This window comes from Hymenobacter sp. DG25A, assembly GCF_001280305.1.
GTDB lineage: Bacteria > Bacteroidota > Bacteroidia > Cytophagales > Hymenobacteraceae > Hymenobacter.
The window spans coordinates 3,568,545-3,624,104 of record NZ_CP012623.1 but is presented as its reverse complement, the minus strand read 5'-3'; the positions used below and the strand labels follow the sequence as shown (position 1 = coordinate 3,624,104).

Genomic DNA, 55,560 nt, shown 5'->3' with positions numbered 1-55,560 from the left:
AGCAGTATCGAGGGGAGGAAAAACTGCTCAACTACTACGGGAGCCATATGCCATACCGCCTAACGGCTTACCATCTCACTGGCTCTTATCAATGGAAAGAACGCTACGAAGCCAACCTGAGCCTGCGCCGCGACGCCATGCTTCTCCCATTCGGGGGTAAGAACTTACAGTATCTACCAGCTGCCCAGGTAAAATGGCACGCCGGCCGCGAAGCCTGGCTACAGCAACTGCCCCTGCTGAGCACACTAGAGGCCTGGGCCGGGTGGGGCCATACTTCCAACGCCGGTCAATTTGCCACCGGTGCCTATCTCATGCAGGCTGTGCCAGGGTCTGGGGGCTTCAGTTACCGGTATTTGCCGCTTGATGAGCTTACTCGGCAACAGGAGGTGGGCCTTACGATGGGTCTGTGGCAGGACCGCCTCACACTCAGCTCCACAGCCTACCACCGGAATACCCGCGTGCTGGGCCGCCCAGAAATTATTTTTGGTAACATGCCAACCCCGGCAACGCCCACCTACGGCCAGCTTCGCAACCGGGGCCTAGAGCTGACGGCCACCGGCCAGTGGCAGGCAGGCCGCCTGCGAGGCATTACCTCGCTATCCGCTGCCTTCAACCAGAACCGCTTCCAGGCCGATGAATTGGAGAATTACCGCTCCAACCAGAATCAGCAAATCCGCGACGGCCATCCTCTATCCACTTTCTACACTCTGCAGTACACTGGCCCGGATACCAACGGACTACCCCGCTACGTGGACGTGAATCAGGATGGCCGCTTTAATTACGAGGATGGCCAAGACCTTGGTAGTGGCTTGCCGCACCAACTCCTCTCTATGGGCCAAAACCTGCAGGTAGGGCGCTTCCGTCTGCAGGCACAGCTCGATGGCATGTTCGGCTATCAGCAGCAAACCTCGTATCTGTACCTACTGAACTCCGCTAATACTTATACCAACAGCACCCGTAACACTCTCAATTACTGGACTCCCGAAAACCCTACCGCCACAGTACCCCGCTTAGGAGCCTTCCCGAGGATGGACAGTGACTTCACACTGCAATCGGGCAACCATGTGCGGCTCACCAGCCTGACGGCACACTACAAGCTTTGGGAAAAAGACAGTCGCAGCCTCACGCTTTGGGCTGGTGGCCACAACCTGCTGGTACTGTCTAAATACCGTGGCTTTGACCCCAACGTGAGCAGCGCCGGTGCCGATAGCCAGCAGGCTGGCCTCGATAACGGCGCTTACCCCACCGCCCGCACTTTCCTTCTGGGTGTGCAGGCCACGTTATAAACCTCTCGGCTGGGAATTGCCGTACATCTTCCGAACTTGCCCTTCCGGCCGCCCATCAGTAGAAAACTTCTGATTCGGGCGGCCGGTTGAGTAAACCTACGCTCTGGCTCACCTGCTGCCTCACCCTCCTATGATTCATTTCGAAGAATTCACCCTCGATAACGGCCTGCGCTGCATTGTACACGAAGACCACAGCACGCCCATGGCGGTGCTTAATATTCTCTATAATGTAGGCTCGCGCGACGAAGACCCGGCCCACACGGGCTTTGCGCACTTGTTTGAGCACCTGATGTTCTCGGGCTCGGTGAATATCCCCAGCTACGACGAGCCCCTGCAGCTGGTGGGCGGCGAGAACAATGCCTTCACCTCCCCCGATATCACTAACTATTACCTCACGCTGCCCGCCGCCAACATTGAAACCGGTTTTTGGCTGGAATCTGACCGAATGCTAAGCCTGGCCTTCTCCGAAAACGGGCTGGAAGTGCAGCGCAAGGTAGTGGTGGAAGAGTTCAAGCAGAATTACCTCAACCAGCCCTACGGCGACGTGTGGCTGAAGCTGCGCCCCCTCGCCTACCAGGTGCACCCCTACAACTGGGCCACTATTGGCAAGGAAATCAGCCATATAGAAGAAGCCACCATGCAGCAGGTGCGCAACTTCTTTACCAAGCACTACTCGCCCGCCAACGCCATTCTGGTGGTAGCCGGGGCCGTTACCCGGGCCGAGGCCCAGCGCCTGGCTGAAAAATGGTTTGGCCCCATTCCGGGCGGCACCCGCTACGAGCGCAACCTGCCCCAGGAGCCGCGCCAGACCCAGGCCCGCACACTGGATGTAACCGCCGATGTGCCTCTGAACGCCTTCTACAAAGTGTACCACATGCCCGCCCGCACCGATGACGCTTATTACACCGTCGATTTGCTGAGCGACGTGCTGGGCCGGGGCAAATCCTCCCGCCTGTATCAGCAGCTGGTGAAGGACGAGCCGTTGTTTAACTCTATTTCTGCCTCCGTTACGGGCTCCCTGGAGCCCGGGCTGGTGGTGGTTAGCGGCCGCCTGAACGCCGGGGTTTCGCTGGAGCAGGCCGAGGCCGCCGTAGAAAAGGTAGTAGCCGAGCTGCGCACCACCCCGGTAGGCAGCGAAGAGCTGGAGAAAGTAAAAAATCAGGCCGAAGCCAGTATTGTATTCGGAGAAATTGAGCTCCTGAACCGGGCCATGAACCTGGCCTACTGCAAGCTGATGGGCAATGCCGATTTAATCAACCAGGAAAGTGCCCAGATTCAGGCCGTAACGCCCGAGGCAATTTTGGCCGCAGCACAGGAAGTATTGCGTCCCGAAAACAGCAGCACCCTCCGTTACCACTCCCAGGACAGCGTAGCCGCTACTTCCGATTCGGAAGAGGTCAGCGCATCGGTTTAAGAAGAGGAATACAGCCGCCGTATCAGCGCTTTTTAGGGGATTTCCGGGGCGTAGTGGTCGGACGTTTAACGGCGGGGGCACTTCCGGCTTTGGAGGATAAGCTGGAAGCGCCGGAAACGGGTTTGGCGGGCTTCTTTTTCAGCGGGCGGCCCATATAATCCGTGGTGGGCGGGCTGGGCATATTCAGCCGCATACCGGGGGCCAGCTGCAGGTGTTCTTCACCACGGCGTTTAGAAGCATCGTGGCGGGAGTACGCACCGGCCCGGGGTTTTGGGTGCGTGCTGCTACTGCGGTGATAGGCAGGTTTGGTAGCCTTCCGGGTCTGGGCCAGCCCAGACGGTGCAGTCAGCAACATAAACGCTGCTGGCAGGAATAGTAGGTTGCTGAGTTTCATCTGCGTGAAGGGTATAGGTGAAATATATAAGCCGATTTAAGCAGTGGGCAACAATTTTCTGTATTTTAACAGGATTTAATAGAGTAAATACCAGCAAATAGCAAGCCAATAGACTGTAAAACAAGAATGCCCAAATCATAAGATTTGGGCATTCTTTATAAAAGAATCTTAGTGCTTACCATCCGCCGGAATCCCAGCCGGAAGTAGTCTTCTTCTTTTTGGGCGCTGGCGCCGGGGCTTTTTTAGCGGGAGCCGCGGCGGGCTTCTTAGCGGTAGTGGAAGTACTGGTAGGAGCCATAGCTTTTACGGCGGGCTCCGTTGTTTCTACACTCTGACCACCCAGAGCATCACCAGCCTGCGAATTCGCATCAGAGGAAACAGCGGGGGCTGCTTCCGGAGCAGGTGCTGCCGGCGCCGGAACACCCCAGGGCTCGGCTACTTTACGCCGTACATACCGGGGAATGGGGCGCCCGCGGTAGTCGGTGGTTACCCGGGCGGCGGGGGCGGCGGTAAACCCAGGGGCCACCTGCATGCCGTCGATATCACTGGTGGTGGGGGTAGCGGCTCCAAAACCATCGGAGGCAGGTGGGGTGGTGGCGGGCGCCGGCGTGGTAGTAGCCGGCGTGGCAGGCGCGGGGGTTGCGGTTTGCTGCGCCAGGGCAACGGAGCTACTTACGGTAGTTGCTGCCAACAGCCAGAAGAAAACAGATTTTTGCATGGCAAATATGAGGTTCTACGAGTGAGAGTCTGGGGTGAAAAGCGGACGGGTAAACTACAAAAAAAGTGAAGTTATTTATTATATTAATTATATAATTTATCAAGTTAATTATATTTTTATATCAGCCCGATATGATGCAATACGCTTTTGCGTAAGGAAAGACCATCAAAAAGTGTGTGCCTGCGGTTTGCAGGGAGCGTGTACCTTTGTAACACTATGCAGGAGAATATCACGCGGCTGCAGACCGCCATTGAAGCCTACGACCTTACAACCCCGGAACAGCTGGAGCAGTTCCGCATTGCTTTCACGGGTCGTAAAGGACAACTGGCTGATTTATTTGATCAGCTGAAAACCGTACCCCAGGAAGACCGTCGGGCTGTGGGTCAGCAGCTTAACCAGCTCAAGCAGCTGGCGCAGGCCCGCTTTGAGGAGCGCCAGCAGCAGCTGGAGGCCGCCACCAGCAACGCCCCCGCCGACCCTACCTTCGACTACACCCTGCCCACCGTACCCAATGCCCTGGGTACCCGCCACCCGCTGAGCCTGGTGCGTGAAGAAATTACGCGCATTCTGGCCCGCATTGGCTTTAACGTGGCCGAGGGTCCGGAAATTGAGGATGACTGGCACAACTTTACGGCCCTGAACTTCCCCGAAAACCATCCGGCCCGGGATATGCAGGACACGTTCTTTGTACACCGCACCCCCGGCGAGCAGGAATGGGTGCTGCGCACGCACACCAGCCCGGTGCAGGTGCGCGTGATGAAGGCCCAGCAGCCGCCCATCCGCAGCATTATGCCCGGCCGCGTGTACCGCAATGAGGCCATTTCGGCCCGCGCCCACATGATGTTCCATCAGGTGGAGGCACTGTTCGTGGATGAAAACGTGAGCTTCGCCGACCTCAAGCAGACCGTGTACTACTTTGTGCAGGAGCTGTTCGGGGCCGATGTGCAGGTGCGCTTCCGCCCTTCCTTCTTCCCCTTCACCGAGCCCAGCGCGGAAATAGACATCACCTGCCTGATTTGCAAAGGCAAGGGCTGCAACATCTGCAAGCAAACGGGCTGGGTAGAAATTGGCGGCTGCGGCATGGTAGACCCCGCCGTGCTGGAGCAGTCCGGCATCGACCCGGAGCGCTACTCCGGCTACGCCTGGGGCATGGGTATTGAGCGCATTGCCATGCTTAAGTATCAGATCAAAGACCTGCGCCTGTTCACGGAAAACGACATGCGTTTCCTGCGTCAGTTTGAGGGCGTGCAATAAACCGGCTGGTTCCCTGTTCTTTTGAAATAACGTCTGCTTCTATGTCCGATTCATCTGCCCAGCCACTCAGCCCCACCGATCAGCAGCCCGGCATCAGCACCATTGCTATTGTTGGCGCGGGCACCATGGGGCTGGGCATTGCGCAGGTATGCGTGCAGCACGGCTTTCCCACCATCCTCTTCGATATTAATGAGGGGGTATTAACGAAAGCCCAGCGGAGCATTGCAGCCGGCCTGAGCAAGCTGGTGGAGAAAGGCAAGCTGACTGCCGACGAGCGGGAAGCCGCCCTGGCCCGCCTGCGCCCCACCACCGACCTTTCCACCGTGCAGGCCGACCTGATTGTGGAAGCCGTGGTGGAGAAGCTCAGCGTGAAGCACCAGCTGTTTCAGGAGCTGGCGGCGCTCAACGGCCCATCCACCATTCTGGCGTCCAATACCTCGTCGTTGCCTATCACGCGGCTGGCCGCACCCATTCAGCACCCTGAGCGGGTGGTGGGCATGCACTTCTTCAACCCGGCGCCGCTCATGCCGCTGGTGGAGGTTATCAGCGGGGTGGCCACGGCTCCGGCCATAGCCGATGCCGTGTTTGCCTTGGCAGAGAAACTGAGCAAAAAGCCCGTGCGGGCGGCCGATGCGCCCGGCTTCATTGTAAACCGGGTGGCCCGTCATTTCTACGTAGAGGGCCTCAAGATTGTGGAAGAGCAGGTTGCGCCTTTTCAGGTGGTGGATGAGCTGATGGAAGCCACCGGTTTCCGCATGGGCCCTTTCCGTCTGATGGACCTGATTGGCGTAGATACTAACTTCTCCGTTACCTCCGCCATGTTTGAAGCCTTCCACTTCGATCCTAAATTCCGACCCAGCCGTATTCAGCAGCAGAAAGTAGATGCCGGCCAGCACGGTCGCAAAACCGGCCGAGGATTTTATGACTACTCCTGATTTTCGCCTTTTCAAGCGTTTTGCCTGCCTGCTGAGTGGGGCGCTGCTGCTGGCTGCCTGCGGCTCTAATGGCTCCGAAGCCGAGCCCCAGATTCCCCTGGCCGTAGTCAATGAGGTTATCAACCTGACCAACCAGGAGTACCAGCAGCTGCGCTTTGACCGCGGGGCCGTAGAGCACGATGGTGGCGTGCGAGGGCTGATTATCGTTCGGCAGAATGCCAGTACCTACCTGGCGTTTGAGCGCAACTGCCCCTATCGCCCCTTCGACTCCTGCGCCCGGGTGGAAATTGATTCCTCCCGCCTGTTTTTGGTAGATAAGTGCTGCGGCTCCCAGTTTGGGCTCGATGGCCAGTTGCAGGCGGGACCCGGTGCCCGTCCGCTCCGGCAATACAACACGGCCTTGTCCGGCAATCTGCTGACAATCACGAATTAGGCGGTTTTTGAAAATATTTTTCAGGCAAAAGCTTGTAGAAACCCGCATTCTGCCCTAATATTGCACCCGCAACGATAGATAATCGTCGCCATAACCGCTTCCTTAGCTCAGCCGGTTAGAGCATCTGACTGTTAATCAGAGGGTCCCTGGTTCGAGCCCAGGAGGGAGCGCCACCACAAAACCCCTCGTTCGCCCCCGCGACGAGGGGTTTTGTGCGTTCAGGCCCTTAGCATAGGTCAACTTTTTCGGGAATAAGGCAGTATCAGGCAGTATAGGGCGGCCCAAGGGGGCCGCTGCTCTCTCACTCTCTCCCGCAACTCCTATGAAACTGTATCGTCCTTTTCTGGCCATGTGCCTGGTGCTGCTCACCTTTTCGCTGAGCAGCTGCGAAGTAGTTGGCGACATCTTTAAAGCCGGTGCCTGGACGGGCATTATCGGCGTGGTGCTGGTAGTGCTGCTGATCTGGTGGATTATCGGCCGCGTACGTCGCTAGTCTTTACGTATAGCATATTATAGAAAAAGGGAGCCTTCGGGCTCCCTTTTTGTGCTTTACGGAACGGCAGGCGCTGCTATGCTTTGCGCTGCTTGGGCATGGTGCCAATAATGTGGTCCCACAGCGTGGTGCTCACGCCAAAGGCAATTTCATCTTGCTTGTAGTGGTGCTGAGCGTGGTGATGCCACCAGAACTTGAGGAAGTTCTTTGGCGGGGCATACATATGGATGGCGTAATGCACAAACAGGTACAGCGCGTAGCCAAACACAAAACCCGCCAGCAACCCAAACCCGGCGTTGCCGAACACGAACCGGAAGATGAAGAACAGTAGCGAGGCTACGAACACCGTCAGGATAGGCGGCATGGCCAGGCGGGTCTTATCTTTCGGATACTCGTGGTGCACGCCGTGCATGGTGTACTGAAACTTGGCCTTGCCGGGCGTATTGGTGTCCATGTGGTACACGAAGCGGTGCATCAGATACTCCACGAACGTGAACAGGAACCAGCCCGCCATAAACAGGCCCATGGCGCTCAGGCCCGACAGCAGGCCCTCGCTCAGGCCATAGTAGAGGCTGACAGCCGCTACGGCAAAGAAGATGCTGAGCGGCGCCGCAATGTGCGTGTGCGTGAGGCGCTCCAGCGTAGGGTTTTCGAATAAACGGGCCGATCCTTTGTGCTTGGGCTTAATGGCATCGGGCGTTTTCACCGGCGTCGTTTGGGCTTCGGCAGCAGAAGAGGAATTGTTCATAGTAAACGGTTAGCTCAGATTCAATAGGCAAAAGTACGCATCAACCCGCAGAACGGCATCCATTTTGGCCATAACCCTTAACTGGTAGTCAGAAAACGGGAAACTAAGTGGCTGACGGCCTCCGGTGTACAGCCGGAACCCGTGCAGCGCAGAGGCGCACGTTCATAAAACTGCTCCCGACGGCTCAGTGTTTCGAGAAGTTGCTGCTGCAGGGCAGTGGCATCGGGTAAATGCGAGAGCAAAGGTCGGGCCGCCATTTCGGAGAGCAGCCGCCGCGCCAGCTCTTCGACCGGCACGTGCAGGTAAAGCGGGAGGCCTTCCTGCAGGAGCACTTCCATATTGTTATGAAAGCAGGGCGTGCCGCCCCCCGTGGCCAGCACCAGTCGCGGATGCTGCTGCACCACTTCCCGCAGCACGGCCGCTTCGCGCTGGCGGAAATAAGCCTCCCCCTCGGCCCCGAATATGTCCGGGATGCTGCGCTGCTCCTGCCGGACAATTTCCTCATCCAGATCCAGAAAAGGCAGCTCGTACAGAGTAGCCAGCGCGCGCCCCAGCGTGGTTTTCCCGGCGCCCGGCATCCCAATCAGAAACAGACGCATAGGTGAAAACGGTTTTAGAGAACTACCAGTAGTGACGAGAAGCAGATTAACAAAAGCCAGACCAGCTGGCCCGCTACATTCAACCTAACGCTTACCCCAGTTTTACCCGCGGGTCGAGGACGGCATACAGGACATCTACCGCAATATTTACTACCACAAACAAGGCGGCAATAAAGATGGTGGAGCCCATGACCACGGGGAAGTCCAGGTTTTCTACGGCGCGTAGCGTGACGGTGCCCAGGCCTTTCCAGTTGAAGATATACTCAATGAAAAATGCCCCGGCCATGAGGGAGGCCAGCCAGCCGGACACCGCCGTAACGACGGGGTTCAGGGCATTTTTCAGCGCGTGGCCCATCACGGTTCGGTAGCTGGAAAGCCCCTTGGCCCGCGCCGTGCGGATGTAATCCTGACTCAGCACATCCAGCATGGAGCTGCGCGTGAGTTGGGTGATAACCGCCAGCGGCCGGATGCCCAGCGCGAAGGCCGGCAGCAGCAGGTTGCGCAGCACCAGGTGGCGGCCCGTGAAGGGGTCTGTTTCGAATAGCTGCCCGGTCAGGTTCAGGCCCGTCCAGCGGCTCCAGTAAAAGCCGAACGTCATGGCAATGAGAATAGCGGCCACAAATGAAGGAACTGAAATTCCCAGCACCGACGTGGTAATCAGCGTGCGGTCAATCCAGGAATGGGGGCGCAGGGCGGCCAGCACGCCAAACAGAATGCCCAGTACCGCCGCCAGCAGCATGGCGGCCAGCGCCAGCCACATAGTGCCGGTAAAGTGGTCCAGCAAAATCAGCAGTACCTCTTTGTTGCTTTGAAAGGAGCGGCGCAGGTAGGGCTTTTTCAGTACCACGGCCTGCTCGCCCAGCGGCACCAGCGTAACGCCGCCGTACTTGGCTACGCCCACGGAGTCACGGGGGTGCACGCCTACCGGCGACACATCATTGAGGTAGCCCAGCAATTGGGCCGGCAGGGGCTTGTCCAGGCCCAGGTCGGCGGCAATGGCCGCACGCGTGGCTTCATCCGAGCGTTGGCCGGCCAGCAGGGCTACCGGGTCGCCGGGCAGCACGTTAAACAGAAAGAATACCGTGAGAGCTACGCCGGCCAGTATCAGGAGGCCCTGCCCCAGACGGCTGAGAATAAACCAGATCATCTTGTTCAGTTGCCAGTTGCGGGTGGCCGGTTGTCAGTTGTCAGACACTCCTTGAGCGAATTGACGACTGACAACCGGCCACCCGCAACTGAATTATAGCAGCTCTTCCAGCTTTTCGCGGGTAGGAATATCGTGGTAATGAAACTTGCCTTTCACCACGCCATTTTCCAGCAGAATAATGCCGGGGTTGGAGCGAATCATGGATTTCAATACCGTGGCATCGGCGTAGTAGAAAGGTGCGGGCAGGTTTACCTCGTGGCGGAAGGCATCGTAGTCGGCGGGGTTGCTGCTGGTGAGCACCACCGTTTTGATGTCCCGCTTGGAAGAATCAGCGGCCAGAATCATGGTATTCATCTTGTCGAACCGGTCCCGGTCGGCGCTGTTCACATTCTGGATGATGAGCAGCAGCTTGTTGCCTTTCAGTATCTCCTGGGTATAGTCGCCTTCATCGTTCCACACCCGGAAGTCCGTGATTTTGGGGGCATCTTCGGGGTTCAGGGCCACCATCTGCTTGAATTTCCAGGTGGTATCCGTGGGGTACTCGTTGAACTCCTGCGTCTGGCCATTGCGCGCCATAATGTATTTGTAGCGCAAGGGGGCCGAGGACTGCATCAGCTTGCCAATGTTGTTGCCCACCTTGTAAGGCAGGAAATCGAAGTACGGCAGGTGGCCCAGCGCATACACGCCAATACCGGCCGCTACCGCGGCGGCAATGGTGATGTACATCACGCCCAGCGTACCTTTGGCAAATACCAGCCGCAGGTAGCGCTGTCCAAAGAATACCACCAGCCACAGGGCCAGCAGAATCATATCCTTGGTGAAGGAAGCCCAGGGCGTGAGTTTGATGAAGTCGCCGAAGCAGCCGCAGTCCGTTACCTTGTTGAAGGCCGCCGAGTAGAAGGTGAGAAAGCCAAAGAAGACCAGCAGGGCCAGCAGCGCCCACAGGGTTTTGCGCAGGTGCCAGCGCAGCAGCAGGGCCGCGCCCAGTACTACTTCCATGGTACTGAGAATAAGCGAGATGGTGCGGGCATGCGGATAAAACCACATGAAAAACTGCCCGAAATCCTGCGAAAACACCTCAAAGTATTCCTCCAGCTTCAGAGCCGTGCCCACCGGGTCATTCAGCTTCACCAGGCCGGAGAAAATAAACACCACTCCCAGCAACAACCAGCAAATGCGGGTAACTAACCTCATAAGAAAATCCGTGTACGTTCGTAGCCTTAAACTGTGTGGGCCGATTCTGGTTGGGGCGCAGCGGCCAGCCCGCGCTTAATAAGCGCAAAAACCGCGTAGTTGAGCATGTCCCGGTAGTTGGCCTCCACCCCTTCCGATACTTTGGTTTGCCCCGCCAGATCTTCAATCTGCTTGGTGCGGTGCAGCTTCATCAGAATGATATCGGTGATGCTTTCCACGCGCATGTGCCGCCAGGCCTCGCCGTAGTCGTGGTTTTTGGCGAAGAGTAGCTCCCGCGTGGTATTCACTTCCCGGTCATAGGCGGCGGTTACTTCCTCTACGGGCAGCTCCAGCGGCGCCTCCAGAGGCAGGTGTAGCTGCATAAGGGCAATGAGGCAGTAGTTGATGATGGCTACAAACTCCTCGTCGATGCCTTCGGCCACGCGCTGAGTGCCTTTCTCCTGAATGGAGCGGATGCGCTGCGCTTTGATGTAGATCTGATCGGTGATGGAGGGCAGGCGCATAATGCGCCAGGCCGTGCCATAGTCGTGGGACTTGGCCAGAAACAGCTTCCGGCAGTGCCCGATAACGGCGTCGTACTCGTGCTGGGTTTGGTTCTGCAAGATTTTCAGCCTAATTTGTTGGAATCTTGGGTATTTGGGGCCTTGGAAACCCGATTGCGCCCGCGGCCTCGTACCGCCCTGACGCAACCGTATGGAAGAAACCTGGTTTCTTTACCCCAAAACCTGGTTTTTGAGTACCTGAGCGCTTCCATTACTATGCTACCCCAGGCCGCGAAAGATACGTGTTTTTCGGTGAGGCAAACGCTGTGTTGCCCACGTGGCCGCGTGCTGGATTTGCGCCGCCCGCAGGTAATGGGTATCCTCAACCTCACGCCCGATTCCTTCTTTGCCGGCAGCCGCATAAGCGCCACCGATGACCTGCTGCGCCGCGCCGAAACCATGCTCGCGGCCGGGGCTGCCGTGCTGGACCTGGGCGGCTACTCCACCCGCCCAGGCGCCGCTGAGGTAAGCGAGGAGGAGGAAAAACGCCGGGTATTACCGGCTCTGCAGGCCCTGCGGCAGCGGTTTCCGGAGGCCTTTCTTTCCATTGATACTTTTCGGGCCAGCGTAGCCGCCGAAGCCGTAGCCGCCGGCGCCGACATTCTCAACGACATCAGCGCGGGCACCCTGGATGCCGATATGGTGGCCACGGTTGGCCGCCTGGGTGTGCCCTACGTGCTCATGCACATGCGCGGCACCCCGCAGGACATGGCCCAGCACACGCACTACACCGAGGACCTGGTGACGGAGCTGGTGCGCTTTTTCCGGGATAAGCTGGCGGCCCTGCGGGCTGCCGGCGTGGTAGACGTTATTCTGGATCCGGGTTTCGGGTTTGCCAAAACCTCGGCCCAAAACCACGAGCTGCTGCGCCGCATGGATGAGCTGCGCGTGCTGGGCCTGCCTATTCTGGCTGGGCTGTCGCGCAAATCCATGGTTTTTAAGCCGCTGGGACTCACCCCGGATGCAGCCCTTACCGGTACTGTAGCCGTCAATACCATAGCGCTACTCAACGGCGCCCGCCTCCTGCGCGTACATGACGTGGCCGAAGCTATGCAAACCATTCAGCTCGTATTCAACACATACTCAACTCCTTCCTCCCCGTGATTGGCTCCTTCACCATCGGCTTCCTGCGCATTGGCTGGCTGGACGTAGTGGACGTGCTGCTGGTTACGGCGCTGTTTTATCAGCTCTACAAGCTGCTGACCGGCAGCGTAGCGCTGAAGATTTTCCTGGGGCTGATGTCGATTTACCTGCTGTACCTGGTGGTGCGGGCCGCGGGCATGGAGCTGCTGACCACCATTCTGGGGCAGTTTATGAGCGTGGGCGTGCTGGCCAGCATTATCCTGTTTCAGCAGGAAATCCGGCGGTTTCTGCTCACCATTGGCAAGGCCACCACGCTGGAGCGCATGCGCGTGTTCTCCTGGCGGCGCGATTCTACCGCCGAGAAAATGAACATCATGCCCTTCATAGAAGCCGCTAAGAGCCTGGCCGGTAAGAATACCGGCGCGCTCATTGTGTTCAGCATGGGCTCTGATCTGAAGTTTTACGCCGACTCCGGTGACCTGATTGATGCCACCGTGAGCAAGCGCCTGCTGATGAGCATCTTCAACAAAACCAGCCCTCTGCACGACGGGGCCGTTATCATCGCCAACAACCGCATACAAGCGGCCCGCTGCATTCTGCCGGTAAGCGAAAACCCCGATGTGCCGGCCTCCCTGGGTTTGCGCCACCGCGCCGCCATTGGCCTTTCCGAGGTAACAGACAGCGTGGTGCTGGTGGTAAGCGAGGAAACCGGGCAGATTTCCCTGGTGCGCGCCGGCGAGGTGTACCGCAACCTGTCTACCTCCGACCTGCGGGCCCGCCTGAATGAAATGCTGTTCGATGCCGAGCCTAAAGCTTCCTCTCCCAAGAAGCTCTCCACCGAAGAAGTAGCCGCTTAATCTGGCTGTTAGCTGATGGCTGACAGCTCAGGTAGAGTTCATAAAAAAGGCCCGCCATCTGGCGGGCCTTTTTTATGAACTCTACCTGGCATTACGGGGTGTTGATAACCACCTGACCGGCTTCGGGCTGGGCGGCCGAACGGTCTTTCAGCGTGCCCAGTTCCTGGCCTACGGCTTTAAAGGCCGCAATGGCCTTGTCCAGATGCGCGCGGGTGTGGGCGGCGCTCATCTGCACCCGAATGCGGGCCTGTCCTTTGGCTACCACGGGGAAGTAGAAACCCACCACGTAAATGCCATGCTCCAGCATGCGGGCCGCAAACTCCTGGCTCAGCTTGGCATCATACAGCATCACGGGCACAATGGGGTGCTCACCGGGCTTGATGTCGAAGCCGGCTTTGGTCATTTCCTCGCGGAAGTATTTGGTGTTTTCCTCCAGCCGGTCGCGCAGCTCGGTGCTTTCCGTGAGCAGGTCCAGCACGCGGATGCTGGCACCCACAATGGCCGGGGCCAGGGTGTTGGAGAACAGGTAAGGACGGCTACGCTGGCGCAGCATGTCAATGATTTCCTTGCGGCCCGAAGTAAAGCCGCCCATGGCGCCGCCCAGGGCTTTGCCCAGCGTGCCGGTAATGATATCCACACGGCCCATCACGTTGCGGTACTCGTGGGTGCCGCGGCCGGTTTTGCCCAGGAAGCCCATGCTGTGGCACTCGTCAATCATCACCAGGGCCTCATACTTATCGGCCAAGTCGCAGATTTTGTCCAGCTGGGCAATGGTGCCGTCCATGGAGAACGAGCCGTCCGTAACGATGATACGGTGGCGGGTGCCTTTGGCCACGGCGTCCTGCAGCTGCGCCTCCAGATCGGCCATATCGTTGTGGACGTAGCGGTAGCGCTGGGCTTTGCACAGGCGCACGCCATCAATAATACTGGCGTGGTTCAGAGCATCGGAAATAATAGCGTCCTGCTCGTTGAACAAGGGCTCAAATACGCCGCCGTTGGCATCAAAAGCCGCTGCGTACAGAATGGTGTCTTCGGTACCCAGAAACTCAGCCAGCTTGGCTTCCAGCTCTTTGTGGATATCCTGAGTGCCGCAGATAAAGCGCACCGACGACATGCCGTAGCCATGAGTATCAATGGCTTCTTTGGCCGCCTTAATTACCTCCGGGTGCGAGGACAGGCCCAGGTAGTTATTGGCGCAGAAATTCAGCACTTCCCCCGCCTCTTCCGTCTCAATTTCGGCGCCCTGGGGCGAGGTAATGATGCGCTCCTTTTTGTAGAGGCCGGCATCTTTTATTTCCTGCAACTGCTGCTGCAGGTCGGGCTGGAGGGTGGTATACATGGGGGTGAGGTTGAAGGGTGAAGGGGAATTTCTAACCGTGGGATGAAGTGCAAAGGTATGAGTTTGTGTATCTGCAGCCGAAGCAGCGGACAATAGGGTTTACTTGCCTCGCGCCAAAAACTGCTGCACGCCCTGCTGGCCACTGTCCATCAGTTCCTTTTTTTGCGCCGTAGACAGGCGCTTGATCTTGGGGCTAAAATGCAGGGTGTTGATGCTGATGGTGCGCGACCAGTCGGTGGGCCGCGCCGGGTTCAGATTCTCAATGGCCAGGTTGTACAAAGCGCCTACGTAGGTACTGAAACTATTGATGGCGTAAGGCGCGAGTTGGTGCCGGCCGGTCGCCGTAGAATCATACGTAATCTGCTCTGCCCGATCCAGCCGCAACCCCAGCGTTTCAGGGTTAGCTACCGGTTGTGAGGCCAGCGCCGGCTTTTGCCCGGTGATATAGTTGGCAGAGCCGGTTTTGCGGGCCACCAACTGGTCCATCACCTGGGTAAACTTGTCGCCGCGGTACCAGCCAAACTGCTTGATCAGCCGGCTGCTGCCGCCAAAAAAGATGAGGCGGCCGTCGTTAAGCTGCTGCACGGGCATATCGTTTACCACGGCTATAATCTCATCGGGGGAGTAGCCTACGGCCAGCAAAGCCGCCTGAATGGCCCCGGCGGAGGTGCCCCCTACCCGCTGTATGCCCGGCAGAATCCCCTGCGTTTCCAACTCTTTGAGGGCCCCACCATAGGCAATACCCCGGATACCGCCACCCTCCATCACCAGGTTCCGGTACGCCTGCGGCGCCTTGGTCTGCGCCAAGCTCTCACCAGACAAACTACAACAAAGGCTCAAGCCAATCAGAATACGGCGCATAGCGGGGATATACATATCGACTAAAAGTAGGCAAAAGCACCTTTCTCCTGAACTGAGCGCACAACTAAAGCAAACCAGCTTGCTCTTACTGCCGCTTACCTATCATCCGGCCGATGGCCTTTACCCGGATAACCGCCCCATCCGTTTATATTTGTAGCCTTTTCTTCCCCCACCCACAGTCTTCTTTGCGCATGGCTACTTCCACCCCCGGCACCCCCGGCGACACAGTTCTCATTATCGGAGCCGGCGGTCAGCTGGGTCTGGAGCTCACCCAGGAGCTGCGCCAGCGCTATGGCGCCTCCAACGTAGTAGCCGCCGACGTGCGCGCCCCCAAGGATGCGGAAACGCACGAAGCGGGCCCCTTTGAGCTGCTGGATGTGCTGGACAAGAACCGCCTGACAGAAATCGTACAAAAATATAAGCCCAAGCAGGTGTACCACCTGGCCGCCCTGCTCTCGGCCACGGCCGAAAAGAACCCCAAGTTTGGCTGGCAGCTGAACATGGATGGCCTGTTTAACGTGCTGGATGCCGCCGTAGACCTGGGCGTGCAGCAGGTATACTGGCCCAGCAGCATTGCCGTGTTCGGGCCCGATACCCCGCGTGAGAACACGCCCCAGCTCACCATCATGAACCCCAACACCATCTACGGCATCAGCAAGCTGGCCGGCGAGCAGTGGTGTGAGTGGTATTTCCGCAAGCACGGCCTGGATGTGCGCAGCCTGCGCTACCCCGGCCTCATTGGCTACAAATCCTTGCCCGGCGGCGGCACTACGGACTATGCCGTGGACATCTACCACAAAGCCGTGGCCGGCCAGCCCTATGAGTGCTTTCTGAAGGAAGACACCTACCTGCCCATGATGTACATGCCCGATGCCCTGAAGGCTACCTTGGACCTCATGCACGCCCCGGCCGACAGCATCAAAATCCGCAGCAGCTACAACCTGGGGGCTATGAGCTTCTCACCTAAGGAAATTACGGCCAGCATTCAGCGCCACCTTCCGGAGTTTGAGGTGACGTATATGCCGGACTCCCGCCAGCAGATTGCCGACTCCTGGCCCGCCAGCATCGACGACAGCCGCGCCCGCCAGGACTGGGGCTGGCAGCCGGATTTCACCTTGGATAAAATGACCAACGATATGCTGCTACACCTCAGGCAGCAGGTAGCTGAAACGGCCACCGTAGCGCACTAACCGGCGCCAAAACCAGCACCAGATTCGACAAGCCCCGTCGTCTGTCCGTATAGGCAGGCGACGGGGCTTTTTCCGTTGTCTACTTGCTATGATTGTAAACCATACGCCCGATGGCTGGCAGATTATCTACCAGCAGGCCCACGCCCTGCTGGCGGCCCAGCTGGCCTGGCACTGGCAGCCGTTTGGCCCCTCCGACCGATGGGTGGGCCTGCTGGCCGCCATTGCCCAGCACGATGATGAGCAGCGGCCCTGGGACGGGCACTACAGCCTGACGCCGGCCGGGGCGCCGGCCAACTTCACCATGAAGGAATTCTCTCTGGAGCAGGCCCAGGGTGTGATGAAGGCGGCCCGCTTTCAGGGCCGCTGGCGCAGCCTGCTTACCAGCATGCACCTGCATACCCTTTATGAAGGACTGCGCCAAGAACAGAAAGTCATTGACACCTTCCTCACCGAGCAGGAGGCGCAGCAGAAGCAATGGCGCCGGGAGCTGAAGCTCAACAAAAAAGAAGCCCAGCAGGCCTACGACCTCATGCACTGGTGCGACCGGCTCAGCCTGATTTTGTGCCGGCAGGAGCTGCCGGAAATGGGCCGGGAGCTGGAAATATATGAGGGGCCCGATGGGCAATGCTACCACGTGAGCCGCCCAACGGCCGAAGGGCCCGTAACGGTAACGCCCTGGCCGTTTCGGGAGCAGCAGTTAACCGTGAGCGTGGAGGCCAGCCAGCTCCGGCAGCTGCAGTTTGCCGACGACCAGGAGCTGGCCGCTGCCCTGCGGGAAGCCCCGGTAGAAACGCTCCGCTGGGAGCTGGCCCGCTAGCCCAGCCAAACGGCAATTGGAAACTGCCCGTATGATACACCCTACCCGCTACCCTTCACCCTATGCCTATCCCGTTTTCCTTCTCTAATATTTTCACCCTGCTGAAATCGACGTGGAATTCCTTCATGGAAAACAACTCGTTTCGGCATGCCGCCGCGCTATCCTACTACACTATTTTTTCCCTGCCGCCGCTGCTGATCATTGTTATAACCGCGGCCAGTACCGTGTTAGGGTCGGAAGCTATAACGGGCCAGCTGTTTCACCAGCTGAGCTCCCTGGTAGGGGCCGAATCGGCCAAGTTCGTTCAGGATTCCATCAACGACTTCAACCGGCAGGAAAAGACCGGGGCCGCTGCTGCCGTGGGTATTGGCATCCTCATTTTTGCGGCCACCACCTTCTTTGTTACCCTGCAGGAAAGCATCAATGATATCTGGAATCTGAAGGTGAAGCCCCGCAACAACATCTGGCAGTTTCTGAAAGACCGGTTTCTGTCTTTTGGCCTGATTCTGAGCGTGGGTTTGCTGCTGCTGATTTCCTTTGTGATAAGCGCCGTGCTCACGTCTTTCACCGACTACCTCAAACAGCTGCTCCCGGATCTGGCCGTGGTGTTTATTCACCTCATTGACCTGACCCTTTCCCTGGCCGTCACCACCACGCTGTTTGCCCTTATCTACCGCTTCCTGCCCGATGCCATTATCCGGTGGCGCGACGTCTGGATCGGGGCTTTTATCACGGCGCTGCTATTCGTCGTCGGCAAGTATCTCATTGCCCTCTACATTGCCCAGGCCGACCCAGGCTCTACCTACGGGGCAGCCGGCTCAGCTATTATTCTGCTGATTTGGGTTAACTACTCGGCACTCATCATCTTCTTCGGGGCGGAGTTCACCCAGCAGTTCGCCGATAAATACGGCCAGTGCGTGCAGCCAAAAGCCAACGCCGTGCGCATAGAAGTGCGCGAAGTACCGGAAGGCGAAACCCACGAGGAAATTTCCTCCGGCCGCCCCCGGGCCGTGGGTCGTTGGCGGGCGTAAGCTAAACAGGATAAAACGGTCATGTCGAGCGCAGTCGAGACATCTAGCGTGCTGATGTTGTGGTAGTAATTACATTATTCACCACACTAGCGAGATGTCTCGGCTGCGCTCGACATGACCAGTATATAAATCAGAAATATTAAACTGCAGCCGGCTTTTCCTTCACGGCCAGCTGGCCGCAGGCAGCGTCAATATCCTTGCCGCGCGAGCGGCGCAGGTTGGTTTGCACGCCCCGGTCGGCCAGGTACTTCAGGAAGGCCATCAGCTTGGCCTCACCGGTGTTTTTGTAGTCGGCGTTTTCGATGGGGTTGTACTCGATGAGATTCACCTTGCAGGGAATCCACTTCGAAATCTGGAACAGCTCCTCGGCATCCTCCAGCGTGTCGTTAAAGCTCTCGAATACAATGTACTCGTAAGTGACTTTGCGGCCGGTTACCTGGTGGTAGTGCTTGAGCGCATCCTTCAAGGAGGCCAGGGAATTGGCTTCGTTGATGGGCATGATTTCGTTGCGCTTGGTATCGTTGGGCGCGTGCAGCGAGAGGGCCAGGTTGGCCTTCACGCCGTCATCGGCCAGCTTTTTAATCATTTTAGCAATGCCGGCGGTGCTGACCGTGATGCGGCGCGGGGCCATGTTCAGGCCGTCGGGGGCGGTAATGCGCTCAATGCTTTTTACTACGTTGGCGTAGTTCAGCAGCGGCTCGCCCATGCCCATGTACACAATGTTGGTAAGCGGTGTGCCGTACTGAGATTCGCACTGCTCCTTAATGCGTACTACCTGGTCGTAGATTTCAGCAGCTTCCAGGTTGCGCTTGCGGTCCATGTAGCCGGTGGCGCAGAACTTGCACGTGAGCGAGCAGCCCACCTGCGAGGAGATGCACGCCGTCATGCGCGTGTCGTGCGGAATGAGCACGCCTTCCACAATGTTGCCATCATACAGCCGGAACGCCGATTTGATGGTGCCGTCGTTGCTGAGCTGCTGATTCTGAACCTGTACCCCGTTGATAACAAAGTACTTGACCAGCAGCTCGCGCGTGGCCAGCGAGATGTTGTTCATCTCCTCAAACGTACCCGCCGTGTTCTTCCACAGCCACTCCAGCACCTGCTTGGCGCGGAAAGGCTTCTCGCCGTGCTCCACCATAAAGGCTTTGAGCTCGTCGGGGGTGAGTTTGCGAATGTCGCGCTTGGAAACTACAGGCAGGTCAATCATCATAGCCGCAAAGATACAACACGGAAGGCGCTTGAGTTCCACGGATTTGATTCTCGATGCCCGCTTGTGTTCCATCCACACGAAACCAAACGTTGTACTGCGCGCCGACAAGGCAATATGTAATCATTGACCGTCAGGCAGAGCGGCATCTGAGCATTTCTCCCGCTTCGCCTGTCATCCTGAGCTGTGCGAAGGACCTTCTCACGCTACAACGAGTCATTGTTACGATTGTCGTGCTAGCGTGAGAAGGTCCTTCGCACAGCTCAGGATGACAGATAGTATAATAACTTCAGTACGCGCAATGCTCTGCCTGATGGCATTATAGCTACCTACTCTCCCCGCAATTTCTGCGCGTACTCTTCCGTGAGGGGCAGGAGCTTGCGGGTGTTGTAATCAAAGCAGAGCATGCCGGTTTTGGCGCGGGCTACTTCCTTGCCGTCCTGGTTGCGCACCCAGTACACCAGGTCGAAGCCGTATTTGCTGAGGTCGTCGGCGGCGAGCTGGATATGGAGGGTGTCGCCGTAGAAGCCTTCGCCTTTGTATTCGATGGCTACGTCGGCCATGATGTGGCCGGTTTTAGTAGCGGGGTCGAACTCGGGGTGGCCCAGGTGCTGCAGGAACTGCACGCGGGCTTCGTGCAGAATGCTCAGCAGGGCATCGTTGCCAAGGTGGGCGCCGTAGTTCAGGTCGGTGATGCGCACGGGCACCTGCACCGTGAGGAGGAATGAAGCGGGGAGAGCTACTTTTACACGGGGCATAGACTCAAGCGGAAGTAAATGATGAGCAAGGATGAATTTGCGGCGACACCAAAGGTAGAGGTTCGGACCACCGGCGACGGTTCCAGCACCTTATACGTGCCCGCCCTGAACGAGCATTACCACAGCACCCACGGGGCAGTGCAGGAAGCCATGCACGTGTATCTGGGCGCGGGGCTGGAACCCGCACTAGCCAACGCTACGGCCCCGGTGCGGGTGCTGGAAATTGGCTTCGGCACCGGCCTGAACGCCCTGCTCACCCTCCAGCGCAGCCTTACGTCCCCGGTGCTCATTGAATACGATACCATTGAGAAATACCCGTTGCCGCCTGAGGTTATCAGCCAACTGGGCATTGAGCGCTACATTCTGAATCCGGAATTGCAACAGTACCACGAGCAGTTGCACGCTGCCGCCTGGAATACCCCGGTACGCGTTGCTCCGCAGTTGCTGCTCCGAAAAATAGTTGGCGCGCTGCAGGAAACCGAGCTAGCGCCCAACCACTACCACGTTATCTACTTCGATGCTTTCGCACCGGAAAAGCAGCCGGATATGTGGACGGAAGAGGTATTTGCCCAGCTCTACGCTGCTACCGCGCCAGATGGCTGCCTGGTGAGTTACTGCGCCAAAGGCTCCTTTAAGCGCAGTCTGCGGGCTGCGGGCTGGCAGGTGGAGAAGATTCCCGGGCCTCCTGGTAAAAGGGAGATGACGCGGGCGTGGAAGCGAGAATAGAAATAGAATTCACTGGCTAGGGCTTCATAATTTTGCATATACTATAATACTCGTCAAATAAATGAAACTACTTTCAAGTATTGCAATACTATTATTAATGGCAATCTTAAGCAGCTGCACTTGGATGGCACATTTTTATATAATAAATAAAACATTAAATAAAATAACCATTGAATATACACTAACACCATCTGCCGAAACATATGGAAACTATGCCCTCAAGAATGAAATATACTTCAACGAATTAAAGGAAATCGAAAACCAGAACCTTAACTCAAATTCGATAGATGACGACGAAATAATTAACAAATCATTTGAACATGAATATTTCAAAAAAATTTCAGCCAATCTTGAGTTTTACTCGATAACACTTTATCCAGGCACTTCAATGCATGGCGAAGGATTATCTGATTTTACATATTCACAAGTGAATGAAAGACATGAAATTTTTAACAATATTATAAAAATGAAAATTATAAGATTTGACACTAGAGATACAGTCATATTAAAGCCCGCTTCGTTGGCAGACTTCAGCAAACCATTCGGCAGAAATAATATTGCACTTATTTTCGATTAATTAATAAACTTATAGATGCCGTTTTTATTATTATTTAATTCATAAGCACAACTAAAAATATTATATACCCTGTTTAGATATCTGTGAAAAAAAATGAAATTATTACCCTCCCCATCCTTATTTCTGCGTAAGTTCAACCTATTATGAGTCGAAAGCTGCTGGAAACAGAGGGCCCAGCGTGGGTGCAGAAAGGTATTATTAGCCCGGAGCAGCATCAGCAACTTCTGGACCTCTACCCCATCGATAAACAAGCCATTGGCCTGCTGCCACTACTGGGCAGTTTGCTGGTGGGTTTGAGCGCGCTTAGTCTGGTAGCCGCTAACTGGCAAGGCCTACCGGAGTTTGTCCGCCTGGGACTGCTGCTGCTTTCCATGATTGCGGCCTACGCCACCGGCGACTATTTCCTGCGCCGCGGCAACGGGGCCGTAGGTATTGGGCTGACGGGTTTGGGGTTGATTCTCTTCGGAGCGGGCATTGTGCTGGTCAGCCAGATGTACCAGCTTATCGGATACGATGTGACGGGGCTGCTGGCCTGGGCCGTGGCGGGCGTGGCCCTCACGTTTCTGTATCGCAGCCGGTTTCTGTTCATTCTCACGGTCGTTATCGGGGGCATTGTGCAGGGCTATAACACCGGCGAGCTGGGCGCCTTCAGCGTAGCGGCGGCCGTGCTCACGGCCGGCGGGCTGGGCTACTACTGGTGGCGCCACCCCGATGCCCTGCTAGCCGGCGTGCTGGCCACCGGCATTCTGTGGCAGGCCGGGTTGCTCATTGGGCTGCTGCACGTCAAAATCACCTGGTTCTTCGTGCCCGCCATGCTGATTTATGCGGCCGGCGACTGGCAACCCGACCGCCCCGCCGGCCGGGCCCTGCAAGGACCGCCGCTGGTGGCTGCGTTTCTCTTTATGCTGGGGCTGGCCCTGTACGGCGAGGCCGGGAGCTACACCGAACTGCTGCGCCCGCCGCTGTGGGCGTACTTGAGCGCTATGGGCGTTGTGCTGCTGATTTCCCTGGCCGGCAAGCGTGCCCGCGGCCGCCTGAGCAGCGCCACCGACTGGCTGCTGCTCCTGCCGGGCTTTTACTTTCCCGGCGGGCTGCCACTGGCCGTGGCCGCGCTGGTGGTGCTCTACGCGTATTCCGGCAGCCTGCTGGTGCGCGCCCACCAGGAGCGAAACCCCGACCGCATCAGTCTGGGTACCATGCTGTTTATTCTGACCACCATGGTGGCCTACTTCAAGCTTACCTGGGAGTTCATGGATAAGTCGTTGTTCTTCCTGATTGGTGGTTTGCTGCTGCTGGGCCTGAGCTGGTACCTGCGCCGCCGCAACAAGCATACGCTCAACTCTGACTCTTCGCGCTCATGAGAAAGTGGCTGTTTCGGAAGCGGGCGGCGTTTACGGGAGCCCGTCACTGGCTGCTCCTGCTGGTAGCCGTACAGGTGCTGTTTCTGCTGGCCGTGGCGGCGGCCGGCTACGCTACCCGCGCCTATGGCCAAACCATAGTGCTACGCACCACGCCCCTGGATCCGCGCGACTTCCTGTACGGCGACTACGTGCGGCTGCGCTTTACCATCAGCCAGCTGCCCCTGAGCCTGTGGCGCGAAGCCGGGCCGATACCACGCCGGGGCAAGCCCGTGTACGTGCTGCTGCGCCCGGCAGGGGCAGCCTATGAGGCCATAGGCGTGTATGCGCAGGCGCCCGCCACGCCGGCCGGCACGGTGGTGCTACGTGGCTGGATAGGCCATAGCCGGCGGCGCAAGCTGGTACTGCGCTACAACCTGGAGAAATACTACGTACCCGAAGGCACCGGGCGCACCCTGGAACGGCTGGGCGCCCGGCACCCGCTTCTGGTGCACGTCAGCATTGCGCCCTGGGGGCAGGCGCGCATTACCCGGGTGGCAGAGGACTCCACCACCCGGTTTAGCAACTAGAAGCCGTGCTTCTGCAGCAGGGTGCGGTCGGCGGGGCTTAAATCCACCAGGGCATATTTCTGCTGATTGGTGATATTCATTTCGTCCAGGGCATCAACCATATCCCGGTATTTGGCATCAGCAGTGGTCTTAATCAGGACCACCGTAGCGGGGTCTTGCTGCTGCCGCTGGAGCAGCGCCTGCCGCAGCCCGTTAGCCCCGAAGTCGGTGGTATGCAGCTTGGTTTTGGCTACGGTAGGGTCGGTTTCTGAATTCAGGCCGAAAAAATAGTGCACCTGGCTGCGCTTATCCAGAATCAGCGTCATTACCCGGCTTTGTTGGAGGGGCGTTTCTTTGCCTTTGACGGGCATGTGGAGCTGCATCACCGTGGGCTTGTTGAAGGTGGTGGTCAGCATGAAGAACGTGAGCAGCAGGAAAGCCAGATCCACCATCGGGGTCATATCGAGACGGAAGGCATTCTTCTTCACGCGGGGTTTGCCACTACGGGCAGCGGGAGCAGCTTGAATTTCGGCCATGATGGTGGATTGGTTAGAGGTTGTCTCCGGCCAACGCCCCGCTTTTCCTGGTTATTGTTCAGGCAGCCAGCTGGTTTGCGCTTTTATTTTTGAGTTTGTTCCGCCTAGGCATCAAAACGCCATACCTGCTCCGGCGTGAGGCAGGCGTGCAGCGGAATATCGCCCGCCCAGCTGTCCGTAATGCGGGCAATGGGAGGCTCCATGCTCACCCCGATGCGCAGGGCATCGGGGCGGCACTGCTGCAGAAACCGGTCGTAGAAGCCTTTGCCGTAGCCTACGCGGTGGCCCTGCTCATCAAAAGCCAGTAACGGCACCAGCACGGCGTCCAGCTGTGAGGGCTGCACTTCCGGGGCAGCTACCGGTTCCGGAATGCCCCAGCGGTTGGTTTGCAGGGGCCTACCGGGCAACAGCTCGTAGTGGCGCAGGCTCTCGCCATCGGGCTGCACCACGCCCACGGCTAGGCGCACGGGTAGCTGGTGCTCCCAAATCCAGTTGACAATTGCCCAGGTATCGGGTTCCTGGTGGTGCGGAATGGGCAGGAACAGATGCAGCCACCGCCACTCCGCTACCGGAAAATGCTGCAGTAACTGCTCGCGCAGGGCCAGGCTGCGCCGCTGCACCTCTGCCTCGGGCAGGGCACGGCGACGTTCCAGCATCAGGCGGCGCAGATCAGCTTTCAGCATGAGCTCTTACTCTTCCTCAATCACCGTGAACTCCAGTGCCAGCGGATCAAACGCCTCCAGCAGCTGCTGAATAAAGCCGGGGTTGTTGATGAGGATGCTCAGCACGTTATCCTCCCGTTCCTGCAGGTGCCCGTTGGGCATCAGCTTTTCCTTTAGCGCCGCCAGCTGGCTGTAGGCCGTTTCGTGCTTGGCCTCGGAGGCTTTGCTCAGGCGCTTTTCCAGCCCGGTTACAATACCCGATACCTTCTGCTGCTCGGCTGCCACGGTGCGCACCAGCGTGGGGTCCAGGCGCTGGGCCAGGTCGGCAATGCTTTGGAAGGCCGCGGCCAATTGCTCCTGCTGCTCTTTCAGGCTGATTTCTTCCTGACCCAGGGTAGCGCCCACCTGCTTTTTCAGCTCGGGCAGCGGCCGGAAAATATCGGTGGCCGTGAGGCCCAGCTTGCGCAGCTTGCCCGCGTTGGCCTTGCTGATGTACTGTGCCGAGTTGCGGAGCAGTAGAATAGGGAATGGCACGTTGTTCTCCGCAAATATGCCTTTCAGCTGAAACCAGTAGGCTACTTCGGCCCCGCCGCCGATGTAGCAGAGGTTGGGCAGTAGAATTTCCTGGTACAGGGGCCGCAGCACCACGTTGGGGCTGAACTGCTCGGGGTGCTCGCGCACCAGCGCCAGCAGCTCTTCCTGTGTGTGGCAGCGGCCGGTGTTGCGCACCGTAATCTGGGCGCAGTCCTGGGCGGCATCATACTCCAGCCGCTCCCGCTTGCCGGTATCCGTCAGGAAGAACAGGTTAAGCGGGCGCGAATAGATCTGGGGTTTGTAGCCGGCGGCTTCCAGCTGCGCATTGGCGGCCTGCACGGTCCGGTTAGAGGCCTGCTCCCGGATTTCCTTTTCCAGCACCGGCACCAGGGCCTGCTTTAGCGCGGGCATATCCCCGTCGATGCTCACCAAACCCAACTCCCCAAACAGGGCGTGCGTAAGGCGGCGCATAGCTTCCGCCAGCGTAGCCGACTGCTCATACGCCTCGCGGAAGGCCGCGGGCAGGTCGGCGGGCAGGTGATCCAGCAGCTCTTCCTTTAAGCCATCCAGCGCCAGGCGACCTACGGGGCCACCCGTTTCCGGGGCGTTCCACTCGTACTTCTTGCCAAACAGGTTGAGGTGGTTGATTTCGGCAAAGTCGTGATCCTCAGTGGCCATCCAATACACCGGCACGAAATCATACTGCGGAAATTTCTCCTTGAGTTGGCGGGCCAGCTTCACGGCCGTTACAATCTTGTAGATGAAATACAGCGGCCCGGTAAGCAGGTTGAGCTGGTGGCCAGTGGTGATGGTGAAAGTGGTTTCCTTAGCCAGCAGGTCCAAATTGGCCTGTACGGCGGGGTGCACGCTGGGCAAGGAAGCATACTGTTCGCGCAGGGCCGCTACCAGGCGCTGCCGAGCTTCGGGCGTATAAGAAGCGTGCTTTTCTTCTATCTGAGCAGCAAATTCATCCAGCTGTGGAAAGCGGTTATAAAACGGCGCCAAGGCTTCGTGATGCGCCAGGTAATCGGTCAATAGGGGAGAAAACGCGCCGGTATTGGCGTAACTAAGGGTCGTAACAGACATACGCAGGGAAAATATTCGGCTATAACCAGCCAGCCGCTACAAAGTAACTGGCAATTTTCGACCCACCACTTTTCCCATGCCAATACGCTCTTGGCCAGGCAGTTTATTCCGCCGACCAAAACCGCATTTCCAGCGAAATGCGCGTTTCGTCCGGATTCAGGTTCACGGCCCCGCCATGCAGTAAATAAGGCGAGAACACCAACACCTCATCCGGGCCCGGGTTGGGCCGAATGATTTCCAGGGGCTCGGCGGCAGCCGTTACAGCCGGCACAGTGAAGGCAACCCCGTTGTATACGGCCCCACCCCGCGTACGCTCCGTGCGGTTTTCCGGCCACCAGTGGCTGCCCGGCACCAGCGTGAGGGAGGAATCCGGGGTGCTGCCCGTTACGGGCACGTAAATATTGAGGCAGTCCCGGTAATCCGGGAGCCACACGTCGCGGTGCAGGGGGTTGTTGTCGGCGCGGTTGGGCCGCACAATCCGCAGATGAAAAAACCGCTCCCCGTCCCAGGGGTTCAACGCCCGTACCGGCCTCCCGCACAGCTCCGAGACGCGCGCTTCCAGCAAAGCGGACGGCACGGGCAAGCGCTCCTGGCGGTATTCTTTGGTTTGATGGATGACCGCTAGGTGCAGGTCCCGGTCATCCCCGACAATCTGATGATACTGGTTGACCGGGAAATCCGGCGCTACCGGCCGGCCGGCGTTAGACAGCGCCTCACGCACTAAGGCTTCCAGCCCTTGCTGCAATTGGCGCTGCTCATCGACAGACAGAAACGGAGCCACGGTGTAGCCCTGCGCGGCCCAAGCAGTACCGGCGGTCAGGTCAACGGCATCGGCCAGCAGCACCTGCGCCTGCTGGGGGCCGGTTTCGCCTTCGATCCGATATTCTACCTCCCGCTGATTTATCTGCGCTTTCATGGCCGCAAGCTACTAATTAGACGTCATGCAGAGGCGGAGCCGAAGCATCTCGCTAGTGTGGTGATTATTGGTTAGGACCACAACATCAGCACGCGAGATGCTTCGGCTCCGCCTCTGCATGACAGAAAAGATCTTTTTTGCTTAGCGCACCAGCTCGCCGTAGAGGTCGAAGTCAGAGGCTTCGTTGATTTTCACAGTGGCGAAGTCGCCGAGGCGCACGTGGGTGTCCTTGTTGGCAGGCACCAGCACTTCGTTGTCTACTTCCGGCGAGTCGAACTCGGTGCGGCCCACGAAGAAGCCGCTTTCTTTACGGTCGAACAGCACTTTGTAGGTCTGCCCTACTTTCTGCTCGTTCAGCTCCATGGAAATGCCCTGCTGCAGCTCCATAATCTGGTCGGCGCGGTCCTGCTTTACGTCGGCGGGCACGTTGTCTTCCAGGGTGTAGGAGTGCGTGTTGTCCTCGTGCGAGTAGGTGAAGATGCCCAGGCGGTCGAAGCGGGTTTCTTCTACGAAGTTGTAAAGGTCTTCGAAGTCCTGCTGCGTCTCACCGGGGTGGCCGGCAATGAGCGTAGTGCGCAGGGCAATGCCCGGCACGCGCTGCCGAATGGTGTCCACCAGCTCCACGGTGCGGCGCTTGCTGATGCCGCGACGCATGGTTTTCAGCATGTTATCCGAAATATGCTGCAGGGGCATATCCAGGTACTTGCAGATGTTGCTGCGCTCGTTCATCACGTCCAGCGCATCCAGCGGGAACTGCGAAGGATAGGCGTACTGCATCCGGATCCAGTCGATGCCGTTCACATCGGAGAGGTTGCGGAGCAGGTCGGCCAGCTTCCGCTCGCCGTAGTGCTGCAGGCCGTAGTAGGTCAGGTCCTGGGCAATCAGAATCAGCTCCTTGGTACCCATGCTAGCCAGGCGCTTGGCTTCCTTCACCAGGTCTTCAATGGGGCGGTCTACGTGCTTGCCGCGCATCAGCGGAATGGCGCAGAACGAGCAGGGCCGGTTGCAGCCTTCGGCAATTTTAAAGTAGGCGTAGTGCTTGGGCGTGGTCAGCAGCCGCTCACCCACCAGCTCGTGCATGTAGTCGGCCTCCAGGGTTTTCAGCAGCTGGGGCAGTTCCAGGGTGCCGAAATAGGCATCTACCTGCGGAATTTCCTTTTCCAGATCATCCTTGTAGCGCTGGGAAAGGCAGCCCGTTACGTAGAGCTTTTCCAGCTTGCCAGCCTCTTTTTCATCGGCGTAGCGCAGGATGGTGTCAATGCTTTCCTGCTTGGCGTTATCAATGAAGCCGCAGGTATTGATGATGACGATGTTGGCGTCGCTCTTGTCGGCTTCGTGCGTTACCTCAAACTGGTTGGCGCGCAATTGGCCCATCAGTACTTCCGAATCGACAACATTTTTGGAACAACCGAGGGTAATGACGTTGACTTTATTGGCCTGCTGGCTTCTGACTTTCATGCAAATAGTATAAACGAGCCGACGGGCAATTTCTTCTGCATGAGAAGGTTGCCGGTTCTGGCTCGCGGCGAAAATTGGACCGCAAAGGTACGAACGAGGCAACGCCTTTTCCTACTGCGAACGTTCCTTTGCTTGAGAGCGGCAATTTCCAGCCTCACCGAAAGCCTATGGGCAGCCGCCTGCTCTCCCCGGGCGCAGAGCCGAAGTTAAAAACCGGCAATACCAAGCCGCTACAGCCCCCGCCCACCCGTGAGCAGCCCGTACACGGCCGGCATGGTGCGACGCAGCACCGCCCCCACGAGCACCGCAACCAGCACAATAGCCAGCGGCAGCAACAGGAAGACCAGTAGGTTCTGCTGGGGCCATAGGCGCAGCGCCGCTTCGGTGGCGTAGTTTACCAGCGGCACGTGCAGGACATAAATCATGAAGGAAAAGGCCGTGAGCCACACAAACCAGCGCTGCCGCATAGCCACCCGCACCAGCCCATCGGCCCCAAACCACATAACCAGCACGCCCAGCGCTTCGGCGGTTTTGTGCAGCAGCAGCATGGGCAGGAATGGGGGCTGTTGCAGGTAAAAAGCCAGCCAGGTTTTCAGGGAAACAATGCCCAGCCACCCGGCCGTCAGCAGACCCAGCCGGAACCAGCGGGGCGGCGTGAGCATATCCACCTGGCGCTTGCGCAGCCAGATACCCAGCGCGAAAAACAGTAAACCGGTGCCCTCAAACAAGGGTGGCACTCCAATATCCAGTAGCCACAGCAAGCCCGCCACCGCAAAATAAATCTTCGGGCCGCGCTCCACCGCTTTGCGCAGCCAGGGGTACGCCAGGTTATACACCAACAGGCTGCGCAAAAACCACAGCTGAAACGGCACCGGCAGCAGCAGCCAGCGCAACAGCAGCTCGCCCGGGCTGTAGCCGCTCACCAAGGGGTTTTGCGGGCCGAAAATACTGAGGGCGGCATCCAGCACCAGCTGCCGGGTATAAGGGTACTGCTCCATAGCCCATGTCATGCCCAAGCCAATGGCACTCCACAGCAGATAGGGAACCAGCAGCGTGCGCAGGCGCTTTTTCACCCGCTCTTTATGCGGCGTAGCGGCATCGTGGTGGGCAAACAGGTAGCCGGAAATGGCAAAGAGAATAGGAATGCGGAAGCGCAGCAGCCCATTGGCCAGAAAATACTGCAGCAAGGAGCCCACGGTCAGCGGCTCGTCTACCGGCGTCCAGGGCTGCAGGTAGCGCGGATGCAGGTTGTACCCGTGCACGTACACCAGCAGCACCATGGCCACCAAGGACCAAAAGCGAAGCTTCTGGCTTAGAAAAGGGTCGAGGCGGGCAGTGGTGCCGGGTTCAGCGGTAGAAGGAGTGGAAACGAGCTGCATATAGGCTGAGATGCCTTTAAGGTAGCTAATCGTTGCCTGCACCGGCACAAAAAAAGAGCCTCCCGAACGTTGTCGTTCAGGAGGCTCTCTATGCTAGAACCTTTGACTACTCAGGCGGCAGCCAGCGGGGTATTTTTACTTCTTAAACAGCGAGTTAACGAACGTATGGCGGTCAAACAGCTGCAGGTCCGTCATCTTTTCCCCTACGCCGATGTAGCGCACGGGCACGTTCAGCTGGTCACTGATACCGATAACCACGCCGCCTTTGGCCGTGCCGTCGAGCTTGGTGATGGCCAGGGCCGTTACCTCGGTGGCTTTGGTGAATTCCTTGGCTTGCAGGAAGGCATTCTGGCCGGTGCTGCCATCCAGTACCAACAGTACTTCGTGGGGCGCATCGGGAATCACCTTCTGCATCACACGCTTGATTTTGGTCAACTCGTTCATCAGGTTCACCTTGTTGTGTAGGCGGCCGGCGGTATCAATAATGACTACATCAGCCCCCATTTCCACGCCTCGCTTCACGGCATCGTAGGCAACGGAAGCGGGGTCGGTGTTCATGCCGTGGGAAATAACGGGTACGCCCACGCGCTGGCCCCAGATGATGAGTTGGTCGACGGCGGCGGCCCGGAAGGTATCGGCAGCGCCCAGCACTACTTTCTTGCCGGCAGAGTGGAAGCGGTGGGCCAGCTTGCCAATGGTGGTGGTTTTACCCACTCCGTTCACGCCCACCACCATAATTACGAAGGGCTGGCCGGTATTGTCAGGGCGGTCCAGGATGGCGCGGGAGCCGGTGGCGCCGCTGTTGGCGTCCAGCAGCTCCACAATTTCCTCGCGCAGGATGCGGTCCAGTTCGGAGGTGCTCACGTACTTGTCGCGGGCTACGCGCTTCTCAATCCGGTCAATCACCTTCACGGTGGTGTCGATGCCCACATCGGCATGCACCAGCATCGTTTCCAGGTCATCCAGCACGGCTTCGTCCACGGTGGCTTTGCCCACCACGGCTTTGCTTAGCTGATCAAAGAAGTTGGTTTTAGTCTTCTGCAGGCCTTCATCGAGAGCCTGCTGCTGCTCCTTGCTTTCCTTGTCCTTCTTGAAAAAATCGAAAAGTCCCATGCGGTCAGGATGTTGCGCGAAGCTCCAGCTTCACGCGTCGGTGCGGAAGTTGAACAGCCGGCGCGGCCGGTGGGCCGCCTGGCTTGCTCAACGGGACACGAAGCTGGAGCTTCGCGCTACTACAACGCAAAAAAGTCCCACGGTGGCGGGACTTCTTCACTTCGGTGGGTATGCCACTGGGGCGCCGGATTACTTAACGCCGGTGGCGAGGTAGTCCTGCACTTTATCCACGGGCACCATTTCCTCACGGAAAGTATAGGCACCAGTTTTCTCCGATTTAACGGCACGAATCACTTTAGCCCAATCCTTACCGCCTGGGGTTTTCAGGGTTGCTACTACTTTCTTAGCCATTGCTCAATTACTTGATTTCCTTGTGAACGGTCATCTTCTTGAGCACAGAGTTGAACTTCTTCAGCTCAATGCGCTCAGGAGTATTTTTGCGGTTCTTGGTGGTAATGTAGCGCGAGGTGCCCGGCTGACCCGAGTTCTTGTGCTCGGTGCACTCGAGGATTACCTGCACCCGGTTTCCTTTTTTAGCCATCTCGACTTAGTTTTTGGATTAAGGACTGCAAAGGTACACGGCTTTTTGGAATTGTCAAACACTCCGGCGAACAATAAGCACAGGAATATCTTTTTGACTTTCATGCTGCTACGCCCCCACCAGGCGGGCATTCCGCCGCTGCAGGCTAGGCAGAGGCGAAAAAGGGCACTCAACGGCCGCCACCTTTCCTTCCTGCCCAGGTCCGTAACGCAGCTTAGCGCAGCTCCATGTTGTGCAATACTATCACATATTCCTTCGTCGCTGCGTCGTAACCGATGGTGTACTTGGTAGGATAGTATACCCCGGTTTTCTCTACCACATCCGGGCGGGGCAGCGTGAAGGTTTCGGTTTTCTTTTCTGCAAGGTAAGCCTTGGTAATCATGGGCTCCAGGAAAATAATCTTTCCGTTGTAGGAGCCATAGATAAACGTTTGGGTGAAGTCTTGGCCGTGGTACTCATGGCTGCTGGGGTCTACCCAGTGGCGGCCCATCATGGGTATGGTGCGGAAGGGCGCTACGTTGGGGACCGTTTGGTAGCCGGCCGGTAGCAGGTTAGCAGCGGGCAGCACGTCTCCTTTGGCGTCGTCCAGGCCAATTTGAGCACGCTCAGCCATGGTAATCATGTAGAAATGAGCATCAAAATGGGGCTTGCCATATACCGCTTCCGGTTCGTGACCATTGGGGTTCCAGTCCAGAGAAAGGTGATTGAAGGGCAGCTTAGCAGTAGAATTTGCCGGGAGGTTGAGCATATACCAGGCCGGGGGATTAGTATTAGTAGCGGGCAGGCCGGTGAGGGCCGCCTCGGTCAGGCGCATGCCTATTTCCGTTGGGTTCCCGTTGGCATCCACCGTTACAAAGCTGCGAGCAGTACCGTTGCCTACCGTTACGGCATCACCGAAGGTGGTGACGGGCGTGGCAGGGGGAGTGTTGTTATCATCATCATCGTTGCAGGCGGTAGTAAACGCCAAGCTACCTATCATGAAAATAGCCAGCCAGAGACGCACCCCACGGTGCACCCCAAAAAGAAGAGAATGAAGCATAAAATGAAGGATTAAATAACAGCAGAATGTTTCCTGCAGAGCAATCAGACTCCAGACCAGCTTTGCTCTAACTGATCTGTCAGGGCATCCCCTGGTATGGACAAAGCCATACCAGGGACCCGGCGTCTGCGCAGCCTAGTGCTCCGGAAAGCATCGGCAGCACCTAAAGACACAAATATTAATGATAATAATGCAATATATACAAAATCATGGATATAGCCGTGCAATTTTATGATGCCTGCATTTAGAGGCTGACCTATTTCAGCACTGGCAGCTTAAAGGCTTCCAGCACACTGGATTTAGCCATCAGCTTCTCAATATCCGCCACGGTGCGCGGCGCTTCTTTGGAAAGGTTTTCGTAGCCGGTGCTGGTCAGGAGCACATCATCTTCGATGCGCACGCCAATATTCCACCACTTTTTATCACAGGGGCTGCCCTCCGGGATATAGATGCCGGGCTCCACGGTAATAACGTTTCCGGCGCGCAGGGGCCCGTAAGTGCCCCGGTCGTGCACATCCAGGCCCAGGTAGTGGGAGGTGCCGTGCGGGAAATAGCGGCGTACATCCTCGGGCTTGGTAATGATGCCCAGCTTCAGCAAGCCGGCCGTAATGACATCCTGGGCGGCTTTGCCCGGGGCGCTGAAGGCATTGCCGGGCTTGCACTCCGCAAAGCCGGCTTCCTGCGCAGCCAGCACCAGCTCGTATACCTGCCGCTGCTCGGGACTGAACTTGCCGCTGGGCGGAATAGTGCGCGTTACATCGGCGGTGTAGCCGTGGTATTCAGCCCCGCAGTCCATCAGGAGCAGGTCGTTTTTCACCTGCTGCTTGTCGTTGGTTTCGTAGTGCAGAATGCAGCCGTTGGCGCCGGCGCCCACAATGCTGGGGTAGCCTTCAAACTCGGCACCGTACCGCTTGTACACATACTCGTGCAGGCCCTGCACCTCCATTTCGCCCATCTCCGGCTTCAGTGCCTTCATCACCTCCTGCTGGCCTACGGCGCTGATGCGGATGGCCCGGCGCAGGTGCGCCAGCTCTTCCGGAGTCTTTATCTCGCGCAGCTGGTCCAGGGCATTATTAAGCAGGCTGGCGTCGTGCCGGTCCACGGGCCGGGCAGCCAGCGCCTTCTGGCGCTCGGCATCGGTGGCGGCCTGCAAATACCCCTGAATGTAGGTATCGGCGGCCAGGGCCGGCTGTTCTTTCATCAGCCTTTCAAGGTAGCCTTTCATCTGCGGGGCGTTGCTTACCCCGGAGCGCTGCAGCCGGTTGTACAGCTCAGCGCGGGCCGGGCTGTAGTCGGCGGGCACAGCGACCTGCTGCCGGAAGTCGGCTACCAGGTTGTAGAGGTCGGCGGGGTCGCGGCGGTCATCCCGCACATCGGCAGGCAGACTGGTGAAGAGCACCTGCCCGAAATCGGCCCAGCGGATACCGGCTCCGGCAAAGGCCTTGTTCTCGGCGGTGTACTGGAGCTTAAGCTGGTCTTTGGCGCCGGCACTGCCCAGGCGGCGGCCGGTCCACTGCTCGGCCTGCGGGTCGCGTGGCTGCACAAACAGCGCCTCCGTAACCCCGGCCTGCCCATTGATGGTTTGCGGCTCTTTGAAGAGCACCAGCACGGCATCGGGCTCATCGTAGCCGGTCAGGTAAAAGAAATCCGGGTCCTGATGGTAGAGGAAGTTGACATCGTTGGCGCGGTTGCGCACGGGGGCCGCAAACAAAACGGCAACGGAGCGAGCCGGCATCTGTTGACGCAGTAGCTCTCTCCGTTGCCGGTGAAATGCGGGGTCCAGAAAATCGGCCGGCCGGTCGGGACCGGCGGCGCGCTGGGCAAAGGTGGCAGCCACAGGGGCGGCCAACAGACCTGAGAGCAGCGCGAGCTGTCCCAGGCGAAGAAGTTTGGCTGGAAGCACAGAAAGGAGGTTTAGTCGGCGAAGAGACCCACATGACACGGAAACGTTGCGTTCCGCTTAGTGCAGGCTTCACCCAAGAAGCTCCTAAACTTCCAAAAAAACTAGTAAACGATGAAGCCCTGCTCTTTCGCCTTCTTCAGGACCGACATGATGCCGTTCTTGTTGATAGTGCGGATAGTGCTGGTTGCTACTTTCAAAGTAACCCAAGCATCCTCTTCGGGGATGTAGAAGCGCTTCTTCTGCAGGTTCGGATAGAACTTGCGCTTGGTCTTGTTGTTGGCGTGCGAAACGTTGTTGCCTACGCGGGTACGCTTGCCGGTCAGATCACAAACTCGGGCCATGATATAGAGGGACTTGAAGGTTTCAGTGCTTGAAAAAGGGACGCAAATATCGGTATAACTTCGATAGTAACAAACCCAAAGGCTGAAAAATAGCGGGTTAGCTCTGTTTTGGGCCGCTGGAGGGCTTCTTGGCGCTGCCGTCGGCCTTCCAGGGGCAGTGCCGGCAGCCGCTGCCGCAGCAGGTGCCGCGCCGCAGGTGATACTGCTCCGTGAAGACCATATAGCCCTGGGGCGTGAGATAATAGTCGCCGGGTTGCAGGGGCTGAGGGGCAGAAGGCGCGGCCATTTACTTGTTACCGGCCAGCTCGGCAATGCACTCAATTTCCACCAGGGCATCCAAGGGCAGCCGCGATACTTCCACGGTGCTCCGGGCCGGGCGGTGCTCCCCAAATACGGCCGCGTAAGTGGCGTTCATGCGGGGAAAATCTGCGAAGTTTTTCAGGAAGACGGTCGTCTTTACCACGTTGGACAGGCTCAGACCTTTGGCCGACAGCACCACGCTTAGGTTGTGCAGCACCTGGCGGGTCTGCTCCTCAATGGTGGTGGCCTCAATGCGCATGGTTTCCGGTACCAGGGGCGTTTGGCCGGAGCAAAAAACCAGCCCGCCGGCTACTACTGCCTGGGCGTAAGGACCAATAGCCTGCGGGGCAGCCGGGTGATGCAGTGTTTCCATAGCGCACAAAGGTAGGCCACTTTGTCTGATGCGCAGTGTTTTGTTGTACTTTGGCCAGCCGCTGGGAGCCGGTAAATTCCCCTGTTTCCCCTATCTATTCTATCCTCTATGAATTCCTCCTCACTTCCACGCTTCCTCTTCTTTAGCGTGCTGGCGGGCAGCACGCTGCTGGTGCCTGCACAGGTGCAGGCCCAGAAAAAAGCCGCCCCTACCGAACAGCCGTCTGGCTTGGCCGGGACAGAACAAGCAGATGTGTTGCGCGAATGGGATAAGACGATTGCCAAACCGGTGAAGCAGGCTCAAAAAACGCTGCCATCGGTTAAAAAGCGCTACGCCGCCGGGCTGCCGGCCGGACAAACGCTCTACCTGACTACGCGCCTCTTCGACTCCAACGGGCAGTTTGAGCAGGTATTTGTGCAGGTAACCAGCTGGCAGGGCAATGAGGTAACCGGCACCCTGGCCAATCATTTGGAATTAGTGCAGCAATATCAGCCTAACCAGGCCATTACGTTTCCCGAGCAGGCCGTGCTCGACTGGACCATTACCACGCCCGACGGGCGGGAGGAGGGGAATTTTGTTGGTAAGTTCATTGACCAGTTACAGCAGAGCAGCGGCCAATGAGGGATGGGCCGCCCGGGCTTTTTTCGTAATTTCGGGCAATTCAGGCCTGCTATCTTCCAAACCCCACTACCTGTATGGAAACCACCTCCCCTACCGCCACCCAGACCCGCAGCCAGCAGCTGATGGCCCTCGAAGACCAGTATGGTGCCCACAACTACCACCCGCTGCCCGTGGTGCTCAACCGGGGCGAGGGCGTGCACCTGTGGGATGTGGAAGGCAAGCACTACTACGATTTCCTCTCCGCCTATTCTGCCGTAAACCAGGGTCACTGCCACCCGCGCATCATCGGGGCCATGACGGAGCAGGCCCAGAAGCTCACGCTCACCTCCCGCGCCTTCTTCAACGACCAGTTGGGCGCCGCCGAAAAGCAGCTTTGCGAGCTGTTCAACTACGACAAGGCGCTGCTGATGAACTCCGGCGCCGAAGCCGTAGAAACCGCCCTGAAGCTGGCCCGCAAGTGGGGCTACCAGGAAAAAGGCATTGCGCCCAACATGGCCCGCATCATTGTGGCCGAGCATAACTTCCACGGCCGCACCACCGGCATCATCTCCTTCAGCACCGACCCCGACAGCACCGGCGGCTTCGGCCCCTACATGCCCGGCTACCAGGTAGTGCCTTATGATGATCTGGCGGCGCTGGAAGAAGCCGTGCAGGACCCGCACGTGTGCGCTTTTCTGGTAGAGCCCATTCAGGGTGAGGCCGGCGTGATGGTGCCATCCGAAGGCTACCTGGCCAAAGCCCACGCCATCTGCAAAGCCCACAAGGTGCTGTTTATTGCCGATGAGATTCAGACCGGCCTGGGCCGCACCGGCGCGCTGCTGGCCACTTGCTACGAGGGCGTGCACGCCGATATTCTGGTGCTGGGCAAAGCCCTGAGCGGCGGCATGCTGCCGGTTTCGGCGGTGCTGGCGCGCGACGAGATTATGCTCACCATTCAGCCCGGGCAGCACGGCTCCACGTTTGGCGGCAACCCGCTGGCCTGCGCCGTGATGCGCGCCGCGCTGGATGTGCTGCTCGATGAAAAGCTAATTGAAAACGCCCGCGCCATGGGCGAGGTATTCCGGGAGCGGATGCGCCGCGTGCAGGCCAAGCGCCCAGAAGTAGTAGAGCTGGTGCGCGGCAAAGGCCTGCTGAACGCCGTAGTCATCAAGCCCCACGCCGACGGCCGCACGGCCTGGGACGTGTGTGTAACCCTGATGGAGCGCGGCGTGCTGGCCAAGCCCACCCACGGCGACATTATCCGCTTTGCCCCGCCGCTGGTGATCAATGAAGAGCAGCTGCACGAAGCCTGCGACATCATTGAGCAGACTATTATGGAGTTTTAACCCGAGAACTTTTTTCGGCTTTCACGTAAGAAGCGGGCCACCCTCTCCGGGTGGTCCGTTTGTTTTTGCTGATGAAATCAATAGCTACCAAGCATTTCCTGTTGCTGCCCCTGGCTCTATTGCTGAGCTGCCGCAGTGAGAAGGCCGCTTTTCAGTTTCAGCCTTCTGCCACAGTAGTTGCCGTATCCGCTCCGGAAGATGTTACCGCCACCGCGGATAGCGGGCCCGCTACGCCTATGCTCCCGGTCACTCCCGCGGCCCCGGCCGCAGTGGCCCAATCGGCTCCCGTAGCAGCTTCACCTGTTCGGGAGGCAAGCCAGCGGGTGAGCCGCTCCCAACCGCTCCAGCCACAGGCTGTCCGTGCTGGCCTGCGCCGCACTGCCCGCCCTCAGGGTGAGGGCGAGCCGGAAAATAAAGTATGGCATCTGGTAGTGGGCTCGGTGCTGGTGGTAGGCGCCGTGGTAGCCGGGCTGTTGCTGGGCGGCTGGCTGGGCCTGGGCGTGGGCGCGGCCGGGGTTATGCTGGGCTACTACTTCCTGGTATTGGGCATTGGTGGCCCGCACGCGTGGCTGGGCGTTTTTCAGGAGTGTTTTAATATGTAAGCGCCTACATTTAGGCGATGAGCTATTGGACGTATTCCCGGTTAGTTATTGGCCTGATGGGCTGCGTAGCATTAGGTTGCCGCAGTGAGCAAACTGCTTTTTCATTTAGCGCTCAGCCACAATTTTCAGCTGCTCCATCCTACCAGCCGGAATTATCGGCTGCGAGTCCGGTGCAACGGGAGCCTCATTTCTCAGCGCGCTTTCAGCCCGTCATCCGGCCAAAAACTTGGGTTAAGTCCACTTCTTCAGCAGGTAGAATCGCCAAACCACTCGGGCAAATTTTGCAAGCGCCTACTACTTTCCAAGTGTTGCCGGTGCACAGATCCAAGAGGCTCAACACTATCAATTCTCAAAAGAAACCTGTCCACGCCGCTTCTCCGAAAGGAGACTTTTTTCAAATCCTCGGCACCATTGTATTTATTGGAGGCATTGTGCTGTGGGTAGTCATGGGCGGTTGGGCTGGATTTGGGCTTTTTGCATTTTGTAGTCTGGCAGCGTTGATATTGTCTTTCTGGGGCAGCTACATGATTGATGGCAACTTACCCTAAGGCCCACGGCCGCAACCTTATCTTTGCGGCCGTTGTTCTGCTCTGATGTCATTACTGAACGAAGCTATGCCTATTCTTCCCTCGCACCGTCCGCGGCGCAACCGTAAATCCGAAGTTATCCGCAATATGGTCCAGGAGACCAACCTGGCGGTGCAGGATTTCATTTACCCGGTCTTTTTGATTGAAGGCCAGAATCAGCAGATTGAAATTCACTCCATGCCGGGCATCTACCGGCACTCCGCCGACCGTCTCATCGACGAAATCGGGCAGTGCGTAGAGCTGGGCATTAAAGCATTTGCCCCCTTTCCCGGCATTAACGATGCCCTGAAAGACCGGCTGGCCCGCGAAAGCGCCAACCCGGAAGGCCTCTACCTCAAAACCATAACCGACATTAAGCGCCAGTTCCCGGATGTGGTTTTGATGACCGACGTGGCCATGGACCCCTACTCTTCCGACGGGCACGACGGCGTTGTAGACCCGGAATCGGGGGAGATTCTGAACGATGCTTCCCTGGAGGTGCTGGGCCAGATGGCCCTGGCGCAGGCCCGCGCCGGTGCCGATATCATCGGCCCCTCGGATATGATGGATGGCCGCGTGGCCTGGATCCGGGAGGTGCTCGACAGCAATGCCTTTACCAACGTGAGCATCATGAGCTACACGGCCAAGTACGCTTCCGCTTTCTACGGCCCCTTCCGCGACGCGCTGGACTCGGCCCCGAAAAAAGGCGACAAGAAAACCTACCAGATGAACCCCGCCAACCGCCGCGAAGCCCTGCGCGAGCTGGCGCTGGACGAGCAGGAAGGCGCCGACATGGTGATGATAAAGCCCGCCCTGAGCTACCTGGACGTGATTCGGGAAGTGCGCGACCATACGCAACTGCCGGTCACGGCTTACAACGTATCGGGCGAGTATGCCATGATTAAAGCAGCTGCCCAAAACGGCTGGCTCGATGGGGAGCGGACCATGATGGAAGTGCTGCTGAGCATTAAGCGCGCCGGGGCCGATGCCATCCTGACCTACTTCGCCAAGGAAGCCGCTGCGGTGCTGCGCCGCGGCTAACAGTTCTGTCTGCTACTTTGCTTATCGAAAAAGCCCACGTGAAAACGCGGGCTTTTTTCATGGGCTACAAGATGTGAATCAATGCGTACCAAAGAGGAAAACGGCAATCTGCCGGAACTCCTCAAACATGGCCCCTACCTGATAGGTGATGATAAACAGGCCCACATAAAACACACTGGGGTACTGCTTGCCCAGCGTGAGCAGGGGCGCAAATAGCCGGTTGAGCACGTAGGGGCGTGTGGTGAGCAGCACACAGGAGGCCCCAATAAGCCCACCCGCCAGTATATCCGTGGGGTTGTGCACGCCAATATAGATGCGGGGCAGGCACACGAAGATTAGCACGTACCCCAGCACCAGCAACCCAATGCGCCGGTTAATCAGCAGAATGCCGGTGGTTAAAGCCAGCACCAGCGTGGCCGTGTCGCTGGGCATGGAGTTTACATCGTTGAAGGAGGAAGAGGTCTTGCTGCGCCAGTCGGCAATGGGGTTCACAAACTTTAGCTCCTTGTTGTACAGGGGGCGCACCCGAAAGGGCAGCACATGCACTAGTACCCGCGCCACAAACATGGCCAGCAAACCACCTACCAGCGTGGCCAGCAGCATCTGCCGGACATGTACCCGGTTGGGCGTGTGCTGATAAAACCAGAGAAACCAGAACGTCATGGCCACAATGCCACCCTTCAATAGGTTATTGAACACGAACAGGTTAATCAGCGAGTCGAAGAAATCGGACTGGCGGGCGAACTGGTTTACAAAGGTGATAATGTGATAATCAAATGCGTTCATGGGTTTTAGGCTAAGTAGCTCCAATAACACTTAGCACTAAAATAGTGATAGTAATAATTTTTACAAATAAAATACAATAAATTATTTCTATTTCCCATGTCTAGGTGCCGGTGCAAAGGGCCAGCGCTGCAGCTTGCGGCTCCACAGCAGAAATGCTACGCAGCCCGCAGCTATTACTACCAGTGCCGAGGCTATCAGCTGCAGGCCGGTGCTCCAGAAAATCAGCAGCCACACGGCTATAGCCAGCACTACGGGCAAAGGGTATAGGGGCATGCGGAAGGGTAGCCCTGTAGTACCGCGCCGGCGGCGCAGCAGCACCAGGCCAATAGCCTGCCCCACAAACTGTATCAGAATGCGCATGGCCAGAATGGCGCTGATGACCTCGGCCAGCCGGAACAGCAGGCTGAACACAAACCCCAACCCGCCCAGAATCAGCAGCGAAACGTAGGGAAACTGCTTGGTAGGGTGCAAACGCCCGAAGATGGGTAGAAACTCCCCATCGGCCGCGGCGGCGTACGGAATACGCGAGTACCCCAGCAGCACGGCAAACAGGGAAGCAAACGCTACCCATAGCACCAAAGCCGTAGCAGCCTTAGCCGCCATAGCCCCATAGAGCCGCTCTACAAACGTGCTGACGATAAACTCCGAATGCTGCGCTTCCTGCCAGGGAATAACCGTGCCCACGCTCCAGTTCAGCAGCAGGTACAGCGCCGTAATGCCCAGAATACTCAGGAAAATACTGCGCGGTATCAGCTTGTGCGGCTCGCGCACTTCCCCGCCCAGGTGGCACACGTTGTAGTAGCCCAGGTAGCTGTAAATGGTTTTCACGGCTGCCTGCCCCATAGCCGCCGACAACAGCAGGCCCGGCACCGCCGACCACCCCCCGGCCGGCAGCCAGGCCACCGGGTGGGTAGCATGCGTGATACCGCCAAAAATCAGCCAGGCCATGAGGCCCAGCACGCCTACCCACAGCATCACGCCCAGGCGGCCAATATCCTCAATGCGGCGGTAGAGCAGCAATACCAGCAGCAGTACCACCGCGCCGCTAACCAGCTTTGGCTGCCACCAGGCCGTGAGCGGCACCAGGTAGCCGAAATACTGCGCAAAGCCAATGGCGCCCGAAGCCAGCACCAGCGGCGCCTGCACCAGGGTTTGCCACACGTACAGGAACGACATCAGTCGGCCCCATTTATGCTCGCCATAGGCCAGCTTCAGAAACCGGTAGGAGCCGCCGGCTTCCGGGTAAGCGGCGCCCAGCTCACTCCAGATCAGCCCATCTACTACGGCCAGGCCGGCCCCTACCAGCCAGGCCAGCAGAAAGTAGGGCCCCATCAGACCCATTACCAGCGGCAGCGTGACAAAGGGCCCAATGCCCACCATGTCAATCATGTTAAGGGCGGTGGCCTGCACCAGGCCCAGGCGGCGACGCAGGGCGGGCTCGGGAGCGGTGGTGGCAGCAGCTGAATCCGTGGAAGTAGTGGGTTGGTGCATAGAGCGAAGTAGTTGCAGGCTTAAATGTCGGATAAAGCGCGAATGTTTGACGGGTTTGGGCAAGTTTGGCTTTATTTCCTGCCGACGGGAGAAAACAGGGAGGGGTGCTGATGGGAAGCCGCGTCTGTATCCGCTTTTCAACCCTGCTTCCACTCCCTGCGTAAGGCTCTACTTCAACCTCAGCTTTCATGGCAAACCCAAATTCCTCCAAAACAGCCCTTTACGGGGGGTTAATTGCAAATATTGGCATTGCGCTCAGCAAATTCGTGGCGGCCTACTTCACCCGCAGCTCGGCCATGCTCTCGGAGGGCATTCACTCGCTGGTAGATAGTGGCAACGCCATACTATTGCTCTATGGGGTAAGCCAGAGTCAGAAACCCGCTGATGCGCGCCACCCCTTCGGGCGCTCCAAAGAGCTGTATTTCTGGGGGTTGATTGTAGCCGTACTGATCTTTGCCATTGGTGGCGGCATGTCTTTCTATGAAGGCATTAAGCACATTGAGCACCCCGAGCCCCTCACCGATCCGCTCTGGAACTACGTTGTGCTGGGCGTAGCTATCGGCTTTGAGGGCTGGGCCTGCTGGCTGGCGGTAAAGGCCTTAAAGGCCGGTGCCAACGGCAGCAACACCGGCTTCTGGACTATGCTGCGCCAGAGCAAAGACCCGGCAGTATTTGCCTCTGTGATGGAAAACCTGGCCGCCCTGCTGGGCCTGGTGTTTGCGCTGGCCGGCGTGTATTTAGGGCATCAGTTCAACAACCCCTATCTGGACGGCGCTGCCTCTATTGCCATTGGGCTGCTGCTGATGCTGGTGGCCGTATTCCTGGTAAGCCGCACCAAAGGCTTGCTGGTAGGTGAAGGGGTGGATGCGGAAACCCTGGAGGGCATGCAGGTGATTGCCCGCAGCCAACCCTATATAGAGCACATTGCTCCTCCCCTGACCATGTACCTGGGGCCGCAGGATATAATGATGGCCCTGGATGTGGAGTTCCGGAATGATCTGACCGCCGAGGAAGTAGAAGAGGCCATTGACCAGCTACAGGATGCCATTAAGGCGCAGTACCCATACGTGAAGCGCATTTTTGTGGAAGCCAAAGCCGTATCGGCCCGGGGGCGGCAGGTCCTGAAATAGGATTGGGTTTAACCTTCTGGCTTCTTTCCCGGTAAATAGTCACTAATGCCCGCGACTTTACTGGCGCGGCGCTTCTGTTCACCTAGAGTAAAGCTATGTCTGTTTCTACGTTTGCTACCAGCCCGTTTCAATCATTCTGGATGGGCGGGTACGAATGCACCGACCAGCTCAACGCCTTCGGGCACCGCGTCGACTTCCTGGCTACCACCGGCCATTTACAGCTGATCAACGAAGACTACCAGCAGCTGGCCCCGTTCGGCATTCGCACCGTGCGCGAGGGCATCCGCTGGAGCCAGGTAGAAAAAACCCCGTACACCTACGACTGGAGCACCGTGCAGCACCTGCTTGAAGCCGGCCGCCACCAGGATGTTCAGCAGGTGTGGGACCTGTGCCACTTCGGCTACCCCGACGACCTCACCCCGCTCCATCCCTTGTTTGCGCGGCGCTTTGCCCACCTGTGCCGGGCCTTTGTGGCTTTCTACCGCAGCGTGCGCCCCGAGGGCGAGCTGATCGTAACGCCTATTAACGAAGTAAGCTTTATGTCCTGGCTGGGCGGCGATGCGCGCGGCACCTCGCCTTATTGCGTGGGGCAGGGCTGGGAAGTAAAGTACGGGCTGATGCGCGCCTACATTGAAGGCGTAGCGGCCCTGCGGGAAGCTGACCCGACTATCCGGATTCTGACCACCGAGCCACTGGTAAATGTGGTACCTCCCCTGAACGCCACACGCCAGGAACTGCGTCGGGCCCGGGAAATACATGAGTCGCAGTACCAGGCCATGGATATGCTCACGGGCCGCATGTGCCCCGAGCTGGGCGGCCGGCCAGAATACCTGGACGTACTGGGCCTTAACTTTTACTATGATAACCAGTGGGACTCGCACACCAACCAGCGGCTGGGCTGGGTAAATGAGCCCTACGACCCGCGCTGGCGCCCCCTCCATTATCTGCTGGGCCAGGCCTACGCCCGCTACGGGCGGCCCCTGGTACTCTCCGAAACCAGCCACCCCGGCCTGGACCGCCCCCACTGGATCCGGATGGTAGCCGAGGAATGCGCTGAGGCTCTCCGGCAGGGCGTACCGCTGTGGGGCGTGTGCATCTACCCTCTGCTGGACCGGCCCGACTGGGACTTCCCCGAGCGGGAATGGCATCGTTCCGGTCTCTGGGACGCCGAGCTGTGCCCCGATGGCCCACCCCGCCGCATTCTGCACGAGCCGTATGCGGCCGCCCTGCTGGAGTCTCAGCAAATTCTGGCACCGGAACTTCAGATGGCTGATCTTCCGAAATCTGAATTTACTATGGCCTAGGCCCTGGCGCCTCGTTACTTTTGCTTATGTCCTCTCTCCCGTCTTCGTCCGCTGATCTGCTCACGCTGTTTCACCGGTCCTTTGCCGATAACACTCTCTCTTCGGAAGAGGCCCAGCGCCTGCGGGCACAGCTGGCCGCCCACGGCCCGCAGGGCGAGGCCCTGGAAGAGTTTCGGCACCAGCTGTTTTCAGCTGTACGGGAGCGGTTTAACACCTTACCGGATAAAGCTGCTATTGAGTGGCTGGAGGCAGCCAATGCCTTGCTGATGCCGCCGGCAGAAGCCCCCAGCATCCATTCTGAAGTATATTTTAGCCCGGATGATGACTGTGTAGGCGCAATTCAGCGCTTTATCAAAGGGGCCAGGCAGCGGCTGGAAGTATGCGTGTTTACCATCTCCGATGACCGGATAACCGATGAGCTGCTGGCAGCCCACCGGCGCGGCGTGCAGCTCCGCCTGCTCACCGACAACGATAAGCTCTTTGACCGGGGCTCCGATGTGCGCCAGCTACACGCCGCCGGTGTGGACATTCATGTGGATAATACTACTAACCACATGCACCACAAGTTTGCCGTAGCCGATGGCCGGGCAGTGCTGACCGGCAGCTATAACTGGACGCGCTCGGCCGCGCTCTATAACCATGAAAACCTGCTTATTACGGCGGACATCACCATTGTGCGGCGCTACTTGGCAGAGTTTGAGCGGCTATGGTCTACCCTGGGAGCTTACCAGAGTCAGTAGGCCTTACAAACCCACGAAAGGGCGGAGCTGCCGGTAAATAATGTTGTTGTGCCAGAACAGCTGCAGCACCATGGGAATGTGGTTTTTGCCCGGCTGCAGGGTATAGCCGGGCTTCTGGCCCAAAGCCTGCAGTCGCTGCCGGAAAGCCTCACTACTGTGCAGAATGGAGGGATAAGTTTGGCCGCCCACAAACAGCAGGAAAGGCGGGCTGGCTGCCGTTACGTGGTGCATGGCAGATACCTGCCGCCACCCTTCCGGATTCTTCCCAAACGATGTCAGATATTGCCTGTCGCCGGGGTATTGCATCTTTTTCAGGTAGTCATACATATCCAGCCCGGCGGGGTCGTTCAGCACGGCGCCGCGCACCGGGTTTGCCGGTAAGCCCAGCTGCGTGAACAGCGTATTATCGGTAGCCAACAGAGCGGCCAGTCCGCCGCCGGCGGAGTGCCCCATCAGGAAAATGCGGTTAGGGTCGCCGCCGTATTCGGCAATGTGCGCTACCGTCCACTGCACGGCCCGGGCACAGTCGGCGGCCATGGCCGGCACCTGTACCGCCGGCGAGAGGCGGTAGTCTACGATGACGGCTACCATGCCTTGCCGGGCCAGCTCGCGCCCAATAAAACCGTACTGGCTTTTGCTCCCACTGTTCCAGTTACCCCCATGGATAAACACCACCACGGGCTGCCCGGCCGGCTGCTTTTTCCGGGGAGCATACACATCCAGCTGCTGATGGGTGGCATCGAAATCCGCGGCGGCGGAAGCTACATAGGGAATATCCTGGGTGCGGAAGCTGGCGCAGGAGTTGGTTAAAAAGCTGGTCAGCAGCAAAATCAGACAGGCACTAACCGCCCGAAGGCGAGAATAAGAAACAACCATAGAAGAGGCAAAAGCCCCCGGTAGAGGGGCGCGGCAATAGCAAGTGTGTAAGCCTGTACGTACGGGGCCAACAGTACGGTTTGCTGCTGAGCCCGCCAGCCCGTTTGCCAGGCGGGATAAAGCGGCCGCTGGGTTGGCCGGAAGCCGGGTTTTTGGGCGTGCCCATCCACCCTAAGCCCCAGCCAATAAAGCCGCGGCTCCCAACGTTGGGCAACGACCAGCGCCCGGCTGGCGTATGCCGGGCCAGTACCCTTGCCTTTTGCCCGTGAGAATTTCCCTGTTGCTTCTTAGCTCTTTCTGCATTCTTTTGCCCATTTCGGCCACGTATGCCCAAAGTCCGGGGCATAGCAAGCGCCATTATAATGCCCAGGCCCGCCCCTACTACCGGGGCCCGGTGCGGTTTACAGCCGGCGGTGGCGTGGCCTTTTACAATGGTGACCTGGGCGGCCTGTCCCAGAATTTTATCGGGCCGGCCGGCAGCATCGGGGTGCTGTATATGTGGCACCCGGGCCTGCAGGTTGGGGCCGAATTCTCCGGCTTTCAAATTGGGGCGAAAGACCGGCTGGCTTCCCGCGGCGAGTTTAATAACCTGGCCTTCCGCGGGCGCAATGCTTCACTCATTGCCCAGGTCCGCCTGGGCCTGCTGCGCGACAACGGCGAGTTTGCCGATTCCCACGGTAGCCCGGCGGTGCTGAAACCGTATCTGCGGCTGGGCGTAGGCGGCCTGCTCTATAGCCCCGAAGCCTATGAAGGCACTACTCGTCCGGATAATGGCACCACCTTCATCAGCCCCGAGCGCAACGACTACCCAGCAGTGGCTTTCATCGCGCCGGTGGGGCTGGGCCTTACCGTGCGGGCTTCCCGGCGCGTGAACGTTACCACGGAAGCCACCTATTTTTTCACGTCTACCGATCAGCTGGATGATGTGAGCACCATCCATAGCGGCAATGCCCAGCACAATGATGGCTACGGTCTGTTGGAGCTAAAACTGGAATATGCCCTTCGCCCCTAAAATCATCCTTCGTAACCAGACGCCCAATAACAAAAAGGCCCGCTGCTGATGCAACGGGCCTTTTTTATTCAGGAAGAAACAGTCGAAACTATTCTTTCACGAAACGCTGGTGGAAGGTTTGCTCCCCGTCGCTGGCTGATACCATGTACAGGCCTTTAGCTAGGGTGCTGATGTCCAGGACACCATCTCCCTTGTAGCGGGCCGAGGTTACGGTAGCACCGCGCATATCGATTACGCGCACGTTGCTCAGGGTACCTGCACCGCGCAGGGACACCGTCAGCTCGTTGGTAGCCGGAACCGGGAACACATCAACGCCTTTTGCTTTGTTTACCGTGAAGCCGGTGTTGATAGCAGTAGTGCCTGCAGGAGCAGCCACGTTGGCTACTGCGGCCGAGCCTACTCCTACGGCATACCAAGCATTGGTTACCGACTGCTCCTGTACGGAACCAACGCCATACAAATCCTGCGCAGCCTGAATGCTGGCGGTGCGGGCGTTGGCGTAGGTAGAGGAAGCCGTCAGGTATACGCTTTCAGCGCGGAAGGCAATTTTGCCGGCCGCATCCATGCCCAGACCCGTTACTGAGAATGACTGGCCTTTTTCATTGGTGCCGGTTTTGCCATCAGCAATCAGGTAGAACCAGTAGTTCAATACACCTGAGTTGGTGTGTACACCGCCGTTATCGGAGGTACCGGTGTACCACTTCAAACCTTTGTAGTAAGCGGGCTGACCCAGCGAGTTCGGGTCGCTCATAGAGCGCAGAGCGGCCTGCTGCTTGTCAATCTCCTCGCCAATCAGCCAGGTAGACTTGGCCTTTGCGCCGGAAGAGGTAGCACCCAGGTTCGAAACAGCGTAAGCTTCTACGCAGGCACCCCAGATATCAGAGAAGCCTTCGTTCATGGCGCCCGATTCGTTGGAGTACACCAGGTTGGCGGTTTTCTCGCACACGGCGTGGCCGATTTCGTGGCCGCACACGTCCATGGCGGTCAGCGGGCGGAAACGGGTAGCGCCGTCGCCGTAGGTCATCACGGAGCCGTTCCAGTACGCATTTTCGTAGCTGCGGCCGTAGTGCACGTAGCTCTTGATTTTAGCACCGGCGTTATCGAAGGAGTTACGGCCGTGTACGTTCTTCCAGTAGTCGTAAGTGGCCTGCGCACCGAAGTGCGCGTCGCCGGCTACGTTATCGAAGTTGGCATTATTGTATTCAGCTGCCGTCCAGTTGTTGTCAGCATCAATGAAGTCGACGGCGCGGCTATACTGCTGGCCCTTCTTCATATTGTAGGTTTCGATACCCAGGCCACGGGTCAGCTCCCGCAGACGATAGCCGCCAGTAGCGGTTTCATCAGCAAACGAGCGGGTACCGCTGTAGGCGGTAGCAAAGGTAGCGGTAGCACCGGCGTGCTTGATGATATCGTTCTTGGAAATCACCTCGCCCGACTGCGCATCCACATACAGGAAGGCGCGGCTTACAGGAGCCTGGGCATACACATCAAACTTGTAGGCCAGGGTGGCTTTGCCGGCGGCAGCGCCTTTGCCCAGCGTGTTGCGCACAATCACCAGCTCGCCCTTGGGCTTGTAGCTGGCGGCGGCATCTTTGCTGGTTTTTTTGAGGAAGGCTTCTTCCTCGGCATCCTGCCACATGAACTTGCTGGCGCCTACAAAAGACATAGCGCGGCTGAGGGCCTGCTCTTCGCTCAGGGAAGGAGTCGTTTTTACTTGCTCCATGCCCCGCACCAGGCGGCCATTAATCAGCTGCACATCTCCCTGGCGGGCGTGCAGCAGGTAAGCACCATTTTCAACTTTGATGCCTTTGTAATACTGCTGGTAGCGCTCATTCACCATGCCCAGGTCATCCTGGCCAGACTGGGTGCGTACCAATGATTCTTCTTTGGAGAGAGCCAGCTGCTCGCGGAACATCTGCTGGGCATCACTCATTTTGTAAGACCGGCCGGCCCGGAAACTAATCAGCTCCGGTTGACCATCTTCCGAAGTAATACGCTGCTTTACGCGTGAATAATCCTGGGCCTGGGCCGAAAATGAAAGCAAGCCGCCCAGCATAAGAAGGGTAGCTACCGAGTACTTTTTTTGCATACAAATGGGGTTGGGGTGATGAAAAAAAGATTTTAAGCGAAGTACAGTGCTCTTAAGAGAGGCATACTGATAGTTGGCTCATCAATTTAGATATTGTTTTAATAGGTTCATTAAAATTCCATTAAAATCCATCGAAATTTTTATAGAAGCATTCCTTTTATTCAAAAATCAACAATCAACAGGCCGGGCAATGCACCTAGTGGCATCCTTGCCTTAAGCGCACTTAAAATGAAAAAGGCCCGGCGCATGCGCCGGGCCTTTTTACTTAGCATTACTCTCCGGTGGAGACTATTGCTTTACGAAACGCTGGTGGAAGGTCTTCTGACCGTCGCTCACCGTTACCACATACATGCCTTTAGCCAGGTTGCTGATGTTCAGCTCACCGTTGCCATCGTAGCGGACACCGGCTACGGCCGCGCCGCGCAGGTCTACTACTTTCACGTTGGTAGCTTTAGCACCGCCGGGCAGGGCTAGGCGCAGCGACTCCGAAGCCGGGTTCGGGAATACTTCCAGACCACGGGCGGCCGATTTGCTCAGCTTGTCGCCGGTGATGGTCGTCAGGCCGGCCACTGGCGTGGCAGCCAACGTACCGCCGGTGATGTTCAGCGAGTAGTCTTCGGTTTCGCCGTAGCTGTAAGAGCCGCAGCTGGTAGTAGCCGAGTTGTCGCTCATCACAATGCGCATACGGGTTGTGCCCGATTTAGCCGTGGTAGGCACGGTGAAGGTGCTGGTCAGGTTGCCGCTGCTGGCAGCCGAGCCACCATCTACTTTTTCACCGGCATCGATGAAGTCACCATCCTGGTTCCAGTCAACATAAATACCCCAGTACTCGGTGTACACCGTAGAGGCGAAGCCACCGCTGATGGTCAGCGTCTGCGAAGAGCCGGCCGCAACTGTTGTGCTCAGAGCCGTGCCATTGTAGTAGCCGGCATCCTTGGAGGAAGTACGGGTGATGGAGCCCAGCTGTACATAGTCAATCCACTCATAAGCTACGCTGGTGCCCTTGGAGGCGCAATACGTAACGGTGGTGGGTGGAGGCGTGGTACCACCGCTGTAGGCGGCGCCCACCCCTACGGCATACCAGGCATTGGTTACTGCCTGCTCCTGGGTAGAACCTACACCGTACAGATCCTGTGCGGCTTTGATGGTGTAAGTACGAGCCGAAGCGTAGGTAGACGATGACGTGAGGTATACACTCTCAGCGCGGTAAGCAATTTTAGCGGCCGTGGTGATGCCCAAAGCCGATACCGAGAAGGACAGGCCTTTTTCGTTGGTGCCGGTTTTGCCCTGGGCAATCAGATAGAACCAGTAGTTCAGTACCCCTGAGTTGGTGTGCACACCGCCGTTGTCGGCAGTACCGGTGTACCACTTCAGGCCTTTGTAGTAAGCGGGCTGACCCAGCGAGTTCGGGTCGCTCATAGAACGCAGAGCGGCCTGCTGCTTGTCGATTTCCTCGCCAATCAGCCAGGTAGATTTAGCTCTGGCACCACCGGACGTAGCGCCCAGGCTGGCAACTGCGTAAGCTTCCACGCTGGCACCCCAGATATCAGAGAAGCCTTCGTTCATGGCGCCAGACTCGTTGGAGTACACCAGGTTGGCGGTTTTCTCGCACACGGCGTGGCCAATTTCGTGGCCGCATACGTCCAGCGAGGTCAGGGGACGGAAGCGGGTAGCGCCGTCGCCGTAGGTCATGACCGAGCCGTTCCAGTAGGCGTTTTCGTAGCCTACACCATCACCGGGGGTATCATCAAAGTGCACATAGCTCTTGATTTTAGCGCCGGCGTTGTCGTAGGAGTTACGGCCGTGTACGTTCTTCCAGTAGTCGTAGGTAGCCTGGGCACCAAAGTGCGCATCGCCGGCTACGTTGTCGAAGTTGGCGTTGTTGTACTCCGTCCAGCTGTTGTCAGCATCGGTGAAGTCAACGGCCGCGGTGTAGCTGCTGCCTTTTTTGCAGTTATAGGTTTCGATACCCAGGCCGCGGGTTACTTCGCGCAGGCGGTACGTAGCACCGGTGTAGTCATCAGCCAGCGAGCGGGTACCACTGTAAGCGGTAGCGAAAGAAGCCGTGGCGGCCGTGTGCTTGATGATGTCGTTCTTGGAAATCACCTCACCCGACTGCGCATCTACATAAATGTAGGCGCGGCTCACGGGCTGCTGGGCGTAAACATCAAATTTGTAAGCCAGGGTAGCTTTGCCGGCAGTATTTTTACTCAGGGTGTTGCGTACAATCACCAGCTCGCCCTTGGGCTTGTAGCTGGCATCGTCCTGCCACATGTACTTCTTGGCGCTTACGAATGAGAGGGCACGGCCTAGGGCCTGCTCTTCGTTCAGGGAAGGCGTGGTGCTGATTTTACCAAGGCGCTCCAACTTACCGTTGATGGCTTCTACCTCTCCCTGACGGGCGTGCAGCAGATAAACACCATTTTCAACTTTAATGCCTTTGTAATACTGCTGATAACGCTCGTTCAGGAAACCAAGCTCATCTTTATCTGCCTGGCTGCGTACCAGCGCCTCTTCTTTCGAGAGGGCCAGCTGCTCACGGAACATCTGCTGAGCTTCCGCCAGCTTGTAGCCCCGACCAGCATTAAAGCTGATCATCTCAGGCTGACCATCCGCGGAGGAAATACGCTGCTTAACACGCGCATAATTTTGGGCCTGGGCAGGCATGCAGAGCATGCCACCCAGTACCAGCAGCACAACTGCCGGGTACTTCTTTTCCATAAAGGGTTTGGTTGGGGTAGTGAAAAAAGAGAGGGCCATTTGCGAAGCCAAGAGAGGTGGCTTTTTGCATAATGGTTGGCCAAACTAGTTATTTTTGCAATATCCTGTATGTTCAATCCATTTTTTTGATAAAATTTTATTTTAACACGCTATATTTTCAAATTCTATATTTTGTATTATTTGAATTTTATATTAATAATTTACCCGACCCGCCACCGGTTCGGGTAGCGGGCCAGCGCCATTTATCTCCGCTATTCCCGTTCTTTGCGCGCTATGATTACTCGCTGGAAATTAGATAAAAACGTTGCCGTAGTTACGGGAGCCTCCAAAGGCATTGGCGCAGCCATTGCGGAAGAATTATTGCAGCTGGGCGCTACGGTGCTGGCCGTAGCCCGCCAGCCGGAGGCCCTGCAGCAGCAGGTACAGGCCTGGCAGGCGCAGGGCCTGGCCGCGCACGGTATTGCCGCCGATGTAAGCACGGCCGCCGGGCACACGCAGGTGCGGCAGGCAGTAGCCGACTTACAATTACCCTGTGGTATTCTGGTGAATAATGTGGGCACCAACATCCGGAAGCCCACCGCGGCTTACAGCCCTGAGGAATATCAATACCTGATGGCCACCAATCTGGAATCGGTATTTGGAATGTGCCAGGAACTGTATCCTTTGCTGCGGGAAACGGCGGGGGCCAGCATTGTAAACGTTTCCTCGGTGGCCGGGCTCACGCACCTGCGCACCGGGGCCATTTACGGCATGACGAAAGCCGCTATGCTGCAGCTTACCCGCAACCTGGCGGTGGAGTGGGCACCCGATGACATTCGGGTAAACGCGGTGGCGCCCTGGTACATTCATACGCCGCTGGCCGCCGGCGTGCTCAGCAACCCGGAGTATCTGCAGCAGGTGCTGGACCGCACACCCATGAAGCGCATTGGTGAGCCCGCCGAAGTAGCGGCGGCCGTGGCTTTCCTCTGCCTGCCGGCCGCCAGCTACATTACCGGGCAGTGCCTGAGTGTGGATGGGGGATTTGTGGTGAATGGCTTTTAGCCGCCAGCTCCACCAACGCCTGCTCGTAGCGCGCCCAAGAACCGGGCGCGGAATCCAGGTACAGGAAGGGCTCAATCAGCTCCAGCTCCATCAGCAGGAATTCGCCGTTCACCACCACGCCATCTACGCGGGCATATAGGCAGCCGGCCGCAAAGCGCTGCATAATGGCATCGGCGGCCTGCTGCACGGCGGCGGGCGGTGGCGTGGGGGCAATGCTTCCGCCCAGGTAGTGCTGCACGCGGAAGTCGCCGGACTTGGGCAGCTTCAGCACGCAATGGCTGAAGCTGCCTCCCAGGTAAACCAGGGACCATTCGCCGCCGGTCTGAATCTCGGGCAGGAAGGGTTGGGCCAGGAAATCCCCGTCGGCCAGCAGCGCAGTTATCTGCGCGGCCTGCTCCGCAGCCTGGGCCGGGGTAAGCGAGAAGGTGTTTTTGGCGCCACCGCTCACGGCCGGCTTCACGATTAGCTGTTCTGTTTGCAGCCCGGCAAACAGCGCGGCGGGTTGAAACTGCGTGCCGCGCGCCAGCCAGCGGGTGGGTACAATGGGCACGCCGGCCTCCTGCATTTCCAGCAAGTACCGCTTATCAGCGTTCCAGCGCACGGTGGCCACGGGGTTGAGCAGCGGAATGCCCTCAGCCTCCAGGCGGTTCAGCCATTGATAAAACTCAGCCACCCGGTCAAAGTAGTCCCACGGTGACTTCAGCACCACGGCATCATACTGGCCCCAAGCTACGGTTTCATCGGACCAGACCACCACGCTTACCTGGTGGCCGCGGGCGCGCAGGTCGCGCTCCAGCAGTACGTCTTCGTCCTCTACCGTATCGGCGGCATATTGCGCTTTGCTGGCGCAGGTTACTAAAGCAAGATGCATGGGCTATTCTAGGTAAAAGGGGCCGCTACAGCGCAGGGCGGGCTATTTTTTGGCGTTGAGATAATCGGAAGCCAGCGTAGCCAGGGTTTTTACGCCCAGCGTGAAGCCGCTTTCATCAATAAAGAAGCCCGGGGTATGGTGGGGCGCGGTTTCAGCGGGCTTTTTCCCTTTGGGCATGCCGCCCACAAACACAAACAGGCCGGGTATTTTTTCCTGATAAAAGGCAAAGTCCTCGGCGCCGGTTACGGCCTTCTGCAGTACCACGTGCTGCGGGCCGGCTACCTGCCGCAGCGAAGGCAGCATTTGCTCCATCAGGCGCGGATTGTTGAACGTAACGGGCGCATAATTCTCAATTTCTACCTCGGCCGTGGCCCCGACGCTTTCCGCAATGTTGGTAGCTGTGCGCCGCACGGCCGCCCAAATTTTCTGCTGCATGTCTTTATTCAGCGTGCGGATGGTGCCGGTCAGCTCTACCTGTTCGGGAATAATGTTGTTGCGCACGCCCCCGTGCACCATGCCCACCGTGAGCACAGCGGCATCTTCCGTCAGCTCTGTTTGCCGGCTGATGATAGTTTGCAGGCCGGTAATAATCTGGGCGGCGGTAACCACCGGATCTATGCTCAGCCAGGGATACGCCCCGTGCGCCGACTTGCCCTTCACCGTAATCTTGAAGACATCGGAGCTGGCCATGGTGCCCTCGGGGCGGTACTTCAGGGTGCCTACTTCCGTTTGGGCATTGATGTGCACCCCGAAAATGGCATCTACGGTGGGGTTAGTCAGTACGCCTTCTTTCACCATCAGGCGGGCGCCGCCTTCCTCGCCGGGCAGGGAGCCTTCCTCGGCCGGCTGAAAGATAAACTTGACGGTACCCGGCAGGTCTTTCCGCATTTTACTGAGCACCTCGGCGGCTCCCAGCAGCATGGCTACGTGGGTATCGTGGCCGCAGGCGTGCATCACGCCTACTTGCTGGCCGTTGTAGGTGGCGGTGGCTTTGGAGGCAAAAGGCAGATTGTTGGCTTCCGTCACGGGCAGGGCATCCATATCGGCCCGCAGGGCCACCACGCGGCCGGGCTTGCCACCGCGCAGTATGCCTACCACGCCGGTGCGCGCTACGCCCGTTTGCACTTCAATACCCATCTTTTTGAGCTGCTCAGCTACCAGGGCCGCGGTCCGGTTTTCCTGATTTCCCAGCTCCGGGTGCTCGTGCAGGTCGCGGCGCCAGCCAATAACTTCCTGCTCGGTATCATTTGACAACGTAGCAATGCGCGCCGCACGGGCGGCATTTTGCGCCGTAGCCGGAGCCAGCGCAGCGCTTCCTGCAACCAGAGCAGCAGTAAGCAGGAAAATGGAAGACTTCATGAGCGGAGCAAAAAACAAATGAGCACTCAAGATAGAGCCGTCTGCGGGTATCGCCCAAACGCCCGGTATAATCTATTTTTAGCTATCATTTCTTTCGGCCCGCCTATGGTATCTGATTCTTCCTTCCTGCGCTGGCCGGCGGCCTGGCTACGGCCACGGTTTCGCGGCAGCCTGCTGGCGGTGGGGGCGCTGTTGGTAGGGCTTGCTTCTCTGCTACCGCGCTTCTTTGCCTTCCTGCAGGCCCGCCCCGGCATCCGGCTGCCCGACCCCTTCCTGACCTGGCTGCCGGCTTATG

The 55,560-nt window shown here is 58.1% G+C and carries 58 protein-coding genes and 1 tRNA gene (2 of these 59 running past the window's edge); 27 read left to right on the top strand and 32 right to left on the bottom strand.

Translation table 11 applies throughout. From position 1 onward, the window contains the following. Positions 1–1,286: the final stretch of a SusC/RagA family TonB-linked outer membrane protein gene (locus AM218_RS15540; protein WP_054414904.1), read on the top strand. 1,339 nt of this gene lie to the left of the window's left edge; only the last 1,286 of its 2,625 coding nucleotides appear in the window; the start codon falls outside the window, past its left edge; its stop codon occupies positions 1,284–1,286. 130 nt (positions 1,287–1,416) lie between these two features. Next, positions 1,417–2,700, top strand: a complete 1,284-nt coding sequence (locus AM218_RS15535; RefSeq protein ID WP_054414902.1) for a M16 family metallopeptidase — start codon at positions 1,417–1,419, stop codon at positions 2,698–2,700. A 22-nt stretch (positions 2,701–2,722) separates the two neighbouring features. Here the strand turns inward: AM218_RS15535 and AM218_RS15530 are convergent, their stop codons facing one another. Together AM218_RS15530 and AM218_RS15525 are read right to left on the bottom strand one after the other, a co-directional pair. Continuing rightward, positions 2,723–3,055, bottom strand: coding sequence for a hypothetical protein (locus tag AM218_RS15530; RefSeq protein WP_054414900.1), 333 nt, complete (start codon positions 3,053–3,055; stop codon positions 2,723–2,725). A 214-nt stretch (positions 3,056–3,269) separates the two neighbouring features. Next, the gene (locus tag AM218_RS15525) at positions 3,270–3,812 is read right to left on the bottom strand and encodes a hypothetical protein (RefSeq protein WP_054414897.1); all 543 of its coding nucleotides are present in this window, start codon (positions 3,810–3,812) and stop codon (positions 3,270–3,272) included. A 216-nt stretch (positions 3,813–4,028) separates the two neighbouring features. On the opposite strand from AM218_RS15525, the gene pheS reads away from it, so the two are divergent. The 5 genes from pheS to AM218_RS16960 all read left to right on the top strand — a co-directional run bounded on the left by pheS (position 4,029) and on the right by AM218_RS16960 (position 6,927). Beyond that, a complete protein-coding gene (gene pheS / locus AM218_RS15520; protein WP_054414896.1) occupies positions 4,029–5,066 on the top strand; it encodes a phenylalanine--tRNA ligase subunit alpha in 1,038 nt (345 codons plus the stop codon). Between the two features lie 41 nt (positions 5,067–5,107). Then, a complete protein-coding gene (locus AM218_RS15515) occupies positions 5,108–6,001 on the top strand; it encodes a 3-hydroxyacyl-CoA dehydrogenase NAD-binding domain-containing protein (protein WP_054414893.1) in 894 nt (297 codons plus the stop codon). Then, entirely contained in the window at positions 5,988–6,434 is a 447-nt protein-coding gene (locus AM218_RS15510) for a Rieske (2Fe-2S) protein (protein ID WP_044515901.1), read from the top strand. The genes AM218_RS15515 and AM218_RS15510 overlap by 14 nt, the downstream gene beginning before the upstream one ends. 96 nt (positions 6,435–6,530) lie before the next feature. Beyond that, positions 6,531–6,607 (top strand) — tRNA-Asn (locus AM218_RS15505). Between the two features lie 149 nt (positions 6,608–6,756). Further along, positions 6,757–6,927, top strand: a complete 171-nt coding sequence (locus AM218_RS16960) for a hypothetical protein (protein WP_183073145.1) — start codon at positions 6,757–6,759, stop codon at positions 6,925–6,927. A gap of 76 nt (positions 6,928–7,003) precedes the next feature. Here the strand turns inward: AM218_RS16960 and AM218_RS15500 are convergent, their stop codons facing one another. The 5 genes from AM218_RS15500 to AM218_RS15480 form a co-directional block, all read right to left on the bottom strand. Next, on the bottom strand, positions 7,004–7,675 hold the full coding sequence (locus tag AM218_RS15500; RefSeq protein ID WP_054414891.1) for a sterol desaturase family protein: 672 nt from the start codon (positions 7,673–7,675) through the stop codon (positions 7,004–7,006). Between the two features lie 77 nt (positions 7,676–7,752). Then, complete coding sequence (locus AM218_RS15495) at positions 7,753–8,274, bottom strand: shikimate kinase (protein ID WP_054414889.1); 522 nt, start codon at positions 8,272–8,274, stop codon at positions 7,753–7,755. 91 nt (positions 8,275–8,365) lie between these two features. Further along, positions 8,366–9,421: an ABC transporter permease gene (locus AM218_RS15490; RefSeq protein ID WP_054414887.1), complete on the bottom strand. Its 1,056-nt coding sequence runs from the start codon at positions 9,419–9,421 to the stop codon at positions 8,366–8,368. Positions 9,422–9,514: 93 nt separating this feature from the next. Then, on the bottom strand, positions 9,515–10,615 hold the full coding sequence (locus AM218_RS15485) for a BT_3928 family protein (RefSeq protein ID WP_054414885.1): 1,101 nt from the start codon (positions 10,613–10,615) through the stop codon (positions 9,515–9,517). 26 nt (positions 10,616–10,641) lie between these two features. Next, entirely contained in the window at positions 10,642–11,217 is a 576-nt protein-coding gene (locus tag AM218_RS15480; protein ID WP_054414882.1) for a DUF1599 domain-containing protein, read from the bottom strand. 225 nt (positions 11,218–11,442) lie between these two features. Between AM218_RS15480 and folP the strand changes: the two genes are divergently transcribed. Together folP and cdaA are read left to right on the top strand one after the other, a co-directional pair. Continuing rightward, positions 11,443–12,261, top strand: coding sequence for a dihydropteroate synthase (folP, locus tag AM218_RS15475; RefSeq protein ID WP_316937424.1), 819 nt, complete (start codon positions 11,443–11,445; stop codon positions 12,259–12,261). After that, positions 12,258–13,097 carry a diadenylate cyclase CdaA gene (gene cdaA / locus AM218_RS15470; RefSeq protein ID WP_054414880.1) on the top strand — a complete coding sequence of 280 codons (840 nt, stop codon included), beginning with the start codon at positions 12,258–12,260 and terminating at the stop codon, positions 13,095–13,097. Before folP ends, cdaA begins: the two co-directional genes overlap by 4 nt. A gap of 91 nt (positions 13,098–13,188) precedes the next feature. Here cdaA and kbl read toward each other — a convergent pair whose 3' ends face one another. Together kbl and AM218_RS15460 are read right to left on the bottom strand one after the other, a co-directional pair. Further along, positions 13,189–14,436 (bottom strand): glycine C-acetyltransferase, encoded by a 1,248-nt coding sequence (gene kbl / locus AM218_RS15465; protein ID WP_054414878.1) that lies wholly within the window; start codon positions 14,434–14,436, stop codon positions 13,189–13,191. 99 nt (positions 14,437–14,535) lie between these two features. Beyond that, complete coding sequence (locus AM218_RS15460; RefSeq protein WP_082318270.1) at positions 14,536–15,312, bottom strand: patatin-like phospholipase family protein; 777 nt, start codon at positions 15,310–15,312, stop codon at positions 14,536–14,538. 176 nt (positions 15,313–15,488) lie between these two features. Here AM218_RS15460 and AM218_RS15455 point away from each other — a divergent pair, with 176 nt between their 5' ends. From AM218_RS15455 to AM218_RS15445, 3 genes are all read left to right on the top strand, one after another. Continuing rightward, a complete protein-coding gene (locus AM218_RS15455) occupies positions 15,489–16,487 on the top strand; it encodes an NAD-dependent epimerase/dehydratase family protein (RefSeq protein WP_054414874.1) in 999 nt (332 codons plus the stop codon). An 88-nt stretch (positions 16,488–16,575) separates the two neighbouring features. Beyond that, the gene (locus AM218_RS15450; protein WP_054414872.1) at positions 16,576–17,304 is read left to right on the top strand and encodes a DUF3891 family protein; all 729 of its coding nucleotides are present in this window, start codon (positions 16,576–16,578) and stop codon (positions 17,302–17,304) included. A gap of 62 nt (positions 17,305–17,366) precedes the next feature. Beyond that, complete coding sequence (locus AM218_RS15445; RefSeq protein WP_054414869.1) at positions 17,367–18,335, top strand: YihY/virulence factor BrkB family protein; 969 nt, start codon at positions 17,367–17,369, stop codon at positions 18,333–18,335. Between the two features lie 139 nt (positions 18,336–18,474). On the opposite strand, the gene rlmN is transcribed toward AM218_RS15445, so the two are convergent. Together rlmN and AM218_RS15435 are read right to left on the bottom strand one after the other, a co-directional pair. After that, on the bottom strand, positions 18,475–19,542 hold the full coding sequence (rlmN, locus tag AM218_RS15440; RefSeq protein WP_054415691.1) for a dual-specificity RNA methyltransferase RlmN: 1,068 nt from the start codon (positions 19,540–19,542) through the stop codon (positions 18,475–18,477). Positions 19,543–19,871: 329 nt separating this feature from the next. Continuing rightward, a complete protein-coding gene (locus tag AM218_RS15435; RefSeq protein WP_054414867.1) occupies positions 19,872–20,300 on the bottom strand; it encodes a thioesterase family protein in 429 nt (142 codons plus the stop codon). A gap of 18 nt (positions 20,301–20,318) precedes the next feature. Between AM218_RS15435 and mnmC2 the strand changes: the two genes are divergently transcribed. The 4 genes from mnmC2 (at position 20,319) to AM218_RS15415 (ending at position 23,530) form a co-directional block, all read left to right on the top strand. Then, entirely contained in the window at positions 20,319–21,026 is a 708-nt protein-coding gene (gene mnmC2, locus AM218_RS15430) for a tRNA (5-methylaminomethyl-2-thiouridine)(34)-methyltransferase MnmC2 (protein WP_231717508.1), read from the top strand. A 61-nt stretch (positions 21,027–21,087) separates the two neighbouring features. Continuing rightward, positions 21,088–21,603 (top strand): hypothetical protein, encoded by a 516-nt coding sequence (locus tag AM218_RS15425; protein ID WP_157547688.1) that lies wholly within the window; start codon positions 21,088–21,090, stop codon positions 21,601–21,603. A 143-nt stretch (positions 21,604–21,746) separates the two neighbouring features. Further along, positions 21,747–22,964 carry a DUF2157 domain-containing protein gene (locus tag AM218_RS15420; RefSeq protein WP_054414863.1) on the top strand — a complete coding sequence of 406 codons (1,218 nt, stop codon included), beginning with the start codon at positions 21,747–21,749 and terminating at the stop codon, positions 22,962–22,964. Then, positions 22,961–23,530, top strand: a complete 570-nt coding sequence (locus AM218_RS15415; protein ID WP_054414860.1) for a GDYXXLXY domain-containing protein — start codon at positions 22,961–22,963, stop codon at positions 23,528–23,530. Before AM218_RS15420 ends, AM218_RS15415 begins: the two co-directional genes overlap by 4 nt. Here AM218_RS15415 and AM218_RS15410 read toward each other — a convergent pair. The 14 genes from AM218_RS15410 to AM218_RS15350 all read right to left on the bottom strand — a co-directional run bounded on the left by AM218_RS15410 (position 23,527) and on the right by AM218_RS15350 (position 35,690). Further along, entirely contained in the window at positions 23,527–24,045 is a 519-nt protein-coding gene (locus AM218_RS15410; RefSeq protein ID WP_054414857.1) for an ExbD/TolR family protein, read from the bottom strand. The two genes, AM218_RS15415 and AM218_RS15410, sit on opposite strands and share 4 nt — an antisense overlap. Positions 24,046–24,149: 104 nt before the next feature. Next, positions 24,150–24,728 (bottom strand): 5-formyltetrahydrofolate cyclo-ligase, encoded by a 579-nt coding sequence (locus AM218_RS15405; RefSeq protein WP_054414855.1) that lies wholly within the window; start codon positions 24,726–24,728, stop codon positions 24,150–24,152. A gap of 6 nt (positions 24,729–24,734) precedes the next feature. Next, the gene (gene bshC / locus AM218_RS15400; protein WP_054414853.1) at positions 24,735–26,327 is read right to left on the bottom strand and encodes a bacillithiol biosynthesis cysteine-adding enzyme BshC; all 1,593 of its coding nucleotides are present in this window, start codon (positions 26,325–26,327) and stop codon (positions 24,735–24,737) included. Positions 26,328–26,430: 103 nt separating this feature from the next. After that, positions 26,431–27,243: a phytanoyl-CoA dioxygenase family protein gene (locus AM218_RS15395; RefSeq protein WP_054414850.1), complete on the bottom strand. Its 813-nt coding sequence runs from the start codon at positions 27,241–27,243 to the stop codon at positions 26,431–26,433. Between the two features lie 141 nt (positions 27,244–27,384). Next, entirely contained in the window at positions 27,385–28,701 is a 1,317-nt protein-coding gene (gene rimO, locus AM218_RS15390; protein ID WP_054414848.1) for a 30S ribosomal protein S12 methylthiotransferase RimO, read from the bottom strand. Between the two features lie 230 nt (positions 28,702–28,931). Further along, entirely contained in the window at positions 28,932–30,080 is a 1,149-nt protein-coding gene (locus AM218_RS15385) for an acyltransferase family protein (protein WP_157547687.1), read from the bottom strand. A gap of 135 nt (positions 30,081–30,215) precedes the next feature. Continuing rightward, the gene (ftsY, locus tag AM218_RS15380) at positions 30,216–31,193 is read right to left on the bottom strand and encodes a signal recognition particle-docking protein FtsY (protein ID WP_054414844.1); all 978 of its coding nucleotides are present in this window, start codon (positions 31,191–31,193) and stop codon (positions 30,216–30,218) included. A 189-nt stretch (positions 31,194–31,382) separates the two neighbouring features. Next, positions 31,383–31,544, bottom strand: a complete 162-nt coding sequence (locus AM218_RS16445) for a DUF4295 domain-containing protein (RefSeq protein ID WP_071843814.1) — start codon at positions 31,542–31,544, stop codon at positions 31,383–31,385. A 7-nt stretch (positions 31,545–31,551) separates the two neighbouring features. Continuing rightward, positions 31,552–31,734 carry a 50S ribosomal protein L33 gene (rpmG, locus tag AM218_RS15375; protein WP_044510387.1) on the bottom strand — a complete coding sequence of 61 codons (183 nt, stop codon included), beginning with the start codon at positions 31,732–31,734 and terminating at the stop codon, positions 31,552–31,554. A 214-nt stretch (positions 31,735–31,948) separates the two neighbouring features. Next, on the bottom strand, positions 31,949–32,773 hold the full coding sequence (locus AM218_RS15370; RefSeq protein ID WP_054414842.1) for a DUF5602 domain-containing protein: 825 nt from the start codon (positions 32,771–32,773) through the stop codon (positions 31,949–31,951). 256 nt (positions 32,774–33,029) lie between these two features. Further along, positions 33,030–34,610: an aminopeptidase P family protein gene (locus AM218_RS15365; protein WP_231717507.1), complete on the bottom strand. Its 1,581-nt coding sequence runs from the start codon at positions 34,608–34,610 to the stop codon at positions 33,030–33,032. Between the two features lie 167 nt (positions 34,611–34,777). Then, positions 34,778–35,017, bottom strand: a complete 240-nt coding sequence (rpmB, locus tag AM218_RS15360; RefSeq protein WP_044015540.1) for a 50S ribosomal protein L28 — start codon at positions 35,015–35,017, stop codon at positions 34,778–34,780. Positions 35,018–35,114: 97 nt separating this feature from the next. Then, positions 35,115–35,303 (bottom strand): C1orf53 family protein, encoded by a 189-nt coding sequence (locus tag AM218_RS15355; RefSeq protein ID WP_054414840.1) that lies wholly within the window; start codon positions 35,301–35,303, stop codon positions 35,115–35,117. Continuing rightward, on the bottom strand, positions 35,304–35,690 hold the full coding sequence (locus tag AM218_RS15350; RefSeq protein ID WP_054414838.1) for a RidA family protein: 387 nt from the start codon (positions 35,688–35,690) through the stop codon (positions 35,304–35,306). A 108-nt stretch (positions 35,691–35,798) separates the two neighbouring features. On the opposite strand from AM218_RS15350, the gene AM218_RS15345 reads away from it, so the two are divergent. From AM218_RS15345 to hemB, 5 genes are all read left to right on the top strand, one after another. Further along, entirely contained in the window at positions 35,799–36,311 is a 513-nt protein-coding gene (locus tag AM218_RS15345; protein WP_082318269.1) for a DUF2314 domain-containing protein, read from the top strand. A gap of 74 nt (positions 36,312–36,385) precedes the next feature. Further along, positions 36,386–37,636 (top strand): ornithine--oxo-acid transaminase, encoded by a 1,251-nt coding sequence (gene rocD / locus AM218_RS15340; RefSeq protein ID WP_054414833.1) that lies wholly within the window; start codon positions 36,386–36,388, stop codon positions 37,634–37,636. A 71-nt stretch (positions 37,637–37,707) separates the two neighbouring features. Continuing rightward, positions 37,708–38,238, top strand: coding sequence for a hypothetical protein (locus AM218_RS15335; RefSeq protein ID WP_157547686.1), 531 nt, complete (start codon positions 37,708–37,710; stop codon positions 38,236–38,238). Positions 38,239–38,255: 17 nt separating this feature from the next. After that, the gene (locus tag AM218_RS16870) at positions 38,256–38,786 is read left to right on the top strand and encodes a hypothetical protein (RefSeq protein ID WP_157547685.1); all 531 of its coding nucleotides are present in this window, start codon (positions 38,256–38,258) and stop codon (positions 38,784–38,786) included. A 66-nt stretch (positions 38,787–38,852) separates the two neighbouring features. Continuing rightward, positions 38,853–39,845, top strand: coding sequence for a porphobilinogen synthase (hemB, locus tag AM218_RS15325; RefSeq protein ID WP_054415685.1), 993 nt, complete (start codon positions 38,853–38,855; stop codon positions 39,843–39,845). A 78-nt stretch (positions 39,846–39,923) separates the two neighbouring features. Here the strand turns inward: hemB and AM218_RS15320 are convergent, their stop codons facing one another. Beyond that, positions 39,924–40,631, bottom strand: coding sequence for a phosphatase PAP2 family protein (locus AM218_RS15320; RefSeq protein WP_054414830.1), 708 nt, complete (start codon positions 40,629–40,631; stop codon positions 39,924–39,926). A gap of 87 nt (positions 40,632–40,718) precedes the next feature. Then, positions 40,719–42,122 carry an APC family permease gene (locus AM218_RS15315; protein ID WP_054414829.1) on the bottom strand — a complete coding sequence of 468 codons (1,404 nt, stop codon included), beginning with the start codon at positions 42,120–42,122 and terminating at the stop codon, positions 40,719–40,721. Between the two features lie 188 nt (positions 42,123–42,310). On the opposite strand from AM218_RS15315, the gene AM218_RS15310 reads away from it, so the two are divergent. From AM218_RS15310 to AM218_RS15300, 3 genes are all read left to right on the top strand, one after another. After that, positions 42,311–43,252: a cation diffusion facilitator family transporter gene (locus tag AM218_RS15310; RefSeq protein WP_054414828.1), complete on the top strand. Its 942-nt coding sequence runs from the start codon at positions 42,311–42,313 to the stop codon at positions 43,250–43,252. A 95-nt stretch (positions 43,253–43,347) separates the two neighbouring features. Beyond that, on the top strand, positions 43,348–44,556 hold the full coding sequence (locus tag AM218_RS15305; protein WP_054414826.1) for a hypothetical protein: 1,209 nt from the start codon (positions 43,348–43,350) through the stop codon (positions 44,554–44,556). Between the two features lie 26 nt (positions 44,557–44,582). Further along, positions 44,583–45,296 carry a phospholipase D-like domain-containing protein gene (locus AM218_RS15300; RefSeq protein ID WP_054414825.1) on the top strand — a complete coding sequence of 238 codons (714 nt, stop codon included), beginning with the start codon at positions 44,583–44,585 and terminating at the stop codon, positions 45,294–45,296. A 3-nt stretch (positions 45,297–45,299) separates the two neighbouring features. Here the strand turns inward: AM218_RS15300 and AM218_RS15295 are convergent, their stop codons facing one another. Continuing rightward, positions 45,300–46,172, bottom strand: a complete 873-nt coding sequence (locus AM218_RS15295; protein ID WP_054414823.1) for an alpha/beta hydrolase — start codon at positions 46,170–46,172, stop codon at positions 45,300–45,302. Positions 46,173–46,437: 265 nt separating this feature from the next. Between AM218_RS15295 and AM218_RS15290 the strand changes: the two genes are divergently transcribed. Next, positions 46,438–47,184: a hypothetical protein gene (locus AM218_RS15290; RefSeq protein WP_157547684.1), complete on the top strand. Its 747-nt coding sequence runs from the start codon at positions 46,438–46,440 to the stop codon at positions 47,182–47,184. An 88-nt stretch (positions 47,185–47,272) separates the two neighbouring features. Here AM218_RS15290 and AM218_RS15285 read toward each other — a convergent pair whose 3' ends face one another. Together AM218_RS15285 and AM218_RS15280 are read right to left on the bottom strand one after the other, a co-directional pair. After that, positions 47,273–49,273, bottom strand: a complete 2,001-nt coding sequence (locus AM218_RS15285; RefSeq protein ID WP_054414819.1) for a M4 family metallopeptidase — start codon at positions 49,271–49,273, stop codon at positions 47,273–47,275. 288 nt (positions 49,274–49,561) lie between these two features. Next, complete coding sequence (locus tag AM218_RS15280; protein WP_054414818.1) at positions 49,562–52,033, bottom strand: M4 family metallopeptidase; 2,472 nt, start codon at positions 52,031–52,033, stop codon at positions 49,562–49,564. A gap of 234 nt (positions 52,034–52,267) precedes the next feature. Between AM218_RS15280 and AM218_RS15275 the strand changes: the two genes are divergently transcribed. Beyond that, entirely contained in the window at positions 52,268–53,035 is a 768-nt protein-coding gene (locus AM218_RS15275) for an SDR family oxidoreductase (protein ID WP_054414816.1), read from the top strand. Here AM218_RS15275 and AM218_RS15270 read toward each other — a convergent pair. Further along, the gene (locus tag AM218_RS15270) at positions 52,983–53,906 is read right to left on the bottom strand and encodes an ATP-grasp domain-containing protein (RefSeq protein ID WP_054414814.1); all 924 of its coding nucleotides are present in this window, start codon (positions 53,904–53,906) and stop codon (positions 52,983–52,985) included. The two genes, AM218_RS15275 and AM218_RS15270, sit on opposite strands and share 53 nt — an antisense overlap. Positions 53,907–53,948: 42 nt before the next feature. After that, the gene (locus AM218_RS15265) at positions 53,949–55,265 is read right to left on the bottom strand and encodes an amidohydrolase (protein ID WP_054415682.1); all 1,317 of its coding nucleotides are present in this window, start codon (positions 55,263–55,265) and stop codon (positions 53,949–53,951) included. Between the two features lie 105 nt (positions 55,266–55,370). On the opposite strand from AM218_RS15265, the gene AM218_RS15260 reads away from it, so the two are divergent. Next, positions 55,371–55,560, top strand: the 5' portion of a protein-coding gene (locus AM218_RS15260) for a phosphatase PAP2-related protein (RefSeq protein ID WP_054414809.1). Its footprint extends 452 nt past the window's final position; only the first 190 of its 642 coding nucleotides appear in the window; it begins with the start codon at positions 55,371–55,373; the stop codon falls past the right edge of the window.

Bases quoted from the DNA above. Each gene is read 5' to 3' on its own strand.
- bshC (WP_054414853.1), bottom strand. From the start codon at position 26,327: ATGTCTGTTACGACCCTTAGTTACGCCAATACCGGCGCGTTTTCTCCC.
- AM218_RS15420 (WP_054414863.1), top strand. From the start codon at position 21,747: ATGAGTCGAAAGCTGCTGGAAACAGAGGGCCCAGCGTGGGTGCAGAAA.
- ftsY (WP_054414844.1), bottom strand. From the start codon at position 31,193: ATGGGACTTTTCGATTTTTTCAAGAAGGACAAGGAAAGCAAGGAGCAG.
- pheS (WP_054414896.1), top strand. From the start codon at position 4,029: ATGCAGGAGAATATCACGCGGCTGCAGACCGCCATTGAAGCCTACGAC.
- AM218_RS15295 (WP_054414823.1), bottom strand. From the start codon at position 46,172: ATGGTTGTTTCTTATTCTCGCCTTCGGGCGGTTAGTGCCTGTCTGATT.
- rpmG (WP_044510387.1), bottom strand. From the start codon at position 31,734: ATGGCTAAAAAAGGAAACCGGGTGCAGGTAATCCTCGAGTGCACCGAG.
- AM218_RS15335 (WP_157547686.1), top strand. From the start codon at position 37,708: ATGAAATCAATAGCTACCAAGCATTTCCTGTTGCTGCCCCTGGCTCTA.
- AM218_RS15425 (WP_157547688.1), top strand. From the start codon at position 21,088: ATGAAACTACTTTCAAGTATTGCAATACTATTATTAATGGCAATCTTA.
- rlmN (WP_054415691.1), bottom strand. From the start codon at position 19,542: ATGATTGACCTGCCTGTAGTTTCCAAGCGCGACATTCGCAAACTCACC.
- AM218_RS15305 (WP_054414826.1), top strand. From the start codon at position 43,348: ATGTCTGTTTCTACGTTTGCTACCAGCCCGTTTCAATCATTCTGGATG.
- AM218_RS15310 (WP_054414828.1), top strand. From the start codon at position 42,311: ATGGCAAACCCAAATTCCTCCAAAACAGCCCTTTACGGGGGGTTAATT.
- AM218_RS15455 (WP_054414874.1), top strand. From the start codon at position 15,489: ATGGCTACTTCCACCCCCGGCACCCCCGGCGACACAGTTCTCATTATC.
- AM218_RS15315 (WP_054414829.1), bottom strand. From the start codon at position 42,122: ATGCACCAACCCACTACTTCCACGGATTCAGCTGCTGCCACCACCGCT.
- AM218_RS15405 (WP_054414855.1), bottom strand. From the start codon at position 24,728: ATGCTGAAAGCTGATCTGCGCCGCCTGATGCTGGAACGTCGCCGTGCC.
- AM218_RS16445 (WP_071843814.1), bottom strand. From the start codon at position 31,544: ATGGCTAAGAAAGTAGTAGCAACCCTGAAAACCCCAGGCGGTAAGGAT.
- AM218_RS15370 (WP_054414842.1), bottom strand. From the start codon at position 32,773: ATGCTTCATTCTCTTCTTTTTGGGGTGCACCGTGGGGTGCGTCTCTGG.
- rpmB (WP_044015540.1), bottom strand. From the start codon at position 35,017: ATGGCCCGAGTTTGTGATCTGACCGGCAAGCGTACCCGCGTAGGCAAC.
- AM218_RS15270 (WP_054414814.1), bottom strand. From the start codon at position 53,906: ATGCATCTTGCTTTAGTAACCTGCGCCAGCAAAGCGCAATATGCCGCC.
- AM218_RS15485 (WP_054414885.1), bottom strand. From the start codon at position 10,615: ATGAGGTTAGTTACCCGCATTTGCTGGTTGTTGCTGGGAGTGGTGTTT.
- AM218_RS15445 (WP_054414869.1), top strand. From the start codon at position 17,367: ATGCCTATCCCGTTTTCCTTCTCTAATATTTTCACCCTGCTGAAATCG.
- AM218_RS15525 (WP_054414897.1), bottom strand. From the start codon at position 3,812: ATGCAAAAATCTGTTTTCTTCTGGCTGTTGGCAGCAACTACCGTAAGT.
- AM218_RS15415 (WP_054414860.1), top strand. From the start codon at position 22,961: ATGAGAAAGTGGCTGTTTCGGAAGCGGGCGGCGTTTACGGGAGCCCGT.
- AM218_RS15460 (WP_082318270.1), bottom strand. From the start codon at position 15,312: ATGTATATCCCCGCTATGCGCCGTATTCTGATTGGCTTGAGCCTTTGT.
- AM218_RS15410 (WP_054414857.1), bottom strand. From the start codon at position 24,045: ATGGCCGAAATTCAAGCTGCTCCCGCTGCCCGTAGTGGCAAACCCCGC.
- AM218_RS15500 (WP_054414891.1), bottom strand. From the start codon at position 7,675: ATGAACAATTCCTCTTCTGCTGCCGAAGCCCAAACGACGCCGGTGAAA.
- rocD (WP_054414833.1), top strand. From the start codon at position 36,386: ATGGAAACCACCTCCCCTACCGCCACCCAGACCCGCAGCCAGCAGCTG.
- AM218_RS16960 (WP_183073145.1), top strand. From the start codon at position 6,757: ATGAAACTGTATCGTCCTTTTCTGGCCATGTGCCTGGTGCTGCTCACC.
- AM218_RS15355 (WP_054414840.1), bottom strand. From the start codon at position 35,303: ATGGCCGCGCCTTCTGCCCCTCAGCCCCTGCAACCCGGCGACTATTAT.
- AM218_RS15265 (WP_054415682.1), bottom strand. From the start codon at position 55,265: ATGAAGTCTTCCATTTTCCTGCTTACTGCTGCTCTGGTTGCAGGAAGC.
- AM218_RS15450 (WP_054414872.1), top strand. From the start codon at position 16,576: ATGATTGTAAACCATACGCCCGATGGCTGGCAGATTATCTACCAGCAG.
- AM218_RS15300 (WP_054414825.1), top strand. From the start codon at position 44,583: ATGTCCTCTCTCCCGTCTTCGTCCGCTGATCTGCTCACGCTGTTTCAC.
- AM218_RS15285 (WP_054414819.1), bottom strand. From the start codon at position 49,273: ATGCAAAAAAAGTACTCGGTAGCTACCCTTCTTATGCTGGGCGGCTTG.
- AM218_RS15530 (WP_054414900.1), bottom strand. From the start codon at position 3,055: ATGTTGCTGACTGCACCGTCTGGGCTGGCCCAGACCCGGAAGGCTACC.
- AM218_RS15320 (WP_054414830.1), bottom strand. From the start codon at position 40,631: ATGAACGCATTTGATTATCACATTATCACCTTTGTAAACCAGTTCGCC.
- AM218_RS15385 (WP_157547687.1), bottom strand. From the start codon at position 30,080: ATGCAGCTCGTTTCCACTCCTTCTACCGCTGAACCCGGCACCACTGCC.
- mnmC2 (WP_231717508.1), top strand. From the start codon at position 20,319: ATGATGAGCAAGGATGAATTTGCGGCGACACCAAAGGTAGAGGTTCGG.
- AM218_RS15275 (WP_054414816.1), top strand. From the start codon at position 52,268: ATGATTACTCGCTGGAAATTAGATAAAAACGTTGCCGTAGTTACGGGA.
- AM218_RS15435 (WP_054414867.1), bottom strand. From the start codon at position 20,300: ATGCCCCGTGTAAAAGTAGCTCTCCCCGCTTCATTCCTCCTCACGGTG.
- AM218_RS15535 (WP_054414902.1), top strand. From the start codon at position 1,417: ATGATTCATTTCGAAGAATTCACCCTCGATAACGGCCTGCGCTGCATT.
- rimO (WP_054414848.1), bottom strand. From the start codon at position 28,701: ATGAAAGTCAGAAGCCAGCAGGCCAATAAAGTCAACGTCATTACCCTC.
- AM218_RS15280 (WP_054414818.1), bottom strand. From the start codon at position 52,033: ATGGCCCTCTCTTTTTTCACTACCCCAACCAAACCCTTTATGGAAAAG.
- AM218_RS15395 (WP_054414850.1), bottom strand. From the start codon at position 27,243: ATGAAAGCGCAGATAAATCAGCGGGAGGTAGAATATCGGATCGAAGGC.
- AM218_RS15510 (WP_044515901.1), top strand. From the start codon at position 5,988: ATGACTACTCCTGATTTTCGCCTTTTCAAGCGTTTTGCCTGCCTGCTG.
- kbl (WP_054414878.1), bottom strand. From the start codon at position 14,436: ATGTATACCACCCTCCAGCCCGACCTGCAGCAGCAGTTGCAGGAAATA.
- AM218_RS16870 (WP_157547685.1), top strand. From the start codon at position 38,256: ATGAGCTATTGGACGTATTCCCGGTTAGTTATTGGCCTGATGGGCTGC.
- AM218_RS15350 (WP_054414838.1), bottom strand. From the start codon at position 35,690: ATGGAAACACTGCATCACCCGGCTGCCCCGCAGGCTATTGGTCCTTAC.
- AM218_RS15345 (WP_082318269.1), top strand. From the start codon at position 35,799: ATGAATTCCTCCTCACTTCCACGCTTCCTCTTCTTTAGCGTGCTGGCG.
- AM218_RS15495 (WP_054414889.1), bottom strand. From the start codon at position 8,274: ATGCGTCTGTTTCTGATTGGGATGCCGGGCGCCGGGAAAACCACGCTG.
- hemB (WP_054415685.1), top strand. From the start codon at position 38,853: ATGCCTATTCTTCCCTCGCACCGTCCGCGGCGCAACCGTAAATCCGAA.
- AM218_RS15490 (WP_054414887.1), bottom strand. From the start codon at position 9,421: ATGATCTGGTTTATTCTCAGCCGTCTGGGGCAGGGCCTCCTGATACTG.
- AM218_RS15515 (WP_054414893.1), top strand. From the start codon at position 5,108: ATGTCCGATTCATCTGCCCAGCCACTCAGCCCCACCGATCAGCAGCCC.